Source organism: Marinobacter maritimus (assembly GCF_007671675.1).
In the GTDB taxonomy this organism is placed as follows: Bacteria; Pseudomonadota; Gammaproteobacteria; order Pseudomonadales; family Oleiphilaceae; genus Marinobacter; species Marinobacter maritimus.
In genome coordinates this window covers 1-57,131 of record NZ_VCGW01000002.1, presented here as the reverse complement: position 1 = coordinate 57,131, position 57,131 = coordinate 1, and the positions used below count along the sequence as shown (strand labels likewise).

53 protein-coding genes, 1 tRNA gene and 1 pseudogene (1 of these 55 running past the window's edge) are annotated in these 57,131 nt (G+C 56.3%); 29 read left to right on the top strand and 26 right to left on the bottom strand.

The window, feature by feature from the left end; all coding sequences use genetic code 11:
• Positions 1-1,323 carry the start of an exodeoxyribonuclease V subunit gamma gene (recC, locus tag FFI90_RS07360; protein WP_144777304.1) on the bottom strand. 2,277 nt of this gene lie to the left of the window's left edge, so 1,323 of the gene's 3,600 nt are visible here — the first part of the coding sequence; its start codon is at positions 1,321-1,323; its stop codon lies beyond the left edge, outside the window.
• A 279-nt stretch (positions 1,324-1,602) separates the two neighbouring features.
• Here recC and FFI90_RS07355 point away from each other — a divergent pair, with 279 nt between their 5' ends.
• Positions 1,603-3,291 carry a VRR-NUC domain-containing protein gene (locus FFI90_RS07355; protein WP_425463096.1) on the top strand — a complete coding sequence of 563 codons (1,689 nt, stop codon included), beginning with the start codon at positions 1,603-1,605 and terminating at the stop codon, positions 3,289-3,291.
• Positions 3,288-5,552, top strand: coding sequence for an ATP-dependent DNA helicase (locus FFI90_RS07350; RefSeq protein ID WP_144777302.1), 2,265 nt, complete (start codon positions 3,288-3,290; stop codon positions 5,550-5,552). The genes FFI90_RS07355 and FFI90_RS07350 overlap by 4 nt, the downstream gene beginning before the upstream one ends.
• Before the next feature lie 28 nt (positions 5,553-5,580).
• Here the strand turns inward: FFI90_RS07350 and FFI90_RS07345 are convergent, their stop codons facing one another.
• Positions 5,581-5,952, bottom strand: a complete 372-nt coding sequence (locus FFI90_RS07345) for a VOC family protein (RefSeq protein WP_144777301.1) — start codon at positions 5,950-5,952, stop codon at positions 5,581-5,583.
• A gap of 128 nt (positions 5,953-6,080) precedes the next feature.
• Between FFI90_RS07345 and FFI90_RS20405 the strand changes: the two genes are divergently transcribed.
• Both FFI90_RS20405 and FFI90_RS07340 read left to right on the top strand, forming a co-directional pair.
• A complete protein-coding gene (locus FFI90_RS20405; protein WP_281288103.1) occupies positions 6,081-6,203 on the top strand; it encodes a hypothetical protein in 123 nt (40 codons plus the stop codon).
• Between the two features lie 84 nt (positions 6,204-6,287).
• Complete coding sequence (locus FFI90_RS07340) at positions 6,288-6,728, top strand: DsrE family protein (RefSeq protein ID WP_144777300.1); 441 nt, start codon at positions 6,288-6,290, stop codon at positions 6,726-6,728.
• A gap of 90 nt (positions 6,729-6,818) precedes the next feature.
• On the opposite strand, the gene FFI90_RS07335 is transcribed toward FFI90_RS07340, so the two are convergent.
• The 3 genes from FFI90_RS07335 to FFI90_RS07325 all read right to left on the bottom strand — a co-directional run bounded on the left by FFI90_RS07335 (position 6,819) and on the right by FFI90_RS07325 (position 9,641).
• Entirely contained in the window at positions 6,819-7,424 is a 606-nt protein-coding gene (locus tag FFI90_RS07335; RefSeq protein ID WP_144777299.1) for a cytochrome b/b6 domain-containing protein, read from the bottom strand.
• On the bottom strand, positions 7,421-9,031 hold the full coding sequence (locus FFI90_RS07330; protein ID WP_222120497.1) for a tetrathionate reductase family octaheme c-type cytochrome: 1,611 nt from the start codon (positions 9,029-9,031) through the stop codon (positions 7,421-7,423). Before FFI90_RS07330 ends, FFI90_RS07335 begins: the two co-directional genes overlap by 4 nt.
• Positions 9,032-9,092: 61 nt before the next feature.
• Complete coding sequence (locus tag FFI90_RS07325; RefSeq protein WP_246123426.1) at positions 9,093-9,641, bottom strand: rhodanese-like domain-containing protein; 549 nt, start codon at positions 9,639-9,641, stop codon at positions 9,093-9,095.
• A gap of 166 nt (positions 9,642-9,807) precedes the next feature.
• Between FFI90_RS07325 and FFI90_RS07320 the strand changes: the two genes are divergently transcribed.
• The 4 genes from FFI90_RS07320 to FFI90_RS07305 all read left to right on the top strand — a co-directional run bounded on the left by FFI90_RS07320 (position 9,808) and on the right by FFI90_RS07305 (position 16,360).
• Positions 9,808-11,373 carry a phospholipase D family protein gene (locus tag FFI90_RS07320; RefSeq protein ID WP_417543550.1) on the top strand — a complete coding sequence of 522 codons (1,566 nt, stop codon included), beginning with the start codon at positions 9,808-9,810 and terminating at the stop codon, positions 11,371-11,373.
• A 109-nt stretch (positions 11,374-11,482) separates the two neighbouring features.
• Positions 11,483-12,481 (top strand): HlyD family secretion protein, encoded by a 999-nt coding sequence (locus tag FFI90_RS07315; protein ID WP_144777298.1) that lies wholly within the window; start codon positions 11,483-11,485, stop codon positions 12,479-12,481.
• On the top strand, positions 12,474-15,239 hold the full coding sequence (gene rbbA, locus FFI90_RS07310) for a ribosome-associated ATPase/putative transporter RbbA (protein ID WP_281288099.1): 2,766 nt from the start codon (positions 12,474-12,476) through the stop codon (positions 15,237-15,239). The genes FFI90_RS07315 and rbbA overlap by 8 nt, the downstream gene beginning before the upstream one ends.
• A gap of 2 nt (positions 15,240-15,241) precedes the next feature.
• On the top strand, positions 15,242-16,360 hold the full coding sequence (locus FFI90_RS07305; RefSeq protein ID WP_144778264.1) for an ABC transporter permease: 1,119 nt from the start codon (positions 15,242-15,244) through the stop codon (positions 16,358-16,360).
• Here the strand turns inward: FFI90_RS07305 and FFI90_RS07300 are convergent.
• From FFI90_RS07300 to def, 9 genes are all read right to left on the bottom strand, one after another.
• Entirely contained in the window at positions 16,357-16,704 is a 348-nt protein-coding gene (locus tag FFI90_RS07300) for a RidA family protein (RefSeq protein WP_144777297.1), read from the bottom strand. The genes FFI90_RS07305 and FFI90_RS07300 overlap by 4 nt on opposite strands.
• 145 nt (positions 16,705-16,849) lie before the next feature.
• A tRNA-Pro gene (locus FFI90_RS07295) sits at positions 16,850-16,926 on the bottom strand.
• Between the two features lie 24 nt (positions 16,927-16,950).
• Positions 16,951-17,520, bottom strand: coding sequence for a D-glycero-beta-D-manno-heptose 1,7-bisphosphate 7-phosphatase (gene gmhB / locus FFI90_RS07290; RefSeq protein WP_144777296.1), 570 nt, complete (start codon positions 17,518-17,520; stop codon positions 16,951-16,953).
• Positions 17,521-17,523: 3 nt separating this feature from the next.
• Positions 17,524-19,605, bottom strand: coding sequence for a glycine--tRNA ligase subunit beta (gene glyS, locus FFI90_RS07285; protein WP_144777295.1), 2,082 nt, complete (start codon positions 19,603-19,605; stop codon positions 17,524-17,526).
• A gap of 2 nt (positions 19,606-19,607) precedes the next feature.
• The gene (gene glyQ, locus FFI90_RS07280) at positions 19,608-20,612 is read right to left on the bottom strand and encodes a glycine--tRNA ligase subunit alpha (RefSeq protein ID WP_144778263.1); all 1,005 of its coding nucleotides are present in this window, start codon (positions 20,610-20,612) and stop codon (positions 19,608-19,610) included.
• A gap of 201 nt (positions 20,613-20,813) precedes the next feature.
• Positions 20,814-22,187 carry a Trk system potassium transporter TrkA gene (gene trkA / locus FFI90_RS07275; protein WP_144777294.1) on the bottom strand — a complete coding sequence of 458 codons (1,374 nt, stop codon included), beginning with the start codon at positions 22,185-22,187 and terminating at the stop codon, positions 20,814-20,816.
• Positions 22,184-23,485, bottom strand: coding sequence for a 16S rRNA (cytosine(967)-C(5))-methyltransferase RsmB (gene rsmB, locus FFI90_RS07270; protein WP_144777293.1), 1,302 nt, complete (start codon positions 23,483-23,485; stop codon positions 22,184-22,186). Before rsmB ends, trkA begins: the two co-directional genes overlap by 4 nt.
• 1 nt (position 23,486) lies before the next feature.
• A complete protein-coding gene (gene fmt, locus FFI90_RS07265) occupies positions 23,487-24,422 on the bottom strand; it encodes a methionyl-tRNA formyltransferase (RefSeq protein ID WP_144778262.1) in 936 nt (311 codons plus the stop codon).
• Between the two features lie 91 nt (positions 24,423-24,513).
• A complete protein-coding gene (gene def / locus FFI90_RS07260) occupies positions 24,514-25,017 on the bottom strand; it encodes a peptide deformylase (RefSeq protein ID WP_144777292.1) in 504 nt (167 codons plus the stop codon).
• A gap of 400 nt (positions 25,018-25,417) precedes the next feature.
• Between def and FFI90_RS07255 the strand changes: the two genes are divergently transcribed.
• The 8 genes from FFI90_RS07255 (at position 25,418) to FFI90_RS07220 (ending at position 32,064) form a co-directional block, all read left to right on the top strand.
• A complete protein-coding gene (locus FFI90_RS07255; protein ID WP_144777291.1) occupies positions 25,418-26,437 on the top strand; it encodes a LysM peptidoglycan-binding domain-containing protein in 1,020 nt (339 codons plus the stop codon).
• Positions 26,438-26,504: 67 nt separating this feature from the next.
• Positions 26,505-27,659, top strand: a complete 1,155-nt coding sequence (dprA, locus tag FFI90_RS07250) for a DNA-processing protein DprA (protein ID WP_144777290.1) — start codon at positions 26,505-26,507, stop codon at positions 27,657-27,659.
• 45 nt (positions 27,660-27,704) lie between these two features.
• Positions 27,705-28,277, top strand: coding sequence for an L-threonylcarbamoyladenylate synthase type 1 TsaC (tsaC, locus tag FFI90_RS07245; protein WP_144777289.1), 573 nt, complete (start codon positions 27,705-27,707; stop codon positions 28,275-28,277).
• An 8-nt stretch (positions 28,278-28,285) separates the two neighbouring features.
• Positions 28,286-29,212, top strand: coding sequence for an oxygen-dependent coproporphyrinogen oxidase (gene hemF / locus FFI90_RS07240; protein WP_144777288.1), 927 nt, complete (start codon positions 28,286-28,288; stop codon positions 29,210-29,212).
• A 12-nt stretch (positions 29,213-29,224) separates the two neighbouring features.
• Positions 29,225-30,052: a shikimate dehydrogenase gene (gene aroE, locus FFI90_RS07235; protein ID WP_144777287.1), complete on the top strand. Its 828-nt coding sequence runs from the start codon at positions 29,225-29,227 to the stop codon at positions 30,050-30,052.
• 68 nt (positions 30,053-30,120) lie between these two features.
• Positions 30,121-30,894: a MotA/TolQ/ExbB proton channel family protein gene (locus FFI90_RS07230; RefSeq protein ID WP_144777286.1), complete on the top strand. Its 774-nt coding sequence runs from the start codon at positions 30,121-30,123 to the stop codon at positions 30,892-30,894.
• 4 nt (positions 30,895-30,898) lie between these two features.
• A complete protein-coding gene (locus FFI90_RS07225; protein ID WP_144777285.1) occupies positions 30,899-31,732 on the top strand; it encodes a flagellar motor protein MotB in 834 nt (277 codons plus the stop codon).
• A gap of 32 nt (positions 31,733-31,764) precedes the next feature.
• Positions 31,765-32,064, top strand: coding sequence for a PA4642 family protein (locus FFI90_RS07220; RefSeq protein WP_144777284.1), 300 nt, complete (start codon positions 31,765-31,767; stop codon positions 32,062-32,064).
• 8 nt (positions 32,065-32,072) lie between these two features.
• On the opposite strand, the gene FFI90_RS07215 is transcribed toward FFI90_RS07220, so the two are convergent.
• The 3 genes from FFI90_RS07215 to FFI90_RS07205 form a co-directional block, all read right to left on the bottom strand.
• Entirely contained in the window at positions 32,073-33,623 is a 1,551-nt protein-coding gene (locus FFI90_RS07215; RefSeq protein ID WP_144777283.1) for an alkaline phosphatase family protein, read from the bottom strand.
• Positions 33,624-33,831: 208 nt separating this feature from the next.
• The gene (locus FFI90_RS07210; protein ID WP_144777282.1) at positions 33,832-34,281 is read right to left on the bottom strand and encodes an Hsp20/alpha crystallin family protein; all 450 of its coding nucleotides are present in this window, start codon (positions 34,279-34,281) and stop codon (positions 33,832-33,834) included.
• A 176-nt stretch (positions 34,282-34,457) separates the two neighbouring features.
• The gene (locus FFI90_RS07205) at positions 34,458-35,000 is read right to left on the bottom strand and encodes a gamma carbonic anhydrase family protein (RefSeq protein WP_144777281.1); all 543 of its coding nucleotides are present in this window, start codon (positions 34,998-35,000) and stop codon (positions 34,458-34,460) included.
• A 223-nt stretch (positions 35,001-35,223) separates the two neighbouring features.
• Here FFI90_RS07205 and prlC point away from each other — a divergent pair, with 223 nt between their 5' ends.
• Together prlC and FFI90_RS07195 are read left to right on the top strand one after the other, a co-directional pair.
• A complete protein-coding gene (gene prlC, locus FFI90_RS07200) occupies positions 35,224-37,269 on the top strand; it encodes an oligopeptidase A (RefSeq protein ID WP_144777280.1) in 2,046 nt (681 codons plus the stop codon).
• A 57-nt stretch (positions 37,270-37,326) separates the two neighbouring features.
• Positions 37,327-37,578 carry a YheV family putative zinc ribbon protein gene (locus FFI90_RS07195; RefSeq protein WP_144777279.1) on the top strand — a complete coding sequence of 84 codons (252 nt, stop codon included), beginning with the start codon at positions 37,327-37,329 and terminating at the stop codon, positions 37,576-37,578.
• 453 nt (positions 37,579-38,031) lie between these two features.
• Here FFI90_RS07195 and FFI90_RS07190 read toward each other — a convergent pair whose 3' ends face one another.
• From FFI90_RS07190 to FFI90_RS07155, 8 genes are all read right to left on the bottom strand, one after another.
• Positions 38,032-39,354, bottom strand: coding sequence for a Na+/H+ antiporter family protein (locus FFI90_RS07190; protein WP_144777278.1), 1,323 nt, complete (start codon positions 39,352-39,354; stop codon positions 38,032-38,034).
• A 114-nt stretch (positions 39,355-39,468) separates the two neighbouring features.
• Positions 39,469-39,699 (bottom strand): DUF1653 domain-containing protein, encoded by a 231-nt coding sequence (locus FFI90_RS07185; RefSeq protein ID WP_144777277.1) that lies wholly within the window; start codon positions 39,697-39,699, stop codon positions 39,469-39,471.
• Positions 39,700-39,735: 36 nt separating this feature from the next.
• Positions 39,736-40,173: a group I truncated hemoglobin gene (locus tag FFI90_RS07180; protein WP_144777276.1), complete on the bottom strand. Its 438-nt coding sequence runs from the start codon at positions 40,171-40,173 to the stop codon at positions 39,736-39,738.
• A 2-nt stretch (positions 40,174-40,175) separates the two neighbouring features.
• Positions 40,176-41,075 carry a DUF3034 family protein gene (locus tag FFI90_RS07175; protein ID WP_144777275.1) on the bottom strand — a complete coding sequence of 300 codons (900 nt, stop codon included), beginning with the start codon at positions 41,073-41,075 and terminating at the stop codon, positions 40,176-40,178.
• Positions 41,072-43,429, bottom strand: coding sequence for a putative bifunctional diguanylate cyclase/phosphodiesterase (locus FFI90_RS07170; protein WP_144777274.1), 2,358 nt, complete (start codon positions 43,427-43,429; stop codon positions 41,072-41,074). Before FFI90_RS07170 ends, FFI90_RS07175 begins: the two co-directional genes overlap by 4 nt.
• Entirely contained in the window at positions 43,429-44,094 is a 666-nt protein-coding gene (locus FFI90_RS07165) for a methylamine utilization protein (RefSeq protein ID WP_144777273.1), read from the bottom strand. Before FFI90_RS07165 ends, FFI90_RS07170 begins: the two co-directional genes overlap by 1 nt.
• Before the next feature lie 50 nt (positions 44,095-44,144).
• Positions 44,145-44,795, bottom strand: coding sequence for a hypothetical protein (locus FFI90_RS07160; protein WP_144777272.1), 651 nt, complete (start codon positions 44,793-44,795; stop codon positions 44,145-44,147).
• A 188-nt stretch (positions 44,796-44,983) separates the two neighbouring features.
• Positions 44,984-46,312: an MATE family efflux transporter gene (locus tag FFI90_RS07155; RefSeq protein ID WP_144777271.1), complete on the bottom strand. Its 1,329-nt coding sequence runs from the start codon at positions 46,310-46,312 to the stop codon at positions 44,984-44,986.
• 205 nt (positions 46,313-46,517) lie between these two features.
• Between FFI90_RS07155 and coxB the strand changes: the two genes are divergently transcribed.
• Genes coxB through FFI90_RS07135 form a run of 4 tightly spaced genes read left to right on the top strand, consistent with a single transcriptional unit; the run spans position 46,518 to position 50,789 of the window.
• On the top strand, positions 46,518-47,642 hold the full coding sequence (gene coxB, locus FFI90_RS07150) for a cytochrome c oxidase subunit II (protein WP_144777270.1): 1,125 nt from the start codon (positions 46,518-46,520) through the stop codon (positions 47,640-47,642).
• 57 nt (positions 47,643-47,699) lie between these two features.
• Complete coding sequence (gene ctaD / locus FFI90_RS07145) at positions 47,700-49,283, top strand: cytochrome c oxidase subunit I (protein WP_144777269.1); 1,584 nt, start codon at positions 47,700-47,702, stop codon at positions 49,281-49,283.
• Between the two features lie 11 nt (positions 49,284-49,294).
• Positions 49,295-49,885 (top strand): cytochrome c oxidase assembly protein, encoded by a 591-nt coding sequence (locus FFI90_RS07140; RefSeq protein WP_281288098.1) that lies wholly within the window; start codon positions 49,295-49,297, stop codon positions 49,883-49,885.
• A gap of 16 nt (positions 49,886-49,901) precedes the next feature.
• Positions 49,902-50,789 (top strand): cytochrome c oxidase subunit 3, encoded by an 888-nt coding sequence (locus tag FFI90_RS07135; protein ID WP_144777267.1) that lies wholly within the window; start codon positions 49,902-49,904, stop codon positions 50,787-50,789.
• Positions 50,790-50,807: 18 nt separating this feature from the next.
• Here FFI90_RS07135 and FFI90_RS07130 read toward each other — a convergent pair whose 3' ends face one another.
• A complete protein-coding gene (locus tag FFI90_RS07130; protein ID WP_144777266.1) occupies positions 50,808-51,011 on the bottom strand; it encodes a twin transmembrane helix small protein in 204 nt (67 codons plus the stop codon).
• Positions 51,012-51,115: 104 nt separating this feature from the next.
• On the opposite strand from FFI90_RS07130, the gene FFI90_RS07125 reads away from it, so the two are divergent.
• From FFI90_RS07125 to FFI90_RS07095, 7 genes and pseudogenes are all read left to right on the top strand, one after another.
• Entirely contained in the window at positions 51,116-51,802 is a 687-nt protein-coding gene (locus FFI90_RS07125) for an SURF1 family protein (RefSeq protein ID WP_246123423.1), read from the top strand.
• Positions 51,783-52,433, top strand: coding sequence for a hypothetical protein (locus tag FFI90_RS07120; RefSeq protein WP_425463090.1), 651 nt, complete (start codon positions 51,783-51,785; stop codon positions 52,431-52,433). The genes FFI90_RS07125 and FFI90_RS07120 overlap by 20 nt, the downstream gene beginning before the upstream one ends.
• 64 nt (positions 52,434-52,497) lie before the next feature.
• Positions 52,498-53,592, top strand: a complete 1,095-nt coding sequence (locus FFI90_RS07115; protein WP_144778260.1) for a COX15/CtaA family protein — start codon at positions 52,498-52,500, stop codon at positions 53,590-53,592.
• Complete coding sequence (cyoE, locus tag FFI90_RS07110; RefSeq protein ID WP_144777264.1) at positions 53,589-54,509, top strand: heme o synthase; 921 nt, start codon at positions 53,589-53,591, stop codon at positions 54,507-54,509. The genes FFI90_RS07115 and cyoE overlap by 4 nt, the downstream gene beginning before the upstream one ends.
• Before the next feature lie 141 nt (positions 54,510-54,650).
• Entirely contained in the window at positions 54,651-55,316 is a 666-nt protein-coding gene (locus tag FFI90_RS07105; RefSeq protein ID WP_144778259.1) for an SCO family protein, read from the top strand.
• 97 nt (positions 55,317-55,413) lie between these two features.
• The gene (locus tag FFI90_RS07100; protein WP_144777263.1) at positions 55,414-56,628 is read left to right on the top strand and encodes a YbfB/YjiJ family MFS transporter; all 1,215 of its coding nucleotides are present in this window, start codon (positions 55,414-55,416) and stop codon (positions 56,626-56,628) included.
• Between the two features lie 7 nt (positions 56,629-56,635).
• Positions 56,636-57,010 (top strand): annotated as a pseudogene (locus tag FFI90_RS07095) (ATP-dependent helicase HrpB); the annotation flags it as partial.
• Positions 57,011-57,131: the final 121 nt, after the last annotated feature.

Sequence of the window (57,131 nt, the reverse complement as noted above, 5' to 3'; positions counted from 1 at the left end):
TGCGTAGACGTTGATATCCGGCACCATCACCATGACATCCCGAGGCCGCAGTGAGGTATCTGCGTTGAAGGCGGCCAGCAGTTGATCGTGCAGAATCTCCACTTCCCGCTGGGAGCTGTGGGCGTCGTGGAAGGCTATGGAATGATCCTGGCTCAGATTGAGTTCACGCTGTTCGTCGCGAATCTCTTGCAGCGGGGTCAGGTTGTAAATATCGTTTTGCAGCTGGTGCAGCAGACAAGGTGCCTGCTCGGACCCATGCTCGGAGAAGATGTCTATCTTCTGATCCGGGGTCTGGAAGCTGGCGCGATACTCATCGGGATTATCGAATTCATCCAGCAGGCGAATGTAATCCCGGCCCTGCTTGCCCCAGGCGGCCAGCAGCGGATTGGCGTGCTGGTGCAACTGGTCGGCATCTTCAATTTTCGACAGGGTCTGGTGGACTTTTCCGCGCTTGCGCTCCGCTTTCAGCAGTTCGCGGTCGCTGACAATATCTGCCCAGTAAAACTGTGACGGGTTGTGAACGCAGAGCACCACCTGACTGAAACGGCTCAGCACGTAGAGGGCTTCAAGTGCCTGACGCGGCAGCGACGACACCCCGAACACCACAATGCGTTTGGGCAAACGGCTTGGGTGAGCGGGCGCAGTGATACGCTGGCCTTCGGCCATAAACCGGGTATGAATCTGCGAACGGCTGGTGTGGGCTTCAGCGCCTGTGTCTTTCACCAGCTTGCGCCAGAGCATCGGCTGCCAAAGGGTGTCTTCTTCAACCGGCTTTTCTTCGCTATGGGCGGTGATAACCACATCCCGGCCCTGCTCCCAGGCGGCTAGCCAATCGGCGCGGAACACCTGATACTGGTCGAACAGATCCGCTACCTTCTCCGCCAGTTGGAAGGCCCGCAAATCCGGATCACTGCCTTCCAGAAAGCGCGCCAGCGGGTTGAATACCTCGTCGGTATGCACCAGATCCGGCAGCAGTCGATAAAGCCGCCACACCAGCCGCCGCTTATCAAAAGGTGACTGTTCCGGAACTTCACCATCCGGCAGCACGGCGCGGTAGGCCTGCCAGATAAACCGCGCAGGGAACAGAAAATCCATGCCGGCGGCAATGCCCAGCCCGCCTTCGCTGCTATCTTCCGAACGCTTCTCCGCCAGTGCCAGCTTCAGCCACTGGGCAATACCGTTGCTCTGCACCAAGAAGGTTTCACTTTGCAGCGGCGGTAGCGGGTTCTGCTGGCAGATAAACACCACCGCCCGGCGCAGGTCTTCCAGATGGTTGGCGTGAACGGCGTGAAAGCCGGGGGTGATGGCGGCGTGTTCGGGCATGGTTTTCCTTATCGGATTATCGTTTCAACGCTAATCAGGTGATCGTATTAATAGTAACCAGGTCATCGTATTGATATTAAAGAGTACCGCAACTGGTGACAGAATCAGACCGGAGACACTCGAGAGTATGACGGAAGGTGGCGACAGTTTGTGTCGTTCTGGTAAGCCCGGCGTATAAAGAGCGATTGTTGTCCCACTATTTGAGCTGCGCCGCCGCCCATCGTAGAGTTGTGGCCTGAATAACCCTCAGCAGTAAGGTCTGCCTTTGCTTTTATGAGTATGCACCTCCGGCCCGCCACGGCGGATCTCGAAAACCCCCTGTATTACCTGGAAAACATGGAAACGGTGGTGGCCTGGGTGGCTGATCACCACGCGGATCTGCTGCTGGAGTCGGAGCGTGCCTGCCTGCGCGGCTTTTTTGAGTTGCCGCGGCCGTCGCGAGCATTGCTAACCCGCATGGTGATGCGCAGGGGAGATCTGTTCCGTGCTGACAAGCTGAGTTATCCGGAACTGGAAAGCCCGGAAGCCGACGCACTGGAGGAGTTGATTGCTCACAGATGGCTGGATTCTGATCCTCTGCTCGCGTTGGATGAACTCTTCCGCCTGTTCACCCTGGCCGAACTGCGCCCCGCGTTTGCGCCGGTTCTGACGCAGGCGGGATTTGCCAAAAACCTGCCCAAAGCCCGCATACATGAAGCTTTGCAGGGCACCTTCACCGATGCTCGCACCTTGGCGGACTGGTTTGATCAAGCGATGGCCCCGGTAGTACGGGTCAATCAGATGGCGCTGTTCGACCGCGTTCGCCTGATGTTTTTCGGTAATCTGCGCCAAAGCTGGTCGGATTTTGTGTTGGTTGAGCTGGGCCATCACTGCTATGAACAGGTTGAGTTTACCCCCGAGGCGCGGGCATTTTCTCAGCGCTCCGAGGTGGATACCTATCTGGCCATGCACCACTGCCGCGAGAACCTGGATGCCGGTGTACCCGCCGCTGAGGTTTGGGCTGATATTCCTGCGGCCACGGACAATCCCTGGCTGACCAGCCGCCGGGATCGCCTGCTGCTTGAGCTGGGGCGGCAGGCTGAACGCCAAGGCGAGCGGGAACTGGCATTGCAGGCGCTGGATGCCAGCGGTCATCGCGAGGCACGCCTGAAGCAGCTGCGACTGCTGGAGCGGATGAAGAGATTTGAAGCAGCCTGGGACATCGCTGCACAGTGGGGAGATGCAGAGTTAAGCAACGCCGAAGCTCAGGGCCTGGCGCGCATAGTAAAACGGTTGGCAAAAAAAGTGGGCCAGTCAGTTCCGACGACGCCGGAGAACCCGGAAATCCGGGAGTTCACGCTGATCCTGCCACAAACCGGTGGCTCGGTTGAGATGGTGGTTCGGGATCACCTCTCTACGCCCGAGGCTCCGGTACTCTATGTCGAAAACACGCTCATCAACGGTCTGTTCGGGTTGCTATGCTGGCACACGATATTCAAAGCGATACCGGGTGCTTTCTTTCATCCGTTCCACACCGGGCCGGCGGATCTGGTGCGGGAAAGTTTTGTCAGCCGCCGGCAAGCCCAGTTTGATCAGTGTTTTGCTGCTTTGAATGATGGCAGCTACCGCCAGAAAATTCTGGCAACCTACGCCGCCAAACAGGGCATCACTAACCCTTTTGTGACTTGGCCGGTGCTGAATGAAGAGCTGCTGATTCTGGCACTGGACTGCATACCTGCCGCAGACCTCGGTGTTCTGTTTGAGCGGCTTTTGTTGAACATTCGCGAACATCGCAGTGGTTTTCCAGATCTTATAAGGTTTTACCCGGAGGTCGAGGAAAATAAGCCCCGTTATGAAATGATCGAAGTAAAAGGCCCGGGCGACCGGCTACAGGATCATCAAATCCGTTGGCTGCACTTCTTTGCCCACCAGGGCATTGCAGCCAGCGTGTGTTACCTGCGCTGGCAAGACAGCGGGGTAACGTCGTGAAGGTTGCGGTCAGAACCCTTTGTGAGTTTGCCGCCCGGGAGGGCGATCTGGACTTTCGCTACACCCCGGCGCCCAGTGCAGAAGAAGGCATCGCCGGTCACCAGGCCATTCAGGGTAAACGCGGATACGGTTACAAAAGCGAGTATTCACTTACCGGTGAGTGTATGGGGCTAAGCCTTTATGGTCGCGCCGATGTTTATAACCCGCACTCTGGCTTGTTAGAAGAGATCAAAACCCACCGTGGCGATGTATCCCGTATTCGACCGCACCAGCGGGCTTTGCACCGGGCCCAGCTAAGAGCCTACGGCGCTCTGCTCTGTCGACAGGAGAACCGCAAAACCCTGAAGCTGTCGCTGGTGTATTTTGACATCGGCAAAAACCGGGAAACACCGCTTACTGAAACCGCCAAGGCCGATGAGTTATGGCAGGAGCTGGAAGTCCTGTGCGGGCATTACCGGTTGTGGGCAGAACAGGAAGCCCATCACCGTGAACAGCGGGATATTCGCCTGGCGGGCCTGCGTTTTCCGTTTGCTGAGTTTCGTCCCCGCCAGCGTCAACTCGCCGAAACTGCATATAAAAACACCGTAAAAGGTGAAACCTTGCTGCTGGAAGCGCCCACGGGTTTGGGTAAAACCCTCGGCACTCTGTTTCCTGCACTTATGGCTATGCCCACAGCCAGGCACGACCGGCTGGCATACCTCACCTGTCGAAATACCGCCCGACAGCTGGCGGTGGATGCTGTGGAACGCTTGCGAGCCGCGCAGGACACGCCGCAGATCTGGCCCCTCCGTACTCTGGAGCTGGTGGCCAAAGCCGACGCCTGCGAGCATCCGGACAAAGCTTGCCATGGGGATTCCTGCCCGTTGGCCAAAGGCTTCTTTGATCGCCTGCCGGACGCCCGTGCCGAAGCTGCTCAGGCTGGCACAACACTTACGCAGGAGGTATTGGCGAAGATCGCCGCCGGCCACGGCATCTGCCCCTATTTTCTGGCCCAGGAAATGGCGCGCTGGTGTGATCTGATCATTGGGGATGTGAATCGGATGTTTGATCAATCTGCCCTGCTCCATGGCCTCACCCGGCAGAACAACTGGAAAACCGCCGTTCTCGTGGATGAAGCGCACAATCTGGTGGACCGCGGGCGCGGCATGTATTCGGTGCAGCTGGACCAGCAGCGGCTGCTGAAAGTGAGGAAAACCGCACCCAAAGCTCTGAAACCGCATCTGGACCGCGCGGCCCGAGCCTGGCAGGGTGTTATCCGTGATCAATCAGATAACAGCGATGGCCCGGTGTTTCTCGACAGCCTGCCCTCAGCGCTTACCGGCAGCCTGCTGGGGCTGGTGTCCGGGCTCACGGATTTTCTGGCAGACAACCCGCCGGATCTGGCACTTCAGGAAGTGCTGTTTGAATCAGTGGCGTTTATGAAGCTGGCGGATTCCTTTGGCGACCATTCCCTGTGTGAGTTTCGTCGCGAAGGCAGGGGCCGTGCCAGCCTGACCATCCAGAACCTGGTGCCAGCGGACTTCCTGCGTGACCGCTTTCAGGCAGCCGCCTCGGTACTGCTGTTTTCTGCCACTTTAAGCCCCGGTGTTTATTACCGGGATCTGTTGGGTTTGCCGGAGGACAGCCGTTTTATCTCCCTGCCCAGCCCGTTCAGTGCTGATCAGTTGCAGGTGCATTTCACACCAAAGATCAGTACCCGCCAGGCTCACCGTGAGGGGTCGGTATTACCCATCGCTACATTGATTGCCCAACAGTACCGGGCCCGCCCCGGGCACTATTTAGCGTTCTTCAGCAGTTTTAAGTATCTGAATGAAGTTAGCGAAGCGTTGGCTCGCCATGCTCCGGATGTGTCTCAGCGATCCCAGTATCCTGGAATGAGCCCACAACAGCGTAAGGAATTTCTGGCGGGGTTCCGTGAAGAGCCTGGCAGCGTGGCGTTCGCAGTTCTGGGCGGTGTGTTCAGTGAGGGAATCGACTTGCCGGGTGATCAATTGATCGGCGCCTTTGTCGCTACCTTGGGCTTACCGCCTTTTGATGCCTGGCACGAGATCCTCAAACATCGCCTGCACAAACGCTTTGGCGCCGGTTATGAGTACACCTATCTGATTCCGGGTTTGCAGAAAGTGGCCCAGGCTGCCGGCCGGGTGATTCGCACACCGGATGATCGGGGGGTGATCTGGCTGATAGACGATCGCTTTTTGCAGCCGCAGATTCGAGGGTTGTTACCGGGATGGTGGTTCGAAACCGAGGCCGCAGAGTAAAGCGGCCTCGGTTTCAGGCAGGGCTGAATCAGCCGAAGTGGAAGAAGGCCACTTTGTTGCCGTCCTGGTCTTTCAAGTAGGCACCGTAGAACTGGTCAGGAATGCGTTGCCCAGGCTCGCCATCACAGGTCGCACCCAGCTCAATGGCTTTCTTGTAGTAGGTATCAACCGCTTCTTTGGAGCCTGGCCAAAAAGCGAGCATATTGCCGTTACCGGGATGGTTTGGCGAGCCGTCGAACGGTGTGCAAACCGCCAGCATCGGCCCCTTCATGCTTTCGCCAATAAACGCAATGCGGCCCATGTCTAGCAGAAGCTTTGCGCCCATACCGCTCAGAAGCTCCGCGTAGAACTTCTTGGCTCTTTCCATATCGCTGACACCAATGGTGACGTATCCAATCATGCTTTATTCTCCTGTTTTGCGCTCTTGCCTGCGCAGTTGATTTTAAGTCGCTCACCGTTTCGAAACTGACAATCGTACTGTCGTCTGTATCGTTCAACATGTCCATTACAAACGAGCGGACGCTACGGGTGTCGAGAAGTTCCCGCCGGATCACCGCCGTGCTGGCTTTGCCAGCCATTCACGTCCCCCAGACCAAAGATGTTGGTGTGGCGCTTATGGCAGAGCATGTCGTCTTCCAGATCGAGCCATAAAGGTGACTTTGTCACTGAACAGAGCAGGCAGGCGGCCTATTCTGGATGTATACCACCGATGAACCGATACAGGAGCACTTCAAAATGATCAAATCACTCAAGGCACTTATCGCGGCGTCCGTAGTTGCTGTTGCCCCCATCAGCGCTCACGCAGGAGATCCGAAAATGGTTGAGGAAGTACTGGTGATTCTTTCAAGTGATTCCCTGCAAACTCAAGGCATGGCGATGGTTCTCTCCAACACCATGACCCAGCAGGGCGCCAAGGTGAACGTATTGCTGTGTGATAAAGCGGGCGACTTGGCCCTGAAGAGTTATGAAGCACCGGCATTGAAGCCGAAGGATGTAACCCCCGGCCAAATGTTGCGTGGTCTGCTAAAGCAGGGTGGCGTGGCCAACGTTTGCGCGCTGTACCTGCCAAACAGTGACTACAGCAAGAACGACCTGATTGAAGGTGTGGGTGTTGCAACTCCTCCGGAAATGGCAGGCCAGATGCTGAACCCTGCGATGCGGACCTTCACTTTCTGAGATTTCCTGACACAGCCCTGAGATATGAAAAAGCCGGCTCCTTGAACAGGGCCGGCTTTTTGTGGGTAGCACAAACACGAATTATCAGGATTATCCGGCAGGTTCGTCCAGATCCTCGTAGCCGGTCACCATGGGTTTGATGTGGCTGGTCAGGGTTTGTCCCATCGTAGTCATATACACATGAGCAATAATGAAAACCAGCATGGCAAAGGCTGCAGCGGTATGGACCAGTGCCACGGTCTCAAGGTTTAACGCCCCTGCAAGCAAGGCCGGCCAGTCGTTGTAAAACAGGTACAGCAGACCACTCACCCATATGATGGGTGAGATCACCAGTTTGAAGAACAGATAGGCCAGCCGCTGCAGCGGGTTGTGCTTGGCTTTACTGGTTTTGCGATAAGGGTGTTCAGCACCGGTAAAGGTGCCAATCAGGTAGTAATGCACCACCGCAAACAGTCCGTCTCGGGTGGGCACATACTGGCGCCATTCGCCGGTGGTTATGTGCCAGAAAATTGCAAACAGCCAGAGCACGATCAGTGACCAGGCCCCGATGGTATGCAGCCGCGTAGCGTCACCAAAACCCAGCAATGAATAGCTGCCGTGTATTTCAAAGCCGGTAATCAGCAGGCTGAAAATCAGCAAGGCCTGAAACCAGTGCCAGAAACGTTCAAAGCGTTTGAAGATCAGTACCCGGCTCATGATTGCTTCCTCCTTCTGAATACCACGCGAGCAAGGCCGTGGAGCACCACTCCGGCCAGGGTCAGTGCCACCGCCAGCCAGCCAATGCGATCCAGCCAGAGGTTGCCGCTATGTCCCGGCATATAGATGCCACCAATGCCCGCCAGGCGACTTTCTCCCGAATGGCAGGAGCCGCAACGCAGGGCCTGGTCTGCAGGCGGCACCATGTGGGTAATCGGCCAGTACATTTTGGTTTCCATGAAGTCGAAGTTGCCACTGAACGGCATGCCCGACATGTCGCTGGCAAATTTCAGGGCCTTGGGCCAGTCGTAGTTGCTCCAGAGCGACGAATCATCAGCGCCGAATACGTGAGTGGCCAGGAGTGTTTTGTGTTCGGTATCGAAAGGTTGTTTGCCGCGCATCAGCTTGAACGGCCAGATGCGTGAGCCTGGGTCGTTTGGTTCGCCATCCAGCCGGTTGATCTCCAGCGGCGGGTTATCGATGTCGAATTGTTCATCGACCATCGTGTACTCAACGGTGCCATCAAACCAGGCGTAGTATGGAACCACATTTTCACCGTGGCGGAAATCGCCCTTTTCGCTCAAGTAGCTCACGTGGCCCGCATCATCGTATGTGGCGACCGGTTTGCTGTTCTCGTCAAGCTTGCCAGCGGTGGACCAGTCCCACCACATCTTGGTTGGCACGCCACCCCGGGCAAAAGCGGGTACGTGGCAGGTCTGACACGCCAGCTTGTTCACGTGATCGTTCAGCTTTTCCCTGCCATGTGGTTCACCGCCATGGCAAGACTCGCAGCTCGCGCGGCTGAGATCGGTGTGGCCGGGGATATCAATGCCCAGAGTATCTTTCGCGTTCACCTGATAGCGGCTACCGGAAACACTGTGGCCCCAGGTTGAATGGCAGTCGGAGCAACTGAAATTGCCGCCGTCGGGGGACATGTGTACGTCGAGGGAACGGGCGGGCGACACCAGTGAAGAGTCGAGATCGCCGTGTTTTACACCGTCGCCACCGCCGCCGTAGAAGTGGCAGCTGCCGCAGTTAGCGCGGCCAGTGGCACCTACGTTCTGGGCTATGTCAGGTAGATCCGGCGGCTGGACCATCTTGCCGCTGCCTTTAGGCCATTCCCGGGGCACATAGGTCGGGTCGCCTGCGAGTGTGGGGAACTTCCAGTAATCGCCGGTTGTGTCGTGGCACACCAGGCAATCGACGGCAGAATCGGCTTCTGGCGGCGGCTGATTCATGTCCTTCCAGCCATAACCTACGTGACAGGAAGTACACCGGGGCTCATTGGTGACAGCCATACCGCAGAAGGAGTTGATAACCTTGTTTTTACCCAGCGTTTGCCCGGTTTCTTCGTGCTGGTAGAGCCAGGTCCAGTGGGTGGTTGCCTTGATTTGCCCGGCCGCCTCGGTGTGACACCTCAGGCAGGCTTCGGTTACCTGGCTGGCGGATTCAAATGGGCCTTTGAGGGATTTGAATTTGCTATGATCGGCGGTGGCGGGGGCGCGCTCAACCGCCGCCATTCCGGGGGAGCCAACCAGCATCAGCAGGACTGCCAGTATGCTTATCACCAAGTATGTGGCTGTGTGAGCCTTTGTCAGCTTGGCCATGACGTCCTCCCTATTTTTATCAGATTAAGGAATCGCCCGTGCCCTGCCAGCACAGCGGTTGTCAGGGCTGGTATATTTTTTCCGGATTAAGCTTCATGGACCAGGGCAAGCCCTCGTTCTGCCAGCCGTTAACAATCCTCATGCCGGCCTTTTTGCCCTCTTTTGAGCCACTACCCTGAAAGCCATGATCAATGTATTTCACGTTGCTGAAGCCGTGGTCCAGCAGATAGTCTGCGCTGGGTTTGCCGCGGGTGGAGCCGGAGCGGCACATGGTGACAATCAGGGCATCCTTGTTCAGCCGTTTATCCTTCAGGGCCTGCTCAACACTGGCCGCAAAGTCCGGGTTGGGGTTCATGGCAAATCGGCCTTTGTCTGCGAGAAATTTGCTTCGGTCGGCGAGCTTGAACGGAATGTTCGTGTCAACGGCGTCGGTGAAACCGATAAACATGATTTCTACCGGATCCCGCACATCAACGAACAGCATCTGGTCGCCCTGCTTCTTAACCAGGTCGTAAGTTTCCTGGGCGGTCAGGGACAGAGCTTCGCCTGCCGACGCCTGAAAGCTCAGCCCGAAGGTAATGAGAAATGTGGCCAATAAGAGCTTCATCATTTTTTCTCCGGAGGTCTAGGTAGAGCGAGGTGTAGCTTCGACCATACCCCTGAGAGGTGGAAGCCCCAATATTCGGCATAAGTTTATAAGTTCTAGTTTGACTAAGGTCAAAATAGCAACAGATGAGCTGCTACAATTAGTCATCTGATCAGTGGGAGTAACTCAATTGTCGAACTGGCTCAAGCGACGTTACCCGGGCGTGGTCTCCGTTCTGGCTGCTCTGCTGACCATAAGCGGATGCGCTTTACCTTCTATGGCTGATCGCACCGAGAGCTGGGCGGTGCCTGCTGAAAAAACAGCAGACACACGGCTAGGAAGCGCGATTGTTCCGCTGATAGAGGCACACCCAACCGAGAGCGGGATTGTGCTGCTTGAAAACGCCCACGATGCGTTCGCGGCGCGGGCGTTGTTGGCTGAAGGCGCCGACGCTACTTTGGATGTGCAGTACTACATCTGGCAATACGACATCACCGGCACCATGTTGCTTGATGTACTTTATCGGGCGGCGGAGCGAGGTGTTCGTGTTCGCCTTTTGCTGGATGACAACGGCATCTCAGGGCTGGATCAACCGCTCGCAGCGCTCGATACTCACCCGAATATAGAAGTACGCCTGTTCAATCCGTTTGTGGTGCGCAGCCCCAAGTGGATCGGCTACATAACCAGCTTCTCGCGCCTGAATCACCGCATGCACAACAAATCATTCACTGCTGATAACCAGGCAACCATCATCGGCGGGCGCAACGTTGCTGATGAGTATTTCGGAGCCGGTGAGGGTGCGCTGTTTGCGGATCTTGATGTATTGGTTATCGGACCGGTGGTGAGTGAACTTTCTGATGATTTTGATCGCTATTGGTCAAGTGCCTCGTCATACCCTGCTGCGACCATTCTGCCGGAGCCATCAGAGACGGATCTCGCACGGGTTGTTGAGACAGCGAGAGAATGCAATACCAGCTCAGAGGCGAGCAGGTATGTCTGTGCGGTGGCCGACTCAGAGTTTCTGAGAAACCTGCTGGCGGGCAACCTGGAGTTTACTTGGGCACCGGTCTCCATGGTCAGCGACGATCCCGCCAAGGTGCTGGGAAAAAAACCAAAGAACGGATTAATGAGCCGGCAACTGGCAGAAGCCATGGGGAGCCCCGAACGCTCGGTGACGCTGGTGTCACCCTATTTTATTCCCACCAAAGCCGGTGTTGAAATATTCCGTGGCCTGGAACGTAAAGGGGTTCACGTGCGTGTGCTGACCAACTCCCTGGAAGCCAACGACGTAGCCATGGTGCACGCCGGTTACGCGAAGTACCGCAAGCCGCTGCTGGAAGCAGGCGTGCAGCTGTTTGAGCTTCGCAAGTTACCTGGAAAGGAATCTGTGGAGCGTCAATTACAAGACAACCTGATGGGAAGCTCTTCCTCCAGTCTCCACGCCAAGACCTTTGCGGTTGATGGCGAGAACCTGTTCGTGGGTTCGTTTAACTTCGACCCCCGCTCGGTTCATATCAACACTGAGCTGGGCTTTGTTATTGAAAGCCCGGAGCTGGCCCAGGTGATGGAAAGCCATTTCGAAGAACAAGCCCTGATAACCGCGTATGAAGTGGTGCTGGACGACGGTGGCGATTTGCAGTGGATTGAGCGCAATGGTGAGGAAGTGATTCGGCACAGCAACGATCCGGGAACCGGGCCGTTTAAACGTATGCTGGTTTCGCTTTTCTCGTTTTTGCCTATCGAGCATTTGCTGTAGACATCGCGTGCCCTCTTGACGCGCGTCAGTGCGACACAAAAATCTGTTGTTATACTAGTAGCAACCTAATTTTGACTGCAATAACTCACGCCTGCACCAGGGAAGAACAATGTCCGGTTCACACTCCAAAGTTCGCCAGAAGCTTCTCATCACTCTTGTTGTTATCGCCGCGATTGCCATAGTCGCTTGGCAATTTGTGCCGGATAGCGACAGGCTTCCGGAACATATTGCCTCCGGGAATGGCCGTATAGAGGCTACTCAGGTAGACATTGCAACCCGGATTCCAGGCCGGCTGCAGAGTTTTTTTGTGGCTGAGGGCGACCTGATTGACGCCGGCAGTGCGGTGGCTGAAATGGATACCGACGAACTGCAGGCAACCATGGCTGCGGCTCAGGCTAACCTGAACCAGGCGGTAGAAGCCCAGAATCTGGCCGAAGCGATTGTTGTTCAGCGTGAAAGTGAACTCCGGCTGGCCCGGGCTGAATTAAGCCGGATGGAATCTTTGGTGGACAAAGGTCATGTCTCGCGTGAGCAGCTTGACCGTGCCCGTACTACTGCAGAAACCGGTGAAGCAGCGTTGCAGGCATCCAAGGTTCAGGTGGCGTCGGCGGGCGCGGGCATTGAAGCCGCGAAAGCCAGCATTCGTAAGGTTCAGACCACCATTGATGACAGCCACCTTATCAGCCCGATTGGTGGGCGGGTGCTGTACCGCCTGGCCGAGCCTGGTGAGGTGTTGGCGGCCGGAGGCAAGGTCGCAACGGTAATTGATGTTACTGATGTGTACCTCACCATTTTTCTGCCCACCGCGCAGGCCGGCAAGGTGCGGGTTGGATCCGAAGCCCGCATTATTCTGGATGCTCTGCCCGATTACGTGGTGCCGGCGGAAGTCAGTTTTGTTGCTGCCGAAGCCCAGTTTACCCCCAAGGCAGTGGAAACGCGCAGCGAACGTGAAAAGCTCATGTTCCGAGTGCGCATTCGCATTGATCCGGAATTACTGAAAGCCTACCGCGACAGGGTAAAAACCGGTGTGCCGGGAGACGCCTACGTGCGCCTGGATGAAAGCAAACCCTGGCCAGAAAATCTGCAGGTGACTTTGCCCAATGGCTGAGATGCAGAACCCGGGTATGGATGATATGCAGTGTGTGGCGCGGCTGGAGGCCGTCAGCCATATCTATGGCGGGCGCGAGGCCTTGCGGGACATCAACCTGAACTTGCCGGCCGGTTGTATGGTCGGGTTGATTGGTCCGGATGGTGTAGGTAAATCCACACTGCTGGGGCTGGTGGCCGGTGCCCGAAAACTGCAGCAAGGCACCTTGCAGGTACTGGGTGGCGATATGGCCGATTCCCGGTTTCGAAGAGAGGTATCACCGCGCATTGCCTATATGCCCCAGGGTCTTGGGGGTAATCTTTACCATACGCTCACGGTCGACGAGAACATTGGTTTTTTTGCCGATCTGTTTGGTCTTACCGGTGCGGCCAGAACCGAACAGGTTGACCGTTTACTGGATGCCACCGGGCTGCTGGATTTCCGCAACCGGCCAGCGGGCAAACTCTCCGGAGGCATGAAGCAGAAGCTGGGGTTGTGTTGTGCACTTATCCACAACCCGGAGCTGCTGATTCTTGACGAGCCCACCACCGGGGTGGATCCGCTCTCGCGGCAGCGTTTCTGGGATCTGATTGACACCATTCGCCAACAGCAGCCGTCCATGAGCGTGCTGGTGGCTACGGCTTATATGGAAGAAGCCGAGCGCTATGACTGGTTGGTTGCGATGGACGACGGCGCCATTCTTGCAACCGGGTCCCCAGCGGAGTTGAAGCAGAAAACGGCTACAAAAACCCTGGATGATGCATTTATTGCCCTGTTGCCAGACGATCGTCAGGAACCCGTATCCGGGGGAGGCAGTGAGTCACAACTGGTCAGGAATGCGGTTTTTTCGAATGATGTGCCGGCCATAGAAGCGCACAACCTGACTCTGCGTTTTGGCGATTTCACGGCGGTGAAAAACGTCAGCTTTACCATTCCTAAAGGCGAGATTTTCGGCTTCCTGGGCTCCAACGGTTGCGGCAAGACCACCACCATGAAAATGCTCACGGGCCTGCTGACACCTTCCGAGGGCGAGGTTTCGCTGTTCGGCTCGCCACTGGATGCCAGAGATCTGACTACGCGCCAGCGTGTTGGTTATATGTCCCAGTCGTTCTCGCTCTATAGCGAGTTGACCGTGCGCCAGAACCTGGAGCTGCACGCCCGCCTGTTCCACCTGCCGCCGGAGCGTATTGAGCCCAGGCTGGATGAACTCACTCAGGATTTTGGTCTTGCGGATGTGATGGAGGAATTCGCCGGCAATCTGCCTTTGGGGGTCCGCCAGCGTCTGTCTCTGGCCGTCGCGGTGGTGCATTCACCGGAACTCTTGATTCTTGACGAGCCCACTTCCGGAGTCGACCCCGGTGCCCGAAACCGCTTCTGGAAACTGTTGCTGCGTCTGTCCAGGGAGGACGGCGTCACCATTTTTATCTCTACTCACTTCATGAACGAAGGTGAGCGTTGCGACAGGATTTCCCTCATGCATGCCGGCGAAGTGCTGGCCTGCGATACGCCTGCGGCGTTGGTCCGGGACGCTCAGGCTGAAAACCTTGAAACCGCATTTATGAAGACCCTTGAGGCAGTGGACAAAGAGCCGCAGAGCCGTGGTGATGGCAGGGTTCTGAGTGCGGACAGCTCATCGCCCCAGCGTCACAGTGCCTTCAGCCTGAGGCGGCTGCTGGCCTATGGTCGGCGTGAATCAAGGGAGCTTCTACGCGATCCTATTCGCATGGCTTTTGCCTTCGTTGGCTCGGCACTGCTGATGATGATCCTGGGCTATGGTATTACGCTGGATGTGGAAGATCTCTCTTTTGCTGTTCTGGATCAGGACCAGAGCCCCCAGAGCCAGGACTACATCACGGCGGTTTCTGGTTCACGGTATTTTGTGGAGCAACCTCCGATTGCAACCATGGCTGAGCTGGAACAACGCATGATATCCGGCGAGCTCAGCCTGGCGCTCGCATTCCCCCCGGAGTTTGGTAAGGATCTGAAAAGTGGCCGGCCCACAGAGATAGCTGTCTGGATAGATGGCGCCATGCCGTTTCGTGGCGAGACCATTCTTGGCTACATTCAGGGCCTGCATCTAAGTTATTTTGAGGATCTGATTCTGCGCACTTATGGCACTGTGCCGGATCTGAGCCTGGTCTCCATAAAAACCCGCTATCGGTATAATCAGGAGTTCCGCAGCCTGGATGCCATGGTGCCTGCGGTTATCCCCATTCTGTTGATCTTTATTCCGGCGATTCTCATGGCTCTGGGCATTGTGCGAGAGAAAGAGCTGGGCTCCATCACCAACCTGTATGTTACCCCGGTATCCCGGCTGGAATTTCTTCTGGGCAAGCAACTGCCCTACATCGGGTTCAGTATGGTGAGCTATGCGAGCCTGGTTTTGCTGGCAATATTCCTGTTCGACGTACCCATCAAGGGCGGTGTGCTGACTTTGACTCTCGGCGCCCTGCTCTTTGTTACGGCGACGACTGCCCTGGGCCAGGTAATCTCGGCTTTCGCTTCTACACAGATTGCTGCACTGGCGGCTACCGCCATTATTACGATCCTGCCGACGGTGCAGTTTTCCGGCGTCACTGAACCCGTATCTGCGTTGGAAGGTGCTGCTGCGATCATTGGCCAGTTCTGGCCCGCCACCTGGTTTCTGGAGATCTCTCGGGGTGTGTTTACCAAAGGGCTGGCCTTTGGTGATCTGCAACATGCCTTCCTGATACTGGCGGCGTTTATTCCCGTGCTTACGTTTTTGGCCGTGGCCTTACTCCGGAAACAGGGGCGCTGATGATGGAATCTCTCGGAACTATCTGGAACCTCGGTGTTAAAGAGCTGCGCAGCGTGTGGCATGACAAGGTTTTGCTGATCTTTGTGTTGCTGGCTTTCACTTTGATTATCTATACCGCTGGCTCTGCGGGCTCCATGGAACTGCACAATGCGCCTGTGGCAGTGGTTGACGAAGATCAGACAGCGCTGTCCGGCCACGTTATAGACTCGCTGCAAGAGCCCTGGTTTCTGGAGCCTGATCTCGTTGCTTTTGATCAGGTTGACGAGCTGCTGGACCAGGGTACTCATACCTTCGCCCTGATCATTCCGGAAGGCTTTGAGCGGGACGTGCGCAGTGGAAAAGTCTCCGGTCTGCAGCTGGATATCGATGCCACGCGAATGACACAGGCGTTTATCGGCGCCAGCTACATTGAGCAGATCATTACCACGGAGGTGGCGGAATATCTCGAGACAGGAAGCTCTGCAAGCTCGCTTCCGGTAGAGCTGGTTACCAGGGTAAGCTTTAATCCAAACCTTGACGGCACCTGGTTTGGCGGCGTTATGGAGCTGATTACCCAGATTACCCTGATCAGCATTATCCTGACCGGCGCCGCACTGATCCGTGAGCGCGAACATGGCACAGTAGAGCATCTTATGGTGATGCCCGTGCGGCCTTTCGAGATTATGGCTGCCAAGGTCTGGGCGAATGGTCTGGTGGTTATGCTGGCGGCGATTCTGGCCATCACTATTGTGATCCAGGACGTGCTTGCCGTGCCCGTGCAGGGTTCGGTTTTATTGTTCCTGTTCGGCACTTTGATTCATCTGTTTTCCACCACTGCGATCGGTATCCTGATTGGCACGGTGGCGCGCACCATGCCGCAGTTTGGCTTGCTGCTGATCCTCACCATTCTACCGCTGCAACTGCTTTCTGGCGGTATTACGCCAAGAGAAAGCATGCCGGATCTGGTACAGAATATTATGCTGGCGGCACCCACTACACATTTCGTGAGTATGGCTCAGGCCATACTGTATCGGGGTGCAGGACTGGACGTGGTGTGGCCGCAAATGCTGGCGCTGGCCGGTATCGGTGTAGTGGTCTTCAGCACAGCGCTGGCGCTGTTCCGACGGCATCTGGCCGTTTAACAGGCGGCAACGACCGAGATTTCTACCAGCAGCTCCGGTGATGCCATCTGAGCCTGCACACAGGCCCGTGCCGGGGCCTCCCCTTGGGGTACCCAGTTATCCCATACGTCGTTTAAAGCTTTGAAGTCAGACATATCCGCAAGGTAAATCGTCGCGGACAGGATCTTGTCGCGGCCTGACCCAATGCTCTCCAGAAGCTCATCTACTTTTTCCAGCATGCCAGTTACTTGAGCATGAATGTCGCCATGCCTGTCCTTGGCAACCTGTCCACACAGATAAGCCGTGCCATTGTGCTTTACGATTTTGCTCATGCGGCTGCTGGTTGAAATGCGTTCTATAGCCATGGATGTTGCCTTAATGAAAGTGGGAGGAATTTGTCGTTAGTCGCAACTCATCAAACTCCAGAATACCGGGTTTGTGTGCCAAAGGCGTACCCAACCAGAAACGAAAAAGGGCCCATCCGAAGATGCGCCCTAAGTCGTTGAATTCTGGTCGGCGTGGCAGGATTCGAACCTGCGACCCCTTCGTCCCGAACGAAGTGCGCTACCAAGCTGCGCCACACGCCGATTAACCGCCGGTATTATACGGGTTCACTTGTTTTTTACCAGCCCAGGACCTGATAAAAAGGCATCCGCAAATGCACTGAGATCGTTGTATATCGCCACGCTGGCGCCGGGAATCGGGCGGGCTTTCAGGTGATATTCAGTATCCGCGCCATTGCCAGTTCGGACCAGTACGGGTTGGCAGCCTTCAGCAAAGCCGGCCTCCAGATCCTTGCGGCTGTCACCGACCATAACGGCGCCGTTCAGGGTGTCGAGATGGAGATGATCACGGATTTGTTCCAGCAAGCCGGTGAGTGGCTTGCGACAACGGCAACCATCGTCGGGATGGTGCGGGCAGTAGGCAATGAAACTGATATGTCCGCCCTGCGCTTCCAGCAATCGTTCCAGTTTTTCGTGCATCGCATCCAGCACGTCGGTGCTGTAGTAGCCCCTGGCGATACCTGACTGGTTGGTTGCGATGGCAATACTGTGGCCGGCTTTGCAAAGCCGGGCCACCGCCTCAATACTGCCGGGAATGGGTTGCCACTCATCAACAGAGCATATGTAATCGCCATCGTACTCGTTGATGACCCCGTCCCGGTCGAGGATGATCAGCATCGGTCAGCCAGCAGCGGGCAGCAGTGAGATATCTGCAACGCGCAAGAACAGGTTGTGCAGGCGGTTCAGCAGCGCAAGGCGGTTGTCCCGTACGGCGTCATCCTCTGCCATCACCATCACTTCGTTGAAGAAGCTGTCTACCGGCTCCTGAAGGCTTGCCAGTGATCGCAGTGCGCTGGCGTAATTGCCTTGCTCAAAAAGCGGAAGCACCTTCTCGGCTTGCTGGTTTACCTGCGTTGCCAGAGTTTTCTCGGCCGCATCCTGCAGAAGGTCGCTGTTGACGGTTTCACCTACGTGTTCTCCAGCTTGCTTGGACAAGATGTTGGAAACCCGCTTGTTGGCACCGGCAAGAGCCAGGGCTTCTGGCAGCTGGCGGAAGGCTTCCACGGCCTTCACCCGGCGGTCGAAGTCCAGCGGACGGGTCGGGCGACGGGCGTGAACAGCCAGATACACTTCAGCACCAATGCCGCGCTCATCGTAGTAAGCCCGGAACCGGTCCAGCATGTAATCAACAACGGTGGAGGCGGTATTCTCTTCGGTCAGCCCGGTGAAGTTTTCTTCCGCCCACTCGCAGCATGTCTGCAGATCAAGCGGCAGCTCCCGTTCGATGATGATGCGCAGTACTCCCAGGGAAGCTCTGCGCAGGGCGAATGGGTCTCGTGTGCCGGAGGGCGGTTGGCCAATGCCAAAAAGCCCTACCAGTGAATCCAGACGATCTGCGATGGCGAGGGCACAGCTTGTGAGCGTGGTGGGCAGGCTGTCTTTGGCAAAGCGCGGCATGTACTGCTCGTTCATGGCCTTTGCTACATCGGCTGGCTCGCCGTCATTGGCTGCATAGTACTGGCCCATGATGCCCTGAAGGTCGCTGAACTCCAGTACCATCTCCGTCACCAGGTCGGTCTTGGCCAGCATGGCGGCACGCTCGGCCAGGGCTGAGTCACTGCCAATCGCTGAAGCGATTCTCCCGGCCAGCGCGGCGACGCGAACGGCTTTGTCGTAAACGCTGCCGAGCTTGTCCTGGAAGACAATCGGCTTTAGCCTTTCGATACGGTCTTCCAGGCGGATTTTACGGTCGGTCTCATAGAAGAACGCAGCGTCTGAGAGGCGCGGGCGAATCACCTTTTCATTACCTGAGATAACCTGAGAAGGGTCTTTGCTGTCAATGTTGGCAACGGTTATAAACAGAGGCAGCATTGCGCCATCGGTACCCACCACGTGGAAGTACTTTTGGTGTTCAGCCATAGAGGAAATCAGGGCCTCTGAAGGCACTTTCAGGAACCGCTTGTCGAAGCGGCCCATCAGCGGCACTGGCCACTCGTTCAGGCCAGTGACCTCGTCGAGAAGATCTTCATCAATGACTGCTTTAGCACCGGCTTCGGTCTCGGCAAGGGCACTGACACCAGTGCGGATCTGTTCACGGCGCTTGGCGAAATCAGCAATCACATAACCTTCCTGCTCCAGGACAACTTCGTAATCCGCAGGTGTTGGAATGATCAGTGCTTTCGGGCAATGGAAACGATGGCCCCGGGTTTTGTTGCCTGGAGTCAGGCCCATGATGGGCGCATCAATGACCTTGTTGCCAAACAGCATTACCAGCCAGTGCACAGGCCGGACAAACTCTGTGCGGTGGGCGCCCCAGCGCATACGCTTTGGAATCGGCAGTGACGCCAGCGACTGCTCAACCAGCCCGGACATCAGGTCTACAGTAGGCTTGCCCTGCTCTACGGTGCGATAGACCAGCCAGGCACCTTTATCGGTTTCCAGGGTGTCGAGCTGATCCGGGGTTACGCCCAGAGACGTCGCAAAACCGGTAAGAGCCCGGGTCGGGTTGCCGGAATCATCGAAGGCAGCTTTGACTGCCGGGCCACGCTTTTCAACGGGCTTGTCGGGTTGCGCATCGGCGAGGTCACGTATGCGAACCGCCAGGCGGCGTGGTGCGGCAAAGGCTTCTACCTTGCCAAACTCGATGCCCGCGTCTTCCAGGCCCTTGGTGATACCCTGAGTGAATGCTTCAGACAGCGGCTTGAGTGCTTTCGAGGGCAATTCTTCGACGCCCAGTTCGACCAGAAAATCCTGCTTTGCCATGATTATGCCTTACCCTCTGCCTGTTGTTCCTGCTTCGCTTTTTTACCTTTCTTGCCGTTAGCCTTGTTATCGGCCGCTTCGGCTATGGCCAGCACTTCCTGGCGCAGGGCCTCCGGGGCCAGCGGGAAGCCTAGCTTGCGCCGGCTGTCGAAGTAGGCCTGGGCAACGGCTCGGGCCAAAGTGCGTACCCGCAGGATGAAGCGCTGGCGTTCGGTGACCGAGATGGCGTGGCGGGCATCCAGCAGGTTGAAGGTATGAGACGCTTTCAGAACCTGCTCGTAGGCAGGCAGCGCCAGGCCGGCTTCAATCAGCCGGGCACTTTCACGTTCGTGGACATCAAAGCTCTGGAACAGGAACTCAACGTCTGCGTGCTCAAAGTTGTAAGTGGACATTTCCACTTCCTGCTGGTGGAACACGTCGCCATAGGTGACTACACCATCCGGGCCTTCTGTCCAGACGAGGTCGTAAACACTGTCGACGCCCTGCAGATACATGGCAATACGCTCGAGGCCATAAGTGAGCTCGCCGGTAACCGGGTAGCATTCAAGGCCACCCACCTGCTGGAAATAGGTAAACTGGGTGACTTCCATTCCGTTCAGCCAGATTTCCCAGCCCAGACCCCAGGCGCCCAGTGTGGGCGATTCCCAGTTGTCTTCTACAAAGCGGATATCGTGCACCAGAGGATCAAGCCCCAATGCTTTCAGTGAATCGAGGTAGAGCTCCTGAATATTGTCAGGCGATGGCTTGAGTACCACCTGGAACTGGTAATAGTGCTGCAGGCGATTCGGGTTCTCGCCGTAACGGCCGTCGGTGGGGCGGCGGCTCGGTTGCACGTAAGCGGCATTCCAGGTTTCCGGCCCTATGGCCCGCAGGAAGGTGGCCGGGTGAAAGGTGCCGGCGCCTACTTCCATATCCAGCGGCTGAAGCACCACGCAACCCTGTTGTGCCCAGAAATTCTGCAGAGCCAGAATCAGGCCCTGAAAAGTCCTGATGTCCGGAGTGCTGATGTTCTTTGCCTTGTCTGTCGCTCTGTCTGTCACAACGTTTGCCTGCTGATTCGGTCTGTGTGTATCCACTCTTCGACTCAATCTCGAGTTAGTATCGAGCCAATGTGCAATTTGCTCGCAAGAGGGTCATTCGGAAAAAAGGCGCATTATACGCGCGCCAAACCGGTATTTCTAAGTAGTCTTCATGCTCTTGATTTTGAACTAGAAGAAAGTGAGCCCCACGGAGAAGAGCTTTTCAACCTCCCGCACCCGCGATTTGTCTACCAGGAACAGGATCACGTGATCATCCGGTTGCACCCGCAGGTGGTCGTGGGCGATCAGTACTTCGTTGTGGCGGACAATCGCTCCGATGGTCGCGCCTTGCGGCAGGTTGATTTCATCAAGTCGTCTGCCAATCACCTTGGAGGATTTATGATCGCCGTGGGCGATGGCCTCAATGGCCTCGGCAGCGCCTCTGCGCAGTGAGTGAACGTTTACAACGTCGCCACGGCGCACATGAGTGAGCAAACTGCCGATGGTGGTCTGCTGGGGGGAAATCGCTACATCAATCTCGCCGCCCTGGATCAGATCCACATAGTCGGGGTTGTTGATCAGGGTGAACACCTTGCGGGCGCCCAGGCGCTTGGCCAGCAGCGAGGCCATGATATTGGCTTCGTCATCGTTGGTAACGGCGCAGAACACATCGGTATTTTCGATGTTCTCTTCAAGCAGTATGTCTTTGTCTGCGGCATTGCCTTCAAGCACGACCGTCTTGCGCAGGTTTTCGGAGAGCAGCACGCAGCGTTCGTGGTTACGCTCAAGCAGTTTTACCTGATAGCGGTTTTCCAGAGTGTGGGCCAGGCGCTGGCCGATGTTGCCGCCGCCGCAGATAAAAACCCGCTTGTAGTTTTTGACCAGCGGCTGGAGTTCGCTCATAACCGAACGAATGTGGTCGGCACCGGCAATGAAAAACACTTCATCACCATCCTCAATCACCGTATCGCCCTTAGGCATGATGGCGTGGTCTTTGCGAAAGATGGCTGCCACCCGGGTATCAATTTTGGGCATGTGCATACGAAAATAAGACAGCTCGCGCCCGACCAGAGGGCCACCCTCCGTGGCCCGAATGGCCACCAGCCGGACCAGGCCCTTGGAGAACTCCAGTACCTGCAGGGCACCCGGGTACTCGATCAGCCGTGTTATATGCCGGGTAACCAGGTGTTCCGGGCTGATCATGACGTCAATTGGAAAACCGCCCTCTCCGAACAGCTCGTTGCTGGAGAGATAGGCGCTGGCACGCACTCGGCTGATTTTGGTGGGTGTGCTGAACAGGATGCTGGCAACCTGGCAGGCGACCATGTTGGTCTCGTCGCTGTTGGTGACGGCTATCAGCATGTCCGCGTCATCCGCATCCGCCTGTCGCAAAACTGACGGGTAGGAGGCGTTGCCCTGTACCGTGCGAATGTCGAGGCGGTCCTGCAGCTCGCGCAGCCGAATGGCGTCTGTATCTATGACCGTAATATCGTTGGCTTCGCTGGCCAGATTCTCCGCCAGCGTGCCGCCCACTTGACCAGCACCGAGGATCAGAATTTTCATAATTCAGGTTTCTCCAGTACGGCATAGAAAAAGCCGTCATGGCTGATTGGATCGGGGAGAAGTTGTCGCCCCGCGCCTATATCGCGTCCCCACGGGACGTCTGGCTCAATAAGAACGGCGCTGCTCTGTTGTTTGAGAAACCTCTGGATTATACGGTGGTTTTCCTGGGGGAACACGGAGCAGGTTGCGTAGACCAGGCGCCCGCCCGGTTTGAGTACCGTCCACATGGCTTCCAGCAGTCCGAGCTGTATTGCAGCAAGTGGGACAACGTCGGTTTCCCGGCGCAACAGCTTGATGTCCGGGTGGCGACGGATAACGCCGCTGGCGCTGCAGGGTACATCCAGCAAAATGCGATCGAACGCTTTGCCGTCCCACCACTGTTCGGTGTCAGCAGCATCTGCTTGCAGCAAGCTTGCGTGTAAATCCAGGCGGTCGAGATTTTCCTGAACCCGGGGCAGGCGCGCAGCCGATTCGTCGATGGCAACTACCTCGGCCAGCTCTGCCTGGCTTTCGAGAATGGCACAGGTTTTTCCCCCAGGTGCTGCGCAGGCGTCCAGGACCCGCTGTCCCGGCGCCAGATCCAGCAGCGTGGTGCAAAGCTGCGCGGCCTCGTCCTGAACGCTGACAGCACCGTCGGCAAACCAGGGTAGCTGATCAACCTGCACCGGCCTGCCAAGCTGGATACCCTGGGGCGCGAACTGGGTGGCGGTCGCCTCGATACCTGCTTCGTTCAGCCACGCGAGATACTCATCGCGGTTAAAGCGCAGGGCGTTCACTCGCAGTGTCATGGGAGCCTGGGCGTTATTTGCCTCAAGAATCTGCTGCCAGTTGTCAGGCCAGTTATGGCGCAGCTTTTCTACCATCCAGACGGGATGACTGAAGCGACTGGCATCGTTTTCCGGCTCCGGCGCACCTTCGCGCTCGGCAGCCCGCAAAACGGCATTTACCAGGCCGGTGAGGTGAGGTTTGTCGAGCGCGCGGCAGGCCTCCACGGTTTCATTGAGAATGGCGTAGGTTGCCTGCTGGCTGAAGCGCAGCTGGAAAAGAGCGATCAACATAAGGTGGTGAACAATGCGGTCCGGCTTCTTTATCGGCTTTTTCAGCCGGCTGACCAGCTCACTGTCGAGACGATGAAACCAGCGGCACGTGCCGTAACAGAGGGCCTGAAGCACCGGGCGCTCGTTTAGGGCGAGGCGCTGCAGGGCCGGAGGCAGGCATTGGGATAAAGACTCGCCGTTTTCGACCGCCAACAGAACATCGGCAGCAATAGCGCGCATGGGCTGATCGTAGTCGCCCATGTCAGTGCAGCTCCTGTCCGGGTAACAGCAGCTGTTTACCACCGTTAATCAGGTCATTTACGCTCTGGGCGCGGGATCCTGGGAGCTGCAGCCGGGTGATGCGCAGAGTGCCGGTACCGCAGGCAACATCAATACCATCACGCTCCCGCTGTATCACGGTGCCCGCGGGCTCATGACTACTCTCACCGGCGGCAGTGGCCTCGTGGATCCTCAGGCGCTGCTGTTCCAGATCCGTGTAGGTACCGGGCCAGGGGTTGAAGGCGCGAATCAGGCGTTCGATGGCAGAGGCATCCTGTGACCAGTCGATATGACCTTCGTCCTTGGAGAGTTTGTGAGCGTAACTGGCCTGTTCGTCATCCTGAGCTTCGCCTTGGAGTTCGCCCTTTTCCAGCAGGCTCAGAGCTTCAACAATGGCCTGGCCACCCAACTCGGCGAGGCGGTCATGAAGGCTGCCGCCGGTATCATTGGCATGGATGGTGGTCAGGGATTTCAGGAGCATGTCGCCGGTATCCAGGCCTTTGTCCATCTGCATGATGGTAATGCCGGTGTCGGCATCACCGGCAGCAATGGCACGCTGGATAGGCGCCGCGCCACGCCAGCGCGGCAAAAGCGAGGCGTGAATGTTGAGACAGCCGTGGTCAGGAATGCTCAAAACCGCTTCCGGCAGAATCAGCCCGTAGGCGGCAACGATCATGACATCCGGCTGGAGATCTGCGAGTTCTTGCTGTGCATCCGGGGTTTTCAGGCTTTCCGGCTGGAATACCGGGATGCCGTTGTCCAGAGCAACCTGTTTGACGGGGCTGGGCTGCAGTTTACGGCCACGGCCGGCTGGCCGGTCCGGCTGGGAGTATACGCCCACGATGGTGTGGTGGGTGCCCAGCAGCGCTCTCAGAGCGGTTGCTGCAAAATCCGGAGTGCCGGCAAAAACGAGTCGCACGGTGTTGGGTCTCTGTTTCATTGAATACGAAAAGACCGGGCCATGGCCCGGTCCAGTACGTTCTACAAACTAATCATGCTTCAGGCCGTGTTCACGCACTTTGTTTTTGAAGCTTCTCCAGCTTCTTGCGAATACGGTTGCGCTTGAGGTTGCTGAGGTAGTCGACAAATAATTTGCCGTTCAGGTGGTCCATTTCGTGCTGGATGCAGACCGCCAGCAGGCCCCGGGCCTCTATTTCAAAGGGCTTTCCGTCACGATCCATCGCGCGAATGATGCAGTGTTCTATGCGCTCGACGTCTTCATAAAATCCGGGTACCGAGAGGCAACCTTCCTGCATGGCTTCTCGCTCACCATCCAGAACCTCAACCTTTGGGTTGATAAATACCCTCGGTTCAGTTTTGTCGTCGGACAGGTCCATAACGATGATCTGCTTGTGCACGTTCACCTGTGTCGCGGCCAAGCCAATGCCCGGCGCATCGTACATGGTCTCGAACATGTCGTCGATCAGCGTAAGGTCGGCATCCGTCAGTTCATCAACCGGCTTGGCGATGGTGCGTAGACGGGGATCCGGGTATTCGAGAATATCTAGTATCATAGTGTTCGTACTTTTGGCCTGTATGACGAACGCCAGGGTTGTTCACTGGCATTCATTATGGCTTTGCCTGACGTTTAACGTTGTCTTTTGTAACCGTGTGAAAGCAATCTCTGAAATGCGACAGCGTACTGCGCAAATTGTTCCTCTCACATTAATATGAGCAGCGTCATGCACCTTTGGGTACATTATCCAACAATTCGCCGATTGAGTACAAACTGATCAGGCAATAGTTAAAATCTTTTGCAAATGGCATAGAATTTACTGGAAGAACAAAAGATAACATCACAATTTGCGAGACTTCTTCTATAGTAACTTGCATAACAACGTAATAAGCTGCAGACAACTGGCTGCATCCTTACCAGAATTCACAGAATCAAGCACGCGATCAAGGACTTAGACAATGAGGAAACTGCTGTACGCTCTGGCAGCCACTACGCTGCTATTAACCTCCTGGGCTCACGCTGCACCAGAACTGCGGTCTGATCATCCTGAGCGTTACACTGTTGTGAAGGGTGATACCCTGTGGGACATTTCCGGGCGTTTTTTGAGCAACCCGTGGTATTGGCCGGAAATCTGGCACGTTAACCCGCAGGTTGCCAACCCGCACCTGATTTACCCGGGCGATCGTCTTGCCCTGGTTTATATCGATGGCAAGCCCAGAATCACCAAGGTAACTTCCAACAACGGTGTTGTGAAGTTGTCACCGAAGGTGCGTTCGGAGCAGATTGATACACCTATCCCTGCAATCCCACTGGATGCAATAGGCAGCTTTCTGACGGATACCCGCATCGTCAGCGCGGATTTGATCAACCAGGCACCTTATGTGCTGGAAGGCCGAGACAGTCGCATTCTGACCGGCGCGGGTGACCGGGTGTATGCGCGCGGTGAAAAGCCGGCCGACAAGGTGGGTATTTTCCGCCGCAGTAAGGAATTTGTCGATCCGGACACCGGAGAATTTCTCGGCCTGGAAGCACGCAGTATTGCTCGTGGCGATGTTGTTGCCGAAGACGGCGATGTTCTGACCCTGAACCTGACACGCTCCAGTGAAGAGGTGCGTATAGGGGATCGCTTGCTGGTGAATGAAGACCGTCGTCTGACCACCAGTTTTGTGCCAAGCTCTCCCGACCAGCAGATCGAAGGTAAAATGATCTCGGTGGACGGCGGTGTTACCCAGATTGGTCAGTACAATGTGGTTGCCATCAATCGCGGCAGCCGTGAAGGCCTCGAAGCCGGTAACGTGATGGCGATTCTCAAAAGCGGTAGTCTGGCGCGCGACCCCGTTACTAACGAGACAGTCGAATTGCCCTCCGAGCGAGCCGGTTTGCTGATGGTGTTCCAGGTTTATGAAAAAATGAGTTATGGACTGATACTGCAGGCAACACGCCCGCTGACGGTAGGTGACAAGGTCACAAACCCCTGATTCCATAATTGGTTAATCAAAAGCCGGGCCAGGAAGGCCCGGCTTTGTTGTCTTCAAGGATGATGCCGTGTTTTCCTCTCCTTCTGCGCAGTGGTTGTTTCTAACCTGTTTGCCCAAGTTCGGGCGCGCCCGTCGGCGGGCCATGCTCGCAACAATTCCCGAGCTCACTGACCTTCTTGTCAAAAACTCCGCGACACTCCGGGCGCATGGCCTGCATGCTGAAACTGTTGCGGCAATTCTTGCATGGCAGCAGCAAGATGAAGCAAATGCTTCGGTAAACTCAGTCCGGCAGGCTCTTCTTGATTGTGAGCGACATGGCATTGAAATTGTGAGCTGGCAACAACCCGACTATCCGGAAGCTCTGAGGCACATTCACGATGCGCCTCTGGTGTTGTTTGCCCGAGGTGATGTTCGCCTTTTGAGTTATGAACAGATTGGTATTATTGGCAGTCGCAACGCCACGCCTGCCGGGTTGGATCACGCCCGGCGCTTTGCGGCAGAGCTGAGCAACCGGAATCTGCTGGTAACCAGTGGCCTTGCACTGGGTGTTGATGGTGCCGCGCACGCCGGAGCCCTGGATGCCGGGCACGCGACAATTGCAGTCATCGGCTGTGGCCTTGACCGAATCTACCCGAACCAGCATCGCCGGCTTGGTGAGCGGGTTATTGAGGAAGGCCTGATGGTATCTGAGTATCCACCGGGCACGCCCGCAAGAGCTGCACACTTTCCCCAGCGTAACCGTATCATCAGCGGCCTGAGCCGTGGCATTCTGGTGGTGGAGGCCGGTTTGAAAAGTGGTTCCCTGATCACCGCCCGTATGGCTCTGGAACAAGGGCGCGAGGTTTTCGCCATTCCCGGATCCATTCACAGCCCGGTGGCGCGCGGCTGCCACCATTTGATCAAACAGGGCGCCAGGCTCGTTGATACAGTCGACGATGTCCTGGAAGAACTGGGTGCGTCCTGGTCGCTGCCTTCCGGTTGCGCGGTATCAGCTCTGGCGCCCGTGAAGCGATCCAGGGACAGTTCGGTTACGAGCCCGACGCAAGCTTTGGACCGCCGGGAAATCGCGGTGTTTGAGGCATTAGGGTATGATCCCCAGTCAACCGATGCACTGTGTTCGGCAACTGGTCTTCCGGCCGATCAGCTTGTCCAGTCTCTTCTGCTTCTCGAGCTTGAAGGGTTGGTGAGCTCCGCTCCCGGAGGTTTTCAGAGAATCGCTTGAGCCCGGTGTAATGATTAATTCCGTTTTTGGTCTGAAAACATCAGCATGGCTGCGCCAAACCCTTTAAACGAACTGCAGTTACAGCTTGCCCGCAGTGCGATCCTGCGAGGCGGCGTTATCGCCTACCCCACCGAGGCAGTCTGGGGCCTTGGGTGTGATCCCTGGAATCTGCAGGCGGTAACACGCATTCTTGAGCTCAAGAACCGACCGATGGAAAAAGGCCTGATTCTGGTAGCGGCGTCTGTGGAGCAGATTCGCTTTCTGCTGAACCCCCTGTCCGAAGAACTCCAACTGGCGGCTTTGGGCTATTGGCCCGGCCCGGTGACCTGTTTGCTGCCAGATGTAAACAGACAGGTTCCTGACTGGGTACGTGGCAGCCATAGCTCGATTGCTGTCAGAGTCAGCGAGCATCCGGTGGTTAAAGCCCTGTGTGAGAGCGCCGGCATGCCTCTGGTATCCACGTCCTGCAATCCGGCTGGGCAAGAGCCGGCCCTCGACGCCTCACAGGTTCACCGCTACTTTGGCGACCAGCTCGACCAGATTGTTCCGGGCGACCTTGGCGGTAACCGGAAACCCAGCCGAATTATTGATATTGTCAGCGGAAAACAGCTTCGTTAGGAGAATTCATGCCACAGCAACCCGATAGTAATGCGGTCAAGCAGTATCTGCTTGGCTTGCAGGACGCCATCTGTCAACGCCTGGAAGCATTGGAAGGCGGTACAGAGTTGGTTCGCGACGCTTGGGATCGCCCCGAAGGCGGCGGCGGTGTGAGCCGTGTGATCAGTGATGGTCGCATCTTCGAAAAAGGTGGGGTCAACTTTTCCCACGTAATGGGCGAGACCATGCCGGCGTCGGCCACAGCACATCGCCCCCATCTGGCTGGTGCGCCCTGGCAGGCTATGGGTGTCTCCCTGGTGATTCACCCGAACAACCCTTACGTGCCTACGTCCCACGCCAACGTAAGATTTTTCATCGCCACGCCGAAGAATGCGGAACCGGTTTACTGGTTTGGAGGTGGTTATGACCTGACCCCGTATTACGGCTTTGACGAGGATTGCGTGCACTGGCACAAAACAGCCAAAGACGCCTGCGCACCGTTTGGTGAGGACACGTATCGCCGCTACAAAGACTGGTGCGATGATTACTTTTACCTGCGCCATCGGGATGAACCGCGGGGTGTTGGTGGGCTTTTCTTCGACGACCACAACACCGGAGATTTTGAAAAGGATTTTGCTCTGATGAAGTCCGTGGGTGACAGCTATATTGAAGCCTATGAACCTATCGTACGGCGCCGCATGGATCACGCTTACGGTGAGCGTGAGCGGGATTTCCAGCTCTACCGGCGCGGGCGTTACGTTGAGTTCAACCTGGTGTACGACCGCGGCACCCTGTTTGGCCTGCAGTCTGGTGGGCGCACAGAATCCATTCTGATGTCGCTGCCTCCGCTGGTGCGTTGGGACTACAGCCGGGTACCGGAGGCGGGCAGCGAAGAAGCACGCCTGACAGAGCATTTTCTCACCGGGCGCGATTGGCTGGCCGGCGAATCGCAGTAAGCGGGGTTAGTAATGAGCAATCAGCTTTATGCGGTGGTGGGCCACCCGGTCAGCCACAGCAAGTCGCCGAGAATCCACAGCCTGTTTGCCAGGCAAACCGGCGAACCGGTTGAGTACACATCGATTCAGGCGCCTCTGGATGGCTTTGCTACGACCGTTCGCGAGTTCTTTGACGGCGGCGGCGGGGGGTTGAACGTAACGGTCCCCTTCAAGGAACAGGCATGGGAGCTGGCGGGGCGCCGTACAGTGCGTGCAGAAAAAGCCGGTGCAGCCAATACGTTGTATCACAACAGCGATGGCCAACTGGTGGCCGACAACACCGATGGACATGGCCTGGTGCGGGATCTTACGATCAACCACGGCGTTCAGCTCAAGGGTGCCCGGGTACTGATTCTGGGCGCTGGAGGTGCCGTTCGCGGCGTTCTGGGTCCCTTGCTTGAGCAGCAGCCATCGAGCCTGATGATCGCAAATCGTACCCTGGCCAAAGCCGAAGCACTGGCTAGATTGTTTGCCGATGAGGCACGTGCTACCACCCTCGGCGCCTGTGGATTTGAAGCTCCGGATCAGCCATTTGATGTCATTATCAATGGCACCAGCGCCAGCTTGCAGGGCGACTTGCCCCCTCTTCGCACAAATGTGATCGCGGCAGGCACAGTTGTTTACGACATGATGTATTCTTTGCAGGCAACCACGTTTAACCAGTGGGCTCTGGATAATGGGGCCGTCCGGGTATTTGATGGTCTGGGCATGTTGATTGAGCAGGCCGCAGAATCCTTCCGTGTGTGGCGGGGAGTGCAGCCGGACACAGCGCCGGTTATTGATGCGTTGCGCAACGACTGAGAGATTGCACCGCACCGGGCCAGTCTCAGAGACAACAACCCGTCAGGGCTATCCAATAAGGGCTATGCATGGACATTCTTACCCTCGTAGGGCTTGTCGCCGGTATTCTGATTGTGATTCTGGCAATGCTGGCAAACGCCTCGCTTCTTACCTTTCTCAACCTGCCAGGCCTGGCGATAGTGGTGGGTGGCACCTTTGCGGTAACCCTCATAAAGTTCCGCATGTCATCCGTAATGAGCGCCTTTCGCCTGGCCATGAGTGCTGCGTTTACTGATAAGGTCGAGCGGCCTGCGGAGCTGATCCGTGAGGTGGGCGCGCTGGCTCTGGTGGTACGCAAGGAAGGCATTCTGGGGCTGGAAAACCATCAAACCGGTAATGAATTCCTGCAGAAAGCCATCAACCTGTGTGTGGATGGGCACCCGCCCGAGCTGGTTGAAGAAGCACTGGCTCAGGAGTCCCAGCAGATGGCAGAACGTTACGAGGTGGCTGAGCGGGTATTTCGGGGCATTGGAGAGTCTGCCCCTGCCATCGGTATGCTGGGCACCCTGGTGGGTCTGGTACAGATGCTCAACTCGCTGGATGATCCCTCCTCCATCGGCCCCGCTATGGCGGTTGCTCTGTTAACCACCCTTTACGGTGCGTTCATTGCCCAGCTGATAGCTCTGCCCCTGGCGGACAAACTTCAGCTCAAGGCGGAAGACGAAAGCCGCAACCAGATTCTGATCATCACATCCATGCGCAACATCATGCGCGGCGAGAACCCCAGAGTGATGACTGAACTGCTCTCCTCGTTTGTAACGCCAGAACACCGCACTGGGCTGGTACCGGAGCGGGAGGCCTGAGGTTTTGCAATCTATCCCGAACATCCGAAAGCCCCGGCAAAAAAATCAAACGCCTGCGTGGATCGTTACCTTTGCGGATCTTGCAACGCTGCTGCTGACATTTTTTATTTTGCTGTTGTCATTTGCGGAAATGGATATTGAAAAATACAAAGCCATGGCCAATTCCATGTCCGTTGCGTTTGGTTCTGCCAATGTGCTGTCTGATAGTATTGGTGGTTCGCCGATTACTTTGGTGGAATCAGATACCGTATCTTTGCCAGAGCCCACCGACTCACAGACCCGGGATCCCGAGTTCATTGATGAACGTGCGCCAGACACGGAGACCACGGTTATTTCAGGCGGCGTGATCGATCTGGCCAGCCGCATGATCGGCGAACTGGAAGCCGAAGTGGCTTCCGGGGCTTTGAGTGTCAATTACGACAAAAACAAAGTGGTTATCCGGTTCTCTGAAGAAGCCACCTTCCGCTCTGGCGAGGCGTCCATCAAACCGGAGATGATCCCGATCATCGAGCGGGTAGTTGGCGTTCTGGCTGGTTGCACCGGCGATGTGCTGGTTTCCGGCTACACCGATGACAGGCCTATCTCCAGCAGCCGGTATCGCTCCAACTGGGACCTGTCCGCAGCCCGTGCGGTATCTGTGGTGCATGAGCTGGTCATGAGCCAACAGGTGCCGGCTGAGCGTGTGGTTGCCGCTGGTCGTGCTGAAACCAACGCACTTGCCCCGAACGACACGCCTGAAAACCGCGCGCTGAACCGCCGGGTGGAGATCGCCATCCGTGATCCGGAATGCGATGAATCCATTTCCACCGGGGACCTGCCGGTAGAAATACGGCCCTGATTGAAAATTTAACGAACAAGGAGAAACTGATTGTGAGTGGACCAGATAAACCCAAAGTCATTGGTGAAGAATGGAGTGATGAACGGGTAAAGAGCCATCTGATTACCCAGCCTGATGGCGAAAATTCAGATTACACGGCATTGCTGAAAGCCTATGAGGCCATGAGGGCTGAAGATTTTGAGCGTTTTGTAGGCTTCTTCGTAGAAGCGGGCCGGGATCTCAACGCGGTGAACGACAGCGGCGAAACCATACTGGATAGAATCGCGGAGCATCGCAAAGGCGTGGACTATGCCCGTGCATTGGAAAACGCGGGCGCAAAAAAAAGTTCCTGAGGGCGATTTTAAAGAGTGCCATATTGCCGGTGCAGAAATGGCCGGAGTTGGCTCATGGAGGCGCCCATCGTTTGGAGGTCGGGCCTGGTGCCGAGCTGGAATCCTGGCAGCTCGCCGGATAGAAACGGTGTAACCAGCGCCGGATCGCCACTGATGATGTGGACGATGACATCCCGACTGGCGTTCTCGCCGGTTATCAGTGGGGCGGGTTGATGATCGCCAAGAATGATCATCAAAGTGTTCTCTTCTACATATCGGGCTGCGAAGCCACTGGCAACGGTCAGCGTATAAGCGATTGCCTGGGCATAGTGGTGACGGACGCGGCCGGGATCACGCCAAAGAGACACAGGCGTTTCTCCCGCTCCCTTCCAGCGCTCGAACACCTGTCCGGTGCCAATGCTATTCCAATCCTCGATAACCGGCAGGATCGGAACCCAGGGTGCATGACTGCTGATCAACGCAAGCTCTGCGAACAGTGGTTCTGGTGTCTGTTCCCGCAGCTTCTGAAACCAGCGCCAGGTGTACTGATCCGGCATGGTCACCCAGTTGAAGGCAGGCCCCTGATAATCCATATCGTCATGACCGTAGATGTGCTCGTACCTTAGTAGCCGGCCCTCGGGCCAAGCTTTGGTGATAGCCGGCATCACCGCCAACGTCTTATGGCCGGTGCTGCGAAAGTCGTCGACAAGGGTTGGATAGCTGCTACTGAGGAAAGTCTCGTAGGCGAGCTGGTTATGAACCCATTGCCCACTAAGCACCGAGAGGTGCCCAAGCCAGGATTGCCCCCCCTGGACAGGCGATTGCAGCCGTCCGGTTACGACGGTCAGGCCTGCCGAGTCCAGTTCCCTGGCCATTGATTCAAGGCTTTGATCGATCATTGAATGGTAGCGATCGTCTGTCAGGGTGGATACGCCATAGGATTCAAGAAAGCCCAGAATCACATCTTTACCGGCCAGCCGCGCCAAGGGTTGCGGATTTGGACCAGCCCCCGGCTGATTCCGAAGTTGCTCGGCAAAGGCCTCGGTCGTCCGGTGGGTATGAATCACCAGAGACGCCTGATTGGCCACGAACGCCAGCGCCGGGCTGCCGATAAGGGGCGTTGCCGCTCCTGCAATAACGAGGCCTGCCACCAGCAAAACCGGCTTGGCAGGATTTCCCCGCGAGTGATAGCCCAGACGCTGCAGGCTTGTATGAAACAGCCAGCCCAGGCTTGCCAGAAGGCCCGCGAGAAGCACAAGAGCCAGAATCGCAATCAGTGTGCCCAGATTGGTTTCCAAAAGGTTCCAGGCGGCACCCAGCAATCTGAGCTCCAGGTACAGATTCAGTCCACGCCCCAGGCTTTCACGAACGAGCGCGTCCGCAAGCACCAAGAATGCCAATCCACTGTAGATGACCGCCAGGGCCGTGGTGATGGGGTGACGCCGATATGGGTTCGGCTGCAGACAGCACAGAGCCCAAAGTCCGATTGCCTCAATTGATAGCCAGGGCATGGCGCCCGGCAAGGCCAGAGCCGGAATTAAAAACAGACTGTTAAGTAGCAGCAGCCAGAACAGCATCATGATGCACGCTCTCCATTAGCGCTCGTGGATACGAGACATACGGCTTCAGACTGCTGTTCAGACCTTTCGTTTACGCCTTGGTAAGTTATGTATCGTGTGGCCCGATATAATTCGCAATCGCTACCAGTTTAAACCTTACCGAGCAAAAAAAAGCTGTGGCCGGGAGCTGACTCCCGGCCACAGCATCAATCACAAAAAGTGAAGTGAGTTACTGTACGTCTACCTCAATGGCTTTGGGCTCTTTCGGCTCTGCCTTCTGTATGGTGAGCGTCAACAGGCCATCCTTGAAATTGGCTTTCACACTATTGTCGTCAACATTTTCCGGCAATGTGAAGCGGCGCATGAAGCTGCCATAGAAACGCTCAACGCGATGCACCTTTTTGTCATCGGATTTTTCCTCATGCTTCCGCTCTCCCTCAATGGATAGCACGCCGTCGCGCACGGTTACCTTCACGTCCTTTTTGTCCATACCTGGCAATTCTGCCTCTATGGTGAAGGCGTTGTCCGTTTCCTTGATGTCGACGGCTGGGGCCCAGTCACTGCGACTGAACAGGTCTTTGCCTTCGCTGCCAGTGCGTGACACGCCAAACATCCGGTTATAACGACCCATCAGGTCTTCAAGTTCATTGATCGGGTTCCAGCGGGTAAGGTTGCTCATAAGAAGCTCCTCTATTGTCTACACAAACGAATTTGAAAAAATCAGCCTCGTTCCCGGAACTGCTCTGCGTACTGGCTTTAGCCGGTCGGATATCCGTGAACATCCGCTATTAACGAATGTATGAACACCGGATTATTTTTCAAGCCCTCTCGAACGCGATCAAAAATTAACCAGAATTATAGTTTCAGCTCAGTCAGGTATTCATCCTTGAGCTTCACGTAATTGGCTGCCGTGTATGCAAAAAACGAACGCTCGTTCTCGCTCAAAGGCCGAGCTTTCTTGCATGGTGAGCCGACATAGAGATGCCCGGACTCCAGCGTCTTCCCAGGCGGCACCAGACAGCCCGCAGCCACGATCACCTCATCCTCCACCACTGCTCCGTCCATAATGATACAGCCCATACCCACCAGTACACGGCTACCAATGGTGCAGCCATGTAGCAGAGCTTTATGCCCCACGGTTACATCGTCGCCAAGGGTAAGCGGATAACCGCCCGGGTTATAATCACTGGCGTGGGTAATATGCAGCACGGAACCGTCCTGAATGCTGCAGCGGTTGCCGATACGGATCTTGTGCATATCGCCCCGCACCACGGTCATCGGCCAGATGGAGCAATCGTCACCGGTTGTAACATTACCGATAACCACAGCACTGGGATCCACCAGAGTGCGTGCTCCGAAATTTGGCGTGCTACCCTTGTGAGAACGTACATTCGTCATTACATATACTCGATAGATGAGATTATTCCCCGAGTTTGGGGAGTTCGGTTGGAAGGTCTTTCCAAAACCGTGCGGAGCCATGGATGGCGGAGCCGAGCCTACAGGGATGTATTTACGGCGTGTTTTGGAAAGACCTTCCAACCGAACTCCATTCCCGGGGCCCAAGACGCTAGTGTCGTTTGTGTCACGCTACTTTACCAACTCATTGCTGAGAAGGGGATCCATGAATAACCCGTTACTGACAGATGATTTGCTGCCAAGGTTTGACCATGTTCGCACCGAGCACATGGAAACGGCGATTGACCAGATTCTCAGCGAAAACCGCGTGAAAATCGCCAGCCTGGCTCAAAACGAAGACCCCGACTGGGACACTCTGGCCCAGCCCATGCAGTCGCTGGAAAACAAACTGAGCAACGCCTGGTCCGTCATTTCGCACCTCAATGGCGTCATGAACAACGACGACCTGCGCAAAGTCTACAAAAACTGCCTGGAAAAGCTCACTGAATACAGCACCGAGTTGAGCCAGAACACCGCCCTGTGCGAAGCCTACAAAAAGCTTGCAGCCCGGGATGATTTCAGCGAACTGAGCGAAGCCCAGCGCAAATCCGTAGATAATACCTTGCGAGACTTCCACCTTGGGGGTGTCGACCTGCCCGACGCCCAGAAAAAGCAGTATGCAGCCCTCTCGCGGGAGCTATCGGAGCTCACCAACAGCTTTAGCGATAACGTCCTGGACGCCACCCAGCACTGGTTCAAGCACATTACCGATGTGGAAGAACTGGCGGGCATCCCTGAATCCGCTCTTGAAGGCGCGAAACAGGCCGCCAGTCAGAAAGAGCTGGATGGCTACGTGATTACCCTGGATTTCCCCAGCTTCTTCCCGGTTATGACCTATTGTGACAACCGAGAGTTGCGCCGCGAGGTCTATGAGGCGTTTGTTACCCGTGCATCCGATGTGGGGCCAGACGGCGGCACTTGGGACAATACCCAGGTTATGGCTGAAATTCTCAAGCGCCGCCATGCCCTGGCAAAACTGCTGGGCTTTAACAACTACGCTGAGCGCTCCCTCGCCACCAAAATGGCCCGGGACAGCGACGAAGTACTGGGTTTTCTCAACGAGCTGGCGGCCAAGTCCAAGCCGGTCGCTGAGAAAGACTATGCTGAGCTCAAAGCCTTCGCGAAAGACCAGTACGGCCTGGATGACCTGAAGGCCTGGGACGTAGGCTACTACAGCGAAAAACTGCGCCAGCAGCGCTACGACATCTCCCCCGAAACCCTCCGCCCCTGGTTCCCGGTCGATAAAGTGGTTCCCGGGTTGTTCCGGGTTGCGGAGAAGCTGTTCGACATACAGATTGAAGCCAAACCAGAGGTGGAAACCTGGCACGACGATGCCACCGCCTACTGCATCAGCCGCAACGGTGAGCCGATTGCCTGGTTCTACTTCGACCTTTTCGCCCGCCAGGGCAAGCGTGGCGGTGCCTGGATGGCCGACTGCCGGGTACGCTGGCGCAACCTGCGCGGCCAGTTGCAGCTGCCGGTAGCCTTCCTCACCTGCAACTTCACGCCGCCGGTGAACGGCAAACCGTCTCTGCTCACCCACGACGAAGTCACCACTTTGTTCCACGAATTCGGCCATGGGCTGCATCACATGTTGACTCAGGTGGACGTCATGGATGTTTCCGGCATCAACGGCGTGGCTTGGGACGCGGTAGAGCTGCCCAGCCAGTTCCTGGAAAACTGGTGCTGGAACCCAGAGTCTTTAGCGTTGATTGCCAGCCACCACGAAACCGGAGAGCCGTTGCCGGAAGACTTGTTGCAGAAACTGCTGGCTGCTAAAAACTTCCAGTCCGGCATGGCCATGGTGCGGCAGTTGGAATTCTCTCTGTTCGACTTCCGTCTGCATGCGGAATTCACCGAAGAGGCCCCCACCAACCCGCTGCACATGCACCGCAAAGTGCGCGAAACCATCGCGGTGGTAGACTCTCCGGAGTTCAACCGTTTCCCGAACTCGTTCTCGCACATTTTTGCTGGCGGGTACGCAGCGGGCTACTACAGCTACAAGTGGGCGGAAGTGCTGGCTGCAGATGCCTTCTCGTTATTCGAGGAAAACGGCATCTTCGACCCGGAAACCGGCATGGCGTTCCTGCAGAACATTCTGGAAAAAGGCGGGTCTCAGGAGCCAATGGAGCTGTTCAAAGCGTTCCGTGGCCGCGAGCCGCAGGTAGATGCGCTGCTGAAGCAGACCGGTATGACGGACGAAGCCGCCTGATCCAACCCCCTCCGGTGGTCGTTATGGCCACCGGGGTCTTTAATCTGGAGTTACGTTATGGCGACCCCAAAACGTTTTATTGCCGGTGCCGTTTGTCCCCGCTGTGCGGAGATGGACAAGATTATGATGTTCACCGACGATGATGGTGAGCAGATTCGCGAGTGTGTGGCCTGTGGCTTCACTGATGCGGTATCGGATGCCGAGAAGCCTGCTGATCCTGAGTTGGAGACTCGGGTTAACAAGCGCGACAACGACGATGATCATACGGTTAAGCAGGTTGTTTTTTTTAAGGCTGGGTCTGAGGACTAAAGATTGAAGACTGTAGCCTGCTGGCTTGGCGGGGTGCGAGGTCGCGGCGATATATTTTTCTTCTGGGAAAAAACAACTCGCTGCGCTCAGACATTTTTTTCCCGGCAGAAAAACATCTCCCCACGTCCTCTTGTTCCTACTGCGAAGATAGATCGGTTTAAAAGATAAGGAAGTTCGGTTCGTTCAGTATGGCTTGGTTTCAGGTTTCAGGTTTCAGGTTTCAGGTATTAAGAGTTGCCAGCCGTAAAAGCCTTGCTAAGAACGCTTCCCGTCCCCATTTTTTCCCTAAGATATCTGTACTGTTTGCTCAGAGGGTGCGGGGGTACTTTTCTGGCGGAAAAAAGCAACTCGCTGCGCTCAGACATCTTTTTTCCGCCAGAAAAGTACCCCCGTGACCTCGCAGCCCCCAAACCAGCAGGCTACAAACGAAGGCAAACTCCAAAGTTCCCTAAATCAGAGAACCATAGCCGCCAACCACCCAAAGCCGAGTAACGGCAGGTTGTAGTGCAGGAACGTGGGCACCACGGAATCCCAGATGTGGTTGTGCTGGCCGTCTACGTTGAGGCCGGCGGTGGGACCGAGGGTGGAATCGGAGGCCGGGGAGCCCGCGTCGCCCAAGGCGCCGGCGGTGCCGACGAGGGCGACGATGGCGAGGGAGCTGAAGCCCATTTCCAGGGCCAGGGGCACGTAGAGGGCGGCGATGATGGGGATGGTCGAGAAGGATGAGCCTATGCCCATGGTGATCATCAGGCCGACCACCAGCATCAAAAGCGCGGCCATTGGCTTGTTGCTGCCGATTATGTCTACAGAGCTTTGTACCAGAGTGGCGATTTCACCGGTTTCACGCATTACTTCTGCAAAACCCGAAGCCGCGATCATGATGAAGCCGATCATGGCGAGCATTTTCATGCCCTCGGTAAACAGGTCATCGGCTTCTTTCCATTTTACTACGCCAGAAAGGTTGAAGAGCAGGAAGCCTGCCAGAGCACCCAGGATCATCGAGCCCAGCCAGAGCTGAACCACAAAGGCCACCACAATGGCAATAACGGCCATGATCAGTGTGCCAGAGCTGTAGGATACGTTTACGCGCTCGGTGCGGGTAATGGCTTCGAGATCGTATTCACGCTCGCCGCGGTAGGTGAAGAATACTGCAACCAACAGGCCACAGAGCATGCCAAGGGCTGGCAGGGCCATGGCGTGCATAACGCTCAGGCCTTCTGTTTCGCCGCCGTTGGTGCTGATTTTGGCCATCAGGATGTCGTTCAGGTAGATGCCGCCGAAGCCGATGGGCAGGAACATGTAGGGTGTGATCAAGCCAAAGGTGAGCGCACAGGCGACGAGCCGGCGATCCATTTTCAGTTTGGCCATCACGTAGAGCATGGGCGGAACGACCAGCGGAATGAATGCGATGTGGATAGGCAGGATATTCTGTGACGACAGGGCGATCAGGATCAGCACGCCGATGATCATGTAGCGCACGCTTTTGGCCGCCGCGCTGTTTTCTTGCTGGCCAACCATAGCGAGGGTCTTGTCTGCCAGTGCATGGGCCAGGCCGGATTTGCCGATAGCAACGGCGAAGGCGCCAAGGGTCGCATACGAAAGCGCAACGGTAGCACCACCGCCGAGGCCGTTGTTAAAGGCTTCAATGGTGGCTTCCAGGGACAGTCCGGCGATCAGGCCACCACAGACGGCGCCGACGATAAGGGCAACAACAACGTGGATGCGGGCCAAACTCAGCACGAGCATGATCAGCACCGCGGCAACAACGGCATTCATGGGAAAACTCCGGGTAGGGGTATTGGTTATCCGGCCTTCTCGCGAAGGCAGGCATCATGAAAACGCGGTAATGTGCAGTAATTGACCGGCTTAGTCAAAGGGCTTGTGTAATGATCAGGCGTTATCAATACGCGCAAAGCGCGGAACTTGCTCTCCTGCAACGGTGACGGTTTCGCGGAACATGGAGAGTGGTCGTACCCAAAGACTGTAATCGCCGTACAGGCAGCGATAAACGACCAGTTTTTCCTCGGTTTCGCTGTGGCGGGCAATGTCGATCACTTCGTAATCCTTACCCTTGTAGTGCCGATAGCGGCCGGGCAGGATTTCAATTTTTTTTTCAGTCATGCTGGTGTCGCGCCTCGTTTTCGTTATCCCGGGTTTTCAAAGATGCCGGATATCCGGGTACAGTGGCAGCAGTTGTTTGATCAGCCGGTTCTGCGCTGCTGTTGGTACATGGTTTTTCTCCATGGCCAGGATAAGGTTTTCCGCCAGGGCATTAAACTGGGTGTCGGTAATCCCCATGGCTGCGTGCAGCTCCCGCATCTTGCGCCCGGAATACTCACAGGGGCCACCACTGAGCTCACACAACTGGTCTGTTAGGTTGCGGTGGAACTGGGCAACATCCATACCCTTGAACTGTTCGTTGATGCGTTCGTCGTCCACGATGAGGTAGAGCAGGTCTTCCACAACACTGGCGATTCCGGTGCGCTCTCCGAGTTGCAGGTACAAGTTATTGTCCGGCTCTTTGTGAAGGCTCTGGCAGCCGCTCAGAAGCAGGCCGGCGGTAATCATCAGAACTGAAATGTACGTCTTCGGCATGATCAGAAGCTCCCCTGCAAAGACAGATAAACACCCTGCTGGTCTTTCAGAGTGGCAATGTCGCCAAGGTTTACGAACGCCGCCGTTACTGCAAGCCGGCGATCAGGAACCCAGGCAACAAATACGTCCCACCAGTCGTCCTCACGGGCAAAACTCAGGTTATCCGGCTTCTGTCGGTACTCGGCTCCGATCAACCATTGGCGGTTAATAAACACGCCGGCGCCGGCTTCGGCCATGAATTCATAGCCGTTATTGAGATCGCCACCAAAACCCAGCAAACCGCCCTGGTTGGCCCGGGTTCCGCGCACGGTGGCGTTCACCAGCAGGTTGCGACCAAGCACGGCGGCAAAAAACACTTTCGAGCCGGAGAAGTACACGTCCGTGCCGCTGTCATCCCGGGCGCCGATGGCTTGGGGCACGGTAAAATCCCGTTGCCGCTTGTGTTGAACGCCAGCAGACCATTGGCCCCAGGGGCTATAGAGAGCGTCGCCCGCCAGCCGCACTTTCACCCCGAAGATGTCCTGGTTGAGCTCATCCTGCTCCAGCCCGAAGCCGTTTTTGAGGGTAAACACCAGACTGTCCAGATCCAGGGTCTGGCGCGCAACGGTGATTTCAATCCGGTTGTTCCAGTTCCAGCCGGCACCGGCAACCGAGAGTGTGTAGTCGTCCACCTCGGCTCTGCTAAGGGCGACAGTGCTGCCCCACTCTTCATCACTGGCGTAGCTGCCAAGTAAGGCCCAGGGCACCAGCCCGCCGCCGGCGCTGCCTTCTATGGTGGTCACGCCACCTGTTGCCCAGAGGCGGCTGCCCACATCGGCCATGGCCAAGGGTGTTGCAAGAAACCCCAGGGCCAGCAAAGGCGCGAACCTTGCGGCAGCCGGTTTGTTGGAAAAACGTATCATGAAGAATGCTCCGGCGTGGTGTCGGCCAGCTCCTGCTGACGTTCTGCAATGACTGTGGCAGCTTGCGCAAGGTCACCTGCAGAAACCGGACGGCTCAGATAAAAGCCCTGGCCGACGTTGCAGCCCCAGGACTGTAGCAACTTCCAGGTTTCCAGGTTTTCGATACCTTCTGCGACCACCTTGAGGCCAAGTCCATGGGCCATATCGATGGTGGATTTTACGATCAGCTGGTCCTGAGGTTCGGCGTTCAGTCTGAGCACAAAGGATTTATCTATTTTCAATTCCTGAACCGGCAGTTTGCGCAGCTGGGATAGTGATGAATAACCGGTGCCAAAATCGTCAACAGAAAGCGTGACGCCCAGATCCCGCAGGCGGTTCAGTGTGGCCATGGCTTCTATCGGGTCTTCCATCACGGCGCTTTCTGTCACTTCCAGAGTGATGCGCTCCATACTGTGGTGCCAGCCAGCAAAAATGGTTGTTATGCGTTCAGTCAGGGCCGGCCAGGTCAGGTCCATTGCGGAAAGGTTGATCGCCACACCCATATCCAGGCCGGCGTTGAACCAGCTCCGGGCATCGTTGGCAACCCGTTGCAGAATATGATCGGTGAGGTCGTTGATCTGCCCGGACTGCTCTGCCAGAAAGATGAACTCTTCCGGTGATATGAAGCCCAGCTCCGGATGTATCCAGCGCACCAGAGCCTCCACCTGGAGTAACTGCCCGGTGTGATTATCCAGCTTGGGCTGATAGTTCATGTGCAGGCCCCCGTGACGGACCGCACTGTGCAGATCGGAGACCAGCTTGAGTTCGCGCAGGTGGTTTTCATCCCGCCCGGGCTCGTAACGTGTGACCGCAGCACCCTGTTGCAGGGCCTGCTCAAAGGTCAGGTTTACTCGCCTTCTCAGCTCATTGGTCTGGCTGGCATCGGTAGGCAGTTGCAGTGTTATCAGGTTGGCGCGCAGAGAAAACGGGGTGTTGCCGACATCGAGGGGCAATACCACGGCGTTGTGCAGCGCCAGAGCCCGCTGTTCCAGCGCTTCGGGGCTGTGTACCGGAACCAGCGCGAGGAACTCACCGCCGCCGGTACGAGCAATCAGGCTGGCATCCGGGAGTTCATCGCGCAGCCGTTGCGAGAGGCCCAGCAGGACTTTGTCGCCGAACTCAATACCGAGCGTATCGTTGATGTTTGACAGATCGCTCACGCGCACGCCAATCAAGCTGCAGGGCACGCCGGCGTCAAAGTGCTCCTTCGCCATGTCCATAAGCGCGTGACGGTTGCCCAACCCTGTCACTTCGTCGTGGGTTGCGGCATGGCGGATTTCCGCTTCGCGGCGAGTGAGCCGGGCGAGTGTATCCCGCAGAGCGTTGCGCAGTTCGCGCAGCTCACCGCCAGAGCGGATGTCGGGAGCTCGCGGGTTATCCCCCCGCCCGACGGCCCTTGCGTAGTGGGCAAGTTGCAGCACTGGCCGGCCCAGATACCTTGCGGTCAGCAGCGCCAGCACTGTGGCAAACAGCATGATCACCGTGACCAGCAGGGCAATTTCCAGAGCCCGGCTGTAGTAGTTCTGCAGGCTGGCTTCCCGGCTGATCATCAGAACCGCCTCGAAGACGCCTTGCCCGGAAGCACCAAGGTTCAGTGTGCGAGTGAAGTGACGGGTACTTTCGATGAAGTTCTGGCCGCCTGCCGATTTGACAAGTGCCGGCTCGCTGCCACTGTCGATATCAGAGGATGCCGCAAAGCTGGTGAAGCCACCGGGCGTGTTCGCGCTCGTGCGGAAAATGACGGAGCTGCCGCTAAGCCTCGCAATAATGTTGGCCAGCGTCTGATCCATCTCGAAGCCTGCCACCAGCCATGCCCGTAATCCAGGCGCTTCCACGGGGACGATGAGCACTTCGTAGCCGCGCTGGTCAATCGTCAGGAGTGAGCGGTCGGCTCCGTTATTGCGGGCGTTGGCAAGTTGCGCGGCGGTAGCGCCCGGCAAAGCGCTGGATAGCGTTGATGCCAGAAGCTCTCCCTGGCTATCCAGCAACGTGGCAAAATCCGCCCCAACGCGTCTGCTGTGATTCTCCAAGGCGCTGCTGAGGGTTGCGGGATCACGGCTGGCGATGGCCGAGCGGAAGCCAAAGTCGCGTACAACGATGCTCAAACGAGAGAGCTCGAGATCGGTGCGGCGCTCAATCACTTCGTTGGTCAGGCGCTCGGCTATGCTGAGCTGCTCCAGGGCCCGGCGTTTTTCGTCTTCAAACAGGTACACCATCAACAGCGCGCCAATCAGCAGACTCACCAGGGCAACCAGGGCAACCATGGCCGTAACCAGCCGGCCGCGGAACCCGATGCGGTTTACCCAGCTGGCCATCAAAGCTCCCGGAAGCGCTTCTGAAGGTGGTCGAGAGGGCCTTCGTTGCGTGGTTCGGGCTGCAGTTCAATGCTGACAATTTCGGCAGTCGCATTTGCCAGGCTGGCAACATCGATTTCCTGAATCACGGGCCTGGTGTTGTCCTGCAGGCGGGGGTGCCAGATATTCAGGCTGAGCGAGCCGGGTGGCGGGGATGCGCCGAAGTCCAGCGCGAGCGTTACCTCCCCCTGCTCGTTGGTCTGTCCGATGGCGCGGGTGTCAGCCACAACAATGAACGCCTTCATGTGGTCGTGAATATTACACCCGAGCTCAACAATGCCGGGCTGATCAAACAAAACGGATGTTTCGGGCACGCCCGCATAGAGCTCGAGATTAAAGGTTTTAGTCGGCGAGAAGGAGTAGACATGATGCTGGGTGTTGTCACGATTCGGAAAGTCCACGCTGGACCCGACCGGAAGGATCAGTATATGAGGGTGAAACATTCGGTCTTTCTGAAACATTTCGGCCCGTAAGGGGGAAGCCTGGCTACCATCATTCAAATACACCACGGCACCGGTTACCGGGCCGGCGCCGCCCGCAATCTGAACCCGGAGGGTCAGTTCATCTGACAAGACAGAAGCTGGCACCAGGCAACAAGCCAGCAGCAAACCCGTTTTCATCTTCATTATCGCTATGAACCTTTCAATCGCGCAGAGCCGCCCAAGGCAGGATCAAATCAGGGCAGACCAGAGCCCAGAGAAAAGCGGATGTGATTCCGGGTCAGAAGGTGTTCCCAATACTCCCGCATCCAATTCCAGGCATCATTATTTACCTGTTCAACGAAGGGGTCGAGATTCAACTCGTAATAGTCCGGTGTACCTGCAATCTGCAGCACAGTCATGGTTATCGAATCGTCCAGTTCGTTTGCAAAGGGTTCGCCAATAAGTTCATGAACCAGCAGATTAGCACGGGTTGCTTCTATATCGACAAGCCCCCCGGTTCTTATGGAGTGATTATTCTCGTGCATTTCTTCCATCAGGCGATGGCAAAGGTAGGCACGAATCAGCAGGCCATCCAGGCCAACGTAGCGTATCAGCAGAGCTGAAGGCTGGGTGAAGTAACCGGTTGCGGCTTTAACGAACGGGTCGAACAGCTGCGCTGTACCTGCCTCACGTGCACAGGCACCCACGCACTCGATGAGCCTGGGTGCCATTTCAATGTACTCGATTGCGAACTGGAACAGGCAGTTGGCAGGCTGGAAACCCTCAATCGTGACAGCAGCAGGCAATGCGGCTGCTTTCTCATGCAGCTGCCGCAGAAATGTTCCCGAGCGAGCCTCCTTGCGCCGCGCGTGGTCAATGATCTCTAGGACTGCCTGTGGAGTCATTTGAGGACATGCCGGTGTTTGAACAAGTTGAGGTCGCAAGGCGCCTCCTGTACGGGCAATGGGTAAACGGGCACTCACGCGGTGGCTGGTTACTGCCACAAGGCGCCCGTCTTTTCTGACAAGTGTAGACGAGATTTGGCGAGCCGCGATTTCCAGACTGTCAGATATTGTTAACAATTGGCCATGGGTTAACGGGTGCTGAACCACCTGTCGTTGCGCGTGTGGGACCAGCACAGCCAACCCATGCTTGCCGCTCGGGCGAGCATGAGACAGATGAGAGAAAACCAGAGTCCGTGGTTGCCCCAGCCTGTAGTTAGCCACCACACGGGCGCGAAAACGCCCAGCGCTGAAAACAGCATGGTGTTCTGCATATCCCGGGTGCGTGTAGCGCCAATGAATATACCGTCGAACAGAAAGCCCCAAACAGAAGCGAAAGGCAGCAACCATAGCCAGGGCAAATACTGCCAGGCGGTGGTGCGGACCTCTTCAATGCCAGTCAGCAGCGCTATCAGGCCGCGGCCACCCAAAACGAACACAATGGTCAGCAACAACGAACCCCAGAGAGACCAGCGCAGCGCACATCGAAACACTACAAAGAAGCGTCGCTTACTGTTGCGCCCGACGGATTCTCCAATCAGGGCTTCGGCGGCATTGGCAAAGCCGTCCAGAGCATTTGAAATCAACAGCAGAAAAGTGATCAGCACGGCATTGGCTGCGAGTATGGTGTCGCCCTGGCGAGCCCCCTGAGCGGTAAAAAATGCCAGCACCAGAAGCAGGGCGATGGTGCGAACCATGATATAGCGGTTTACCTGAAGAATGGCCAGGTAGTCGGCAAGTTGTCCGAATAACTCCCGCGTAAGTCTTTGGCCATCGGGCATACGGCGTAGCACAATGGCAAAGCCGATGATCGCCGCACCGTACTCGGCAATCACCGTGGCGATGGCAACGCCACGGCTGTTCCAGCCCAGCACTGTGACGAACAGCACATCCAGAACAATATTCAGCCCATTGGCCACAATGAGCATGACCATAGGGCCGCGAGGAAACTGGGTGCCAATAAGCCAGCCCACAAGCGTGTACTGGCAAAGCACCGCCGGAGCGCTCCAGATTCTTATGGCGGCGTACTCGGCGGCAAGTTCGGTAACGCCCGCGCTTGGGTTCATGAGCGCAAGCCCCGTTCGTATCAAGGGCTGATGGCAAAGGATCAGAAGCAGGCCAATCCCCACTGCAAGCATCACCGAGCGCAACAGCAGGGCAACCTGGCCGAAACTGTCGCGCTTGCCCCAGGCCTGAGCAGCGAGCCCCGTCGTGCCCATGCGCATAAAGCCGAATGTCCAATACAGGATGCTGAACAGATTAGCGCCAACAGCGACCGCGCCGAGGTATTCCGGGCTTTCGAGATGGCCAAGCACGGCAGTATCCACAAGCCCCAGCAAGGGCACAGTGAGATTGGTGAGCATCAATGGCCATGCCAAAGCCCATAAGCGCCGGTCTGTAGTCGACAGCCTGGAGGTCATATTCTATTTGGTTCCTAATTTTTTCTGCTTAGCACTTTTGGGTTTAGTCAATATTTTCGTATTTTTTTGATCTGTGTCTATACTCTACCCGAGATATCCATAAGCAGGCTTTCACTCTGAGTGGCCCGATGAATGCGAGAGCATCGGTAAGCGCCAGAGGGATAATGCAAAATCCGACAAGAATAACACTCTGTGGAGACACAGCATGCGCGTGCACGCTCAGCGGGCAGGTGCCCTTTTAGGTGGTCTGTCGTTCCCCGCCCTTTCCCTGGCGGACTGGACGGTAAACATGACACCAGGGGTGACCGGCACCAGTAATGATATATTTGACCTTCACATGACCATCTTCTGGATCTGCGTCGCCATCGGCGTCGTGGTATTCGGGATCATGTTCTGGTCTATCTTCGCCCATCGCAAGTCTCAGGGCGCAAAACCTGCAAACTTTCATGAGAATACTCTGGTTGAAGTTCTTTGGACGCTCATACCACTGGTTATTCTTGTCATTATGGCAATTCCTGCCACCGCAACCTTGATCGATATGTACGACACAACCGAGTCAGACATAGACATCAAGGTAACTGGCTATCAGTGGAAGTGGCAGTACGAATACATCAACGAGGATTTCGGCTACTTCTCAAATCTTACGACACCCGCGGACCAGATCAGTAACCGTCAGACCAAGGGCGAAAACTATCTGTTGGAAGTGGATAACCCGATGGTGATTCCGGTGGGCAAGAAAGTTCGCTTCCTGCTGACCGCAAACGACGTTATCCATTCCTGGTGGGTGCCAGATTTTGGCGTAAAGAAGGACGCCATTCCCGGTTTTATCAATGAAGCCTGGACCCGCGTTGACAAGCCAGGCACCTATCGAGGCCAGTGCACCGAGTTGTGTGGCAAGAACCATGGCTTTATGCCAGTGGTGGTAAAGGCCGTGCCGGAAGAGGAGTACAACACCTGGGTTGCCGAGCAGAAAGCCAACGCGGAGAAGGAGCGTGAGCTGACCCAAAAAGACTGGACTATGGAAGAGTTGATGGAGCGAGGTGAAAAAGCTTACGCGACCGCTTGCGCCGCCTGTCACCAGGCGGATGGCAGTGGCGCTCCACCGGCATTCCCGGCACTTAAAGGCAGCGCCATTGCCGTGGGAGATATAACCGCACACATCGATATTGTGGTGAACGGTAAACCCGGTACGGCGATGCAGGCCTTCGGCGGCCAGCTGAACGAAGCGGATCTTGCGGCCATCATTACCTACGAGCGCAACGCCTGGGGTAATAAGGTGGGTGACATGGTTACGCCGAAAGAAATCTTCGATTACAAGAACGAACAGTAATCAACGCCAGATAACAGATATCACCAGCCACAATAATTGGCGGTAACGGGGGTTTTAATGAGTGCGGTTGCAGATACCCACGCCCAGGATCATCATCACGGCCCTGCAAGCGGCATTAGCCGCTGGCTGCTGACGACTAACCATAAAGATATCGGGACCATGTACCTGATATTCAGTTTCACCATGTTCCTTTTGGGTGGAACCATGGCAATGGTTATCCGGGCAGAACTTTTCCAGCCGGGGCTACAGATTGTCCAGCCGGAATTTTTTAACCAGATGACTACCATGCACGGCCTGATCATGGTCTTCGGTGCGGTTATGCCCGCGTTCGTCGGGTTGGCAAACTGGATGATACCGCTGATGATCGGTGCGCCGGACATGGCCCTGCCACGGATGAACAACTGGAGTTTCTGGTTGTTGCCATGTGCCTTCCTGATACTGGTTTCGACCTTGTTCATGGAAGGTGGTGCGCCAAACTTTGGCTGGACCTTCTATGCGCCGCTTTCCACCACCTACGGGCCGCCTAGTACGACCTTCTTTATCTTTGCCATTCACATCATGGGTGTGTCCTCGATCATGGGCGCCATCAACGTGATTGCAACGGTACTGAATATGCGTGCGCCGGGGATGACCCTGATGAAAATGCCCATGTTTGTTTGGACCTGGCTGATCACTGCGTTCCTGCTTATCGCGGTAATGCCAGTGTTGGCAGGCGTGGTAACCATGATGCTGATGGACATCAACTTTGGCACCAGCTTTTTCAATGCGGCTGGCGGTGGTGACCCGGTTCTGTTCCAGCACGTGTTCTGGTTCTTCGGGCATCCCGAGGTGTACATTATGATCTTGCCGGCGTTTGGCGCCATATCGCACATAATTCCGGCATTTTCCCGTAAGCAGCTGTTTGGCTACGCTTCGATGGTATATGCGGTGGGTGCGATTGCACTGCTTTCCTTCCTGGTATGGGCGCACCACATGTTCACGGTAGGCGTACCCGTCGCCGGGCAGCTGTTCTTCATGTATGCGACCTTGCTGATCGCCGTACCAACAGGTGTGAAGGTGTTCAACTGGGTGGCTACCATGTTCCGGGGCTCGCTCACGTTTGAGACGCCTATGCTCTTCGCCGTCGCCTTTGTGATTCTGTTCACTATTGGCGGTTTCTCCGGCCTGATGCTGGCGATAGCCCCGGCGGACTTCCAGTACCATGACACCTACTTTGTGGTTGCTCACTTCCATTACGTATTAGTGCCCGGTGCCATATTCGGTATCTTTGCCTCAGCGTACTTCTGGCTGCCCAAGTGGACCGGCCGCATGTATGACGAAACTCTTGCCAAAACGCATTTCTGGCTGTCGTTTATCGGGATGAACCTGGCCTTCTTCCCGATGCACTTCCTGGGCCTTGCAGGGATGCCGCGCCGGATTCCGGACTATGCGTTGCAGTTTGCCGATTTCAATATGGTGTCGAGCGTCGGCGCATTCATGTTCGGTTCAACCCAGTTATTGTTCCTTCTGATCGTTGTGAAATGTGTGAAAAGTGGTGAAAAAGCGCCCGCCAAGGCTTGGGAAGGTGCGGAAGGACTTGAATGGACAATACCGTCACCAGCGCCTTACCACACGTTCTCCACTCCGCCGGAAATCAAGTAGGAGTTGGCGGCGTGGCTGAACAACCGACGAACAAGGTGACCCACCCGCGCAGCAATGCGCGGGTTATAGGCTGGTGTCTCGCCAGTGTGGTTGGCATGTTCGCCTTCGGTTTTGCAATGGTGCCTTTGTACGACGTTTTCTGTGACATTACGGGCATCAATGGCAAGACCAGTGGCAGATACGAATCCACAGAGCGCACGACAGCAGACATGACTCGCACTATCAAAGTGCAGTTCCTGGCGCAGAACGGGCCGGATATGCCCTGGATTTTTCGCCCGGTGGCACGCAGTGTCGAAGTTCACCCTGGTGAGGCAATTACTGTAAATTTTTACGCTGAGAACCCGACAGACCGCAACATGGTGGGGCAGGCGGTTCCCAGCCTGTCGCCATCGGAAGGAACTCTGTATTTCCATAAAACAGAGTGTTTCTGCTTCAACCAGCAGCCACTGGCAGCCGGCGAGAGTACAGAAATGCCTCTGGTTTTTATTGTGGATCGGGATTTGCCGAGCCACATCACGAAATTAACGCTGTCCTATACGCTGTATGACCAGGGCGAAACACAGGCTGCTGCGTTGAAAACAAAAACAACCGATAACGGATAAGCCATCGGAGATTGCTATGGCGGACAATCAGACCTATTACGTTCCCGAACAAAGCAAGTGGCCCATTGTTGCGACGGTGGGTATGGGGGTAATGCTCTTCGGGGCGGCCTCGATTATGGTCAGCAGCAACCAGGGCCAAAGTACGAGCGGCGACTGGATGATATTCGCCGTCGGCTTGCTGATCATGATTTACATGCTGTTTGGATGGTTTGGTAGCGTTATAAAAGAGAGCCGTAGCGGGCTCTATAGCGCGCAGATGGATCGTTCTTTCCGTTGGGGCATGAGCTGGTTCATCTTCTCGGAAGTCATGTTTTTTGCGGCGTTTTTCGGCGCGCTCTTTTACGCCCGCGTGTTTGCTGTGCCCTGGCTTGGGGGTGAAGGCGACCGGGGTAGTTCGAATATGCTCTGGGAGGGTTTTCAGGCAACCTGGCCGTTGATCAACAACCCGGATCCTGAAGCCTTCCCTGCACCGAAGTCCGTGATTGGTGCCTGGGGTTTGCCACTGATAAACACCATTCTTCTTGTGACGTCGTCCTTTACTGTGACGGTTGCTCATCACGCCCTTAAAGAGGATAACCGGAAGAAGCTGAAAATCTGGCTGGTGGCAACAATATTGTTAGCGCTGGTCTTCCTGTTTCTGCAGGCCGAAGAGTATATGCACGCATACCAGGAGCTGAATCTGACGCTTCAGTCCGGTATCTACGGCAGCACCTTCTTCATGCTCACAGGTTTTCATGGTTTTCACGTGATGCTGGGCACCTTGATGCTGATCATCATGCTGATCCGTATTCACAAGGGTCATTTCACTTCAGACAACCACTTCGGGTTTGAAGCAACTGCCTGGTACTGGCATTTCGTGGATGTGGTCTGGTTGGGCCTGTTTGTGTTCGTGTATGTCATTTGATGCAACAGTAGTTTACGGTCAGGGAGTCGGGTGCAATGTCAGGCTCCCTTGCCACAACGAAAGCAGAATAACGGCCAGCAAAAGCACGCTCAGGGTTACACGAACTGCGAGGGAGTTCACTACCCGGTTGGTTTTACCGCCATCTCTGATGAGAAAGAACAGCCCACTGAACAGGCTGACGATGACGGCGAGCATAAGAAAAATGATAACGGCTTTAAGCATAAAAAACTCTCTGGTTTTTGTTCCTGTTGCTGGCAGACTCACTATAGCAGACCATGACTGAGGCAAAGAAAAGCTCTCGGCGATGGCATGCAAACTGGCGGTTGATGATTTTTACGGGCGCCTTTTTACCGCTATTGGTGAGCCTCGGTATCTGGCAGCTAAATCGGGCGGAAGAAAAGCAGATTATGCTTGATCAGTGGCAGCAAGAGGCACAAGGTCTCAACTGGCCCGATCTGGTGGCCAGCGGGCTCGAAAATGGCAGGCCGATTACGGTGACGGGGCTCTACGGTAAGCGCAGCTGGCTGCTGGATAACCGCACCCGTGATGGCATCGCAGGTTACGAAGTTTTGACCATTTTCTACCCGCTTCAGGGTCCGCCGGTTCTGATTAACAGAGGTTGGGTTGCGGCGCCGAGAACCAGAAATCAACTGCCGGATGTCACTCCCCCTGACGGTATTTACAGTGTGACGGGTCGCCTAAATCAGTACCCGGAACCGCCGGTTCTGTCAGGCAGAACGGTGCAACAGGAAGGCTGGCCCCGTAGGGTGCAGATGCTTCCCTGGTCGGTTGCGAGAGCAGAGATTGCGAAGCTGCCGGATGCTATTATCCGGCTTCAGGATCGCGATCAGCCAGGTGCTTACCGGGCGGACTGGGAGCCGGATCTTATGGGGCCGCAAACCCATTACGGATATGCGACGCAATGGTTTGCGCTTGCCTTGGCGCTGACTATATTGAGTGTATTAGCGAGTTATCGAAAGACAGGATCCAATAATGACGATGATAATGGCTAGCCGGATACCAGAGCAGGATGAGACCGACGGCCCTACGCCCGAACAGGCTCGCAGAGGCCGGCGTACTGCGCTTTTGCTGTTCGCTCTTGGCTTTGGGCCAATGATTCTGGCGACAGTAATGTTCTATACCGGCTGGCTCAACCCGGCTGGCCACACCAATCAGGGCATGTTGATCAGCCCTCCAACGCCCGTGGCGGATCTGAGCCTTGAAACCCTCTCGGGCGAACCTCTGGCCAAGCGGTTCAGCGCGGCCCAGACAGATCCCCAATGGTTGCTGGTGGTCGCGGCTGGCGAATGCGACAGTCGTTGTGAAGAGCTGCTCTACCTGGCCCGGCAAGCGAACATCGCTCTGGGCAAAAATGCCAATCGAGTATCAAGAGCCGCTGTGCTGGGCGGTATTTCCGGCGATCTGGCAGCGCGCTGGCCAACGGAATATCGTTTAATGGAGCGCTTGGTGCCGGCGGCGGGGACAACCCCAGCCTGGCCTGCGGGCATAAACCCGGAAAAAGAGCCGCGCATCATGCTAATCGATCCATTCGGCAACGTGATGATGCACTATGGCCCGGAAAATTCTGGCAAGGATATGCTCAAAGATTTGAAGCATCTGCTCAAACTGTCACAGGTCGGCTGAGGGCCGGCCCGGAGGAGTCATTTTGAGCTATTCATCCGTCGACCGCGCGCCAAAAGCCCGAGCCATGGCGAACTGGGCAACATTTTCGGTGCTTCTCGCCGTTGTGGTGATTATGTTGGGTGCATGGACCCGCTTGGTGGATGCTGGCCTTGGCTGCCCCGACTGGCCAGGCTGTTACGGCTTCATAACAGTGCCCCAGAGTGATTCGCATATCGCCATTGCCAATGCCCGGTTCCCGGATACACCGGTGGACGTGGCCAAAGGCTGGCCGGAGATGATTCACCGTTACGCTGCCGGAGCGCTCGGGCTCGTGGTATTCGGTCTTGCCGCGACCGCCATTCGCCAGCGCCGCAGCGGCGTGCCCTTCAAGCTGCCCTTGTTCATTGCGGCTTTTATACTGCTGCAAGGCGCCTTCGGTATGTGGACGGTCACCCTGAAGCTCTGGCCGCAGGTTGTTGCCCTGCACCTTCTCGGGGGGTTCACTACACTGAGTCTGCTTACGTTGCTGGTGCTTCGTTTGCGTAAGTTCTCAGCCGGCCAGACAGCTCCATCAACAGCAGCACCCAGCGAACCAAACAAAGCTGAAAAATCTACTTCCATCCTCGCGGGGTTCCGCCCCTGGCTCTTCGGCGGCTTGCTACTGATCGTTATGCAGATAGCCTTGGGCGCCTGGACTGCAGCAAACTATGCGGCAGTCGCCTGTACTGAGCTGCCAACCTGTCAGGGCCAGTGGTGGCCAGACGGCATGGATTTTCAGCACGGTTTCGATATTACCCAGCATGTTGGCCCCAACTACCTGGGCGGGCAGCTCACAGCGGATGGCCGGGTTGCGATACACGTAACCCACAGAGTTGGCGCCCTGGTGGTTCTGGGGTATTTTGCAGTTCTGTTGATATTGATCAGGCGTCGGGATCACAATCGGAAGCTGCAAGGCCCGATGGGGCTGGTTGCCGCAGCACTGGTGGCCCAGATTACCCTTGGGCTTGCCAATGTTATGTTCTACATTCCCCTGCCGATCGCAGTTGCTCACAACGCCATGGGCGCTGGGCTGCTGCTGTCGGTGATTTACCTGATCTGGCGGCACTATCAACTGCCCCTGGAGGCACAGGTTGAAACAGCAATACATACAACAATAATGCATCAGGAGATTACGGCATGAGTGAGCAAGTGGACGTACTGCCGGTCCAAAGCGTTACCAGCCAACCCGCACGGACTATTTCATGGCGGGATTATCTGGAAATGACCAAACCCAACGTTGTGGCTTTGATGATCCTGACATCAGTCATCGGCATGCTATTGGCGACCCCGGGCGTTCCGGGCTGGAGTGTCCTGATCTACGGCAATCTGGGCATTGCCCTGCTTGCCGGTGCTGCTGCAGTGGTCAACCACGTAGTTGACCAGAAAATCGATACAGTCATGGCCCGCACCCGCAAACGCCCTGTGGCGACCGGCAAGATATCCCCGGTAGAAGCGATCGTGTTCGCAGCTTTGCTGGCCAGTGTCGGCATGGTGGTGTTGATGTGGCAGGTGAACCACCTGACCGCTTGGCTCACCCTGGCATCTCTGGTTGGCTATGCCGGTGTCTATACCCTGTTCCTGAAGCGGGCAACGCCCCAGAACATCACTATTGGAGGCCTTGCCGGCGCAATGCCACCCCTGTTGGGCTGGACGGCGGTAACTGGCCAGGTAGAAGGCCATGCACTGTTGCTGGTTCTGATCATCTTCGCCTGGACTCCGCCGCACTTCTGGGCTTTGGCTATTCACCGCAAAGAAGAGTATGCGAAGGCAGGCATCCCCATGCTGCCCGTCACCCACGGCAACAAATACACCGAACTGCACATTCTGCTTTATACGTTGATGTTGCTGGCGGTCAGCCTGCTACCTTTTGTCACAGGCATGTCCGGCTGGATTTACCTGGCGGGTGCCCTTGCCCTCGGCTTGCGCTTCCTTCACTACGCGATACGTCTGCTAAAAGGCGATGATCGCCGGGTTGCACTCAACACCTTCAAATACTCCATCACTTACCTGATGGCCCTGTTTGTGGTACTCCTTGTAGACCATTTTGTGTTTTTCTGACTTGGTGCAGACGCGCCAGCAGGAGGGGTGCCTTTTCCTCTGGGAAAAACAACTTGCTGCGCTCAGACATTTTTTCCCAGAGGAAAAGGCACCCCTCCTACTGTCGCTGCGTTACTGTAGAGTCGGCTAATTGGAGTAATGATGAATCGTTCAGTTCAGGTGACGTTATTCGCACTGTTTTTGCTCGTGGTGCTGATTTTTGGCCTCGTTGTAGGACGTCAGGTTTTTCTGGTGGACGGGGGGGAGCCCACCCCGGCTCCGGATCTTGCCGAGATGAACACTTACGTTTATGACCAGCCGCGGCCCCTGGCAGAATTCACACTCACCAATGAAAACGGAGAAACCGTAACCCGGGACAGCCTCCGGGGCCAGTGGACGTTTGCGTTCGTGGGTTACACTAACTGCCCCGATATCTGCCCGGCGGCCATGGCTAACCTGCGTCGTACCGACAAGTTGTTATCAAATGAGCTACCACAGCCGGACTACCTTCTCGTCAGCGCGGACCCGGAGCACGATACACCGCAGCAGCTGAAAGCCTATACCGGTTTCTTTGGTGAAAACTTTCACGGATTGACCGGAGATCTGGAAACACTGCGGGCGCTCGCCACCAGTCTGAGTGCGGTGTTTGTGCATCGCCAGGTGGACGGCGAACTGTTGGTTGACCACAGCGGGCATTTTGCCTTGATAAACCCGGATGGCCAGTTGGCGGCACTGATTCAGCCGCCCCATAATCCGGAACATCTGGCAGAGGCATTTGAGCGCATTTATCAGTGGGCCAAAGCCAATCGCGAAAACGCCCGCTCCTGAGTCGGTTCAGGATGTGGTACCGCCAAGGTCAAGCTGACATGGCTGCGGGACTCGCATAGACTGCCCGGCTGAAAATACACTCGCCGGGACCTATTGCATGTATCAACAGAGCACCACAACACCGAAAGAGCTTTTTGGCGTTCTGGCCGCTGGCGCCGTCATGCTTATGGTGGTGCATGGGCTCGGTCGCTTTATCTATACCCCGCTACTGCCCTATCTGGTGGACGACGGCCAATTCACCGCGCCCGAGGGAGCGGCGGTCGCCACCTGGAATTACTTTGGTTATCTGGTGGGTGCCATGCTGGCGATTCGCTGGCATCGGGTCAGCCATATCCGCGTTCTTCTGCCCGCCTTTCTGGTGGTGCACGTCATAACTACACTTTTCATCACCCAGATAGACAACCTGACTGCCATTTCGGCCAGCCGTTGGCTGAACGGTGTCGCCAACGGCGTTATTTTCGTGCAAGCGCCGGCGTTGATTCTCGAGTGGCTGGTGCTGCGCAATCGGGCAAGCATGAGCGGGCTTGTATACGTCGGCGTGGGTCTGGGTTTGCTGGTTTCCAGTGGATTGGTTACCGGCAGTGCTGATTGGCTGGAGGGAGCCGCGCGCTGGTGGCCTGCGGCCCTGATATCCATTCCTTTGGCCGTATGGGGCGCCTACCGGCTGACCCGGCTGGAGCTGCAGGACCATGAGCCCGGCGGTGGCGGCAAAGCCGCAACCACAACTCCGCTCATTGACCGTGCCAGCATTCCCCTGTTTCTGTCATACGCTGGCGCTGGTTTGGGCTACATCCTTCCCATGACCTTCCTGCCTTTGTTGGCAAAACTGGAACTGGAAGCTGACCACTGGCTGCTCAACGGAACCTGGCTGATCGTTGCCCTGTGTACCATCCCGGCTGCCTGGCTGTGGAACAAGCTCGGTACGAAAATGGGCGATATCCCGGCATTGAAGCTGAATTTCCTGATTCAGCTGGCGGGTGTACTGGCTGCCGTAGTTTTGCCCGGAGCTATAGGCCTGGTACTGTGCGCCGCTCTGGTCGGGAGCACTTTCCTTGGAACTGTTTTGCTCACCCAGCGCATTGGCCGTGCCCTGCAGCCACACCAAGGCCCGCGGTTGTCTGCCGCCATGGTCGCGCTTTATGGCTTCACGCAGATGGTTGGCCCATGGCTGACCAAACAGTGGCTGGATGCCGGTGGCACCCTGATGTCCGCCTTTGGAATCGGTGTAGCAGCATTGGCTTTCGGCCTGATATTCGTCTTCTTCGTGCCCCGCCCCGAAGTCTGGCATGCGCGGACTCTCCGCTTTGACTGACAAGACAGTGCTCCCCATAGACCACATTCTGCCTGAGCTGGAACGAACGCTGGAGCAGGCCACAACAGCCCTTCTCCAGGCACCTCCAGGCGCTGGCAAGACCACGCGGGTGCCCATGGCGCTGCTGGATGCACCTTGGCTGCAAGGCCGTAAAATTCTGATGCTCGAACCAAGGCGGCTGGCGGCTCGTTCGGCGGCGAGATTTATGGCGTCACAACTCGGTGAGAAACCCGGGCAGACTGTCGGCTACCGTACGCGGCTGGATACCAAGGTGTCTGCCACGACACGCATAGAAGTTGTTACCGAAGGTATTCTTACCCGGCTGATCCAGAGCGATCCAATGCTGGAGGGCTACGCCGCCGTGCTCTTTGATGAATTTCACGTTTTACTGATTTACCATAAATTCTGACTATCTTGTCAAAAACGTCCCACTCGTGCTCACGGCGTAGTCGGTATATTCCCGCTAGAATTTCAGATGACCTGAACGTTCAACTGATGGTCCG

Excerpts from the sequence above, each read along its gene's own strand:
- FFI90_RS07300 (WP_144777297.1), bottom strand. The coding sequence starts at position 16,704 with ATGGCTATAGAACGCATTTCAACCAGCAGCCGCATGAGCAAAATCGTA.
- FFI90_RS07195 (WP_144777279.1), top strand. The coding sequence starts at position 37,327 with ATGGCGACCCCAAAACGTTTTATTGCCGGTGCCGTTTGTCCCCGCTGT.
- FFI90_RS07315 (WP_144777298.1), top strand. The coding sequence starts at position 11,483 with ATGTCCGGTTCACACTCCAAAGTTCGCCAGAAGCTTCTCATCACTCTT.
- FFI90_RS07105 (WP_144778259.1), top strand. The coding sequence starts at position 54,651 with ATGAATCGTTCAGTTCAGGTGACGTTATTCGCACTGTTTTTGCTCGTG.
- gmhB (WP_144777296.1), bottom strand. The coding sequence starts at position 17,520 with ATGCTGATCATCCTCGACCGGGACGGGGTCATCAACGAGTACGATGGC.
- hemF (WP_144777288.1), top strand. The coding sequence starts at position 28,286 with ATGCCACAGCAACCCGATAGTAATGCGGTCAAGCAGTATCTGCTTGGC.
- FFI90_RS07165 (WP_144777273.1), bottom strand. The coding sequence starts at position 44,094 with ATGAAGATGAAAACGGGTTTGCTGCTGGCTTGTTGCCTGGTGCCAGCT.
- FFI90_RS07160 (WP_144777272.1), bottom strand. The coding sequence starts at position 44,795 with ATGACTCCACAGGCAGTCCTAGAGATCATTGACCACGCGCGGCGCAAG.
- FFI90_RS07170 (WP_144777274.1), bottom strand. The coding sequence starts at position 43,429 with ATGGCCAGCTGGGTAAACCGCATCGGGTTCCGCGGCCGGCTGGTTACG.
- cyoE (WP_144777264.1), top strand. The coding sequence starts at position 53,589 with ATGAGTGAGCAAGTGGACGTACTGCCGGTCCAAAGCGTTACCAGCCAA.
- ctaD (WP_144777269.1), top strand. The coding sequence starts at position 47,700 with ATGAGTGCGGTTGCAGATACCCACGCCCAGGATCATCATCACGGCCCT.
- FFI90_RS07155 (WP_144777271.1), bottom strand. The coding sequence starts at position 46,312 with ATGACCTCCAGGCTGTCGACTACAGACCGGCGCTTATGGGCTTTGGCA.
- tsaC (WP_144777289.1), top strand. The coding sequence starts at position 27,705 with ATGGCTGCGCCAAACCCTTTAAACGAACTGCAGTTACAGCTTGCCCGC.
- FFI90_RS07330 (WP_222120497.1), bottom strand. The coding sequence starts at position 9,031 with ATGGCCAAGCTGACAAAGGCTCACACAGCCACATACTTGGTGATAAGC.
- trkA (WP_144777294.1), bottom strand. The coding sequence starts at position 22,187 with ATGAAAATTCTGATCCTCGGTGCTGGTCAAGTGGGCGGCACGCTGGCG.
- FFI90_RS07335 (WP_144777299.1), bottom strand. The coding sequence starts at position 7,424 with ATGAGCCGGGTACTGATCTTCAAACGCTTTGAACGTTTCTGGCACTGG.
- FFI90_RS07325 (WP_246123426.1), bottom strand. The coding sequence starts at position 9,641 with ATGATGAAGCTCTTATTGGCCACATTTCTCATTACCTTCGGGCTGAGC.
- FFI90_RS07190 (WP_144777278.1), bottom strand. The coding sequence starts at position 39,354 with ATGAATGCCGTTGTTGCCGCGGTGCTGATCATGCTCGTGCTGAGTTTG.
- FFI90_RS07175 (WP_144777275.1), bottom strand. The coding sequence starts at position 41,075 with ATGATACGTTTTTCCAACAAACCGGCTGCCGCAAGGTTCGCGCCTTTG.
- FFI90_RS07340 (WP_144777300.1), top strand. The coding sequence starts at position 6,288 with ATGATCAAATCACTCAAGGCACTTATCGCGGCGTCCGTAGTTGCTGTT.
- FFI90_RS07355 (WP_425463096.1), top strand. The coding sequence starts at position 1,603 with ATGCACCTCCGGCCCGCCACGGCGGATCTCGAAAACCCCCTGTATTAC.
- rsmB (WP_144777293.1), bottom strand. The coding sequence starts at position 23,485 with ATGGGCGACTACGATCAGCCCATGCGCGCTATTGCTGCCGATGTTCTG.
- FFI90_RS07205 (WP_144777281.1), bottom strand. The coding sequence starts at position 35,000 with ATGACGAATGTACGTTCTCACAAGGGTAGCACGCCAAATTTCGGAGCA.
- FFI90_RS07255 (WP_144777291.1), top strand. The coding sequence starts at position 25,418 with ATGAGGAAACTGCTGTACGCTCTGGCAGCCACTACGCTGCTATTAACC.
- FFI90_RS07135 (WP_144777267.1), top strand. The coding sequence starts at position 49,902 with ATGGCGGACAATCAGACCTATTACGTTCCCGAACAAAGCAAGTGGCCC.
- FFI90_RS07305 (WP_144778264.1), top strand. The coding sequence starts at position 15,242 with ATGGAATCTCTCGGAACTATCTGGAACCTCGGTGTTAAAGAGCTGCGC.
- glyS (WP_144777295.1), bottom strand. The coding sequence starts at position 19,605 with ATGGCAAAGCAGGATTTTCTGGTCGAACTGGGCGTCGAAGAATTGCCC.
- FFI90_RS07100 (WP_144777263.1), top strand. The coding sequence starts at position 55,414 with ATGTATCAACAGAGCACCACAACACCGAAAGAGCTTTTTGGCGTTCTG.
- FFI90_RS07130 (WP_144777266.1), bottom strand. The coding sequence starts at position 51,011 with ATGCTTAAAGCCGTTATCATTTTTCTTATGCTCGCCGTCATCGTCAGC.
- FFI90_RS07230 (WP_144777286.1), top strand. The coding sequence starts at position 30,121 with ATGGACATTCTTACCCTCGTAGGGCTTGTCGCCGGTATTCTGATTGTG.
- FFI90_RS07215 (WP_144777283.1), bottom strand. The coding sequence starts at position 33,623 with ATGATGCTGTTCTGGCTGCTGCTACTTAACAGTCTGTTTTTAATTCCG.
- def (WP_144777292.1), bottom strand. The coding sequence starts at position 25,017 with ATGATACTAGATATTCTCGAATACCCGGATCCCCGTCTACGCACCATC.
- prlC (WP_144777280.1), top strand. The coding sequence starts at position 35,224 with ATGAATAACCCGTTACTGACAGATGATTTGCTGCCAAGGTTTGACCAT.
- FFI90_RS07180 (WP_144777276.1), bottom strand. The coding sequence starts at position 40,173 with ATGCCGAAGACGTACATTTCAGTTCTGATGATTACCGCCGGCCTGCTT.
- FFI90_RS07125 (WP_246123423.1), top strand. The coding sequence starts at position 51,116 with ATGATTTTTACGGGCGCCTTTTTACCGCTATTGGTGAGCCTCGGTATC.
- FFI90_RS07120 (WP_425463090.1), top strand. The coding sequence starts at position 51,783 with ATGACGATGATAATGGCTAGCCGGATACCAGAGCAGGATGAGACCGAC.
- FFI90_RS07185 (WP_144777277.1), bottom strand. The coding sequence starts at position 39,699 with ATGACTGAAAAAAAAATTGAAATCCTGCCCGGCCGCTATCGGCACTAC.
- rbbA (WP_281288099.1), top strand. The coding sequence starts at position 12,474 with ATGGCTGAGATGCAGAACCCGGGTATGGATGATATGCAGTGTGTGGCG.
- FFI90_RS07210 (WP_144777282.1), bottom strand. The coding sequence starts at position 34,281 with ATGAGCAACCTTACCCGCTGGAACCCGATCAATGAACTTGAAGACCTG.
- FFI90_RS07115 (WP_144778260.1), top strand. The coding sequence starts at position 52,498 with ATGGCGAACTGGGCAACATTTTCGGTGCTTCTCGCCGTTGTGGTGATT.
- FFI90_RS07345 (WP_144777301.1), bottom strand. The coding sequence starts at position 5,952 with ATGATTGGATACGTCACCATTGGTGTCAGCGATATGGAAAGAGCCAAG.
- coxB (WP_144777270.1), top strand. The coding sequence starts at position 46,518 with ATGCGCGTGCACGCTCAGCGGGCAGGTGCCCTTTTAGGTGGTCTGTCG.
- aroE (WP_144777287.1), top strand. The coding sequence starts at position 29,225 with ATGAGCAATCAGCTTTATGCGGTGGTGGGCCACCCGGTCAGCCACAGC.